Raw genomic sequence first — 56368 nt, 5'->3', positions numbered from 1 at the left:
CAACAACGTAGTCGAAGTAAGCACCAGCTTCAGCAGCGTCATCAGTAGATAACAAGGTAGAAGCAACGCTCTTCATAGCAGCAACGCCACCAGCAACAGCATCAATGGGAGTGCCTAAAGATTTGTACATTTCACGTACACCAACGATACCAATTTCTTCGATGGGGGTAACATCGCCAGAAACGATTCCGTAGGTTACAAGACGCAAGTAGTAGTCGAGGTCACGAAGGCAGGTAGCGGTCATTTCTTGTCCGTAAGCGTTTCCACCTGGAGAAACAACATCAGGACGTTTTTGGAACAATTGGTCGCCAGCTTGCTTAACAATGCGCTCGCGGTTGTCAGTTAAAACTTGAGCGATGCGGAGACGTTGTGCGCCACCACCAACAAAGCTCTTAATACGATCTAATTCGCCGGGGCTGAGGTAGCGAGCTTCTGCATCAGCATTCACGATAGCTTTCGTGACGATACTCATTAATGGATTCCTCCAAAACTAATGAACCTGAACTTAAAAATGGTAACACTATATTGACTATAGTGGTTAACTCAGTTGAGGTAATTACACAAGCAACTGGGAAAACTCAATTACCTTACGAAAATTATTCTCTGACATTATGGTGAGCATTTATGACAGTTCTTAATATTTTGTAATATTAATTTTCAGATTTGCTCATTTTTAGGGAACAGGAAACAGGGAGAAAATTATTTATTCTGACTCCTGAGTCCTGACTCCTCGATCTCCTGACAGCTATCTGCTATTAGAACGACCTGTTAATACGGCAGGAGATAAACTAGACCAAGATTGTTTAACTAGATCAGTTTGTGCTTCTACGCTACCCAAGTAGTTACCGGCAGGTAAGGAGGGGAAACGGTTATAAGGTACAACGTCTTCACCGAAGTAACGAGCGTATTCTGGACTATTAACCATTGTCTCCACAGCCGCACGTAAACCGCTATCCGCCAATATCTTGTTATATTGACGAATTTCACCTTGGGTTGCTGGTGCGCGTCCTAAAATGTGACGGAAGAGGAACTCGATAACTTTGGTGTTGGGATAAGGTGTATAGAACCGTTTCCGATAAATTTCTGAACTTGCTAATTCCAGCACAAACTCACGCACGGTAATTTCACCATTACGCAGTTTGCTGTCTAAGTCAGAACGACGCAAATATTCAGGAACTTGACCACTAAATACGTCCATTACTTGAACGTAGATAGCGTTAATTACTTGATTGGTTTCAGCAGAGTTTGTACCAGTGGTAGCGCGATAAATGCGGGTTGGTCTACGACGACTTGTACCTACACCAACTTCTACTGATTGACCATTATCGTTGAAAGAGCGACCCAATTCAATAAACAAGGGTTTAGACCTGTCCATTTTCTTGGCTGCTGCTGCTAGGTCAGCGATCGCTTTACCTAACATTGGTGTATTCTCACTCTTAATCCGAGGCTTGACTGTTTCAAAGCTGGGTACAACCAAATCATCATTTTGTTTAGTTAGCTGGTTGTACAACTTCTCAGTATTGGGGAAGTTAGCCGCAGGTAAGGTGGGGAAACGACGATAGGGAACAGTATCTTCACCAAAGGCTTGGGCGTACTCTGCGCTATTGACCATCGCGCCAATAAATGCCTTAATACCTTGAGTTGCTAAAATTTGGTTATACTTGCGAATTTCCGCTTGATCAATAGGTGCGCGTCCTAAGAAGTGCTTAGTACCCAACTCAATTACTTTAGTATTAGGATAAGGTGTATAGAACTCCTTAGTGTACAGGTTCGAATAACCCACACCTTCAATAAATTCCTTCACGGAAATTTCGCCATTACCCAACTGAGTTTCTAAGACTGTAAACTCATTTTTCAGAACAAAGGGTGCGATATCCCGTTCAAAAATCTGACGATAAGCAGCAGCGATTAAAGTTTGTACTGCAACCTTGTCAACGGTATTAGCAACTAACTTAAATACCTTAGTTTGTTCACGCTGTTTAGTAACACCTTGGTTAATACGGAAGTCAATATCTGGCTGAGTCCGCATTTGGTCTGTCACTTCACCCAGTTCCACAAAGCGTGGAGTTTCTTCCTTCTCAACCTTATTGACATCTTCACGAATAGTACCAACGCGCAGTTGACGTAAAGATACACCCGCAGGAGTTAAATAGCGTTCATAAGGAACAGTGTCTTCGTTAAATGCTTCACTGTATTCCACACTGTCAATAATTGCATCTACAACAGCGTAAAAACCTTTCTTAGCAGCAATGTCGAAGTACTTATTGTTTTCTTGACGGCCGTAGGTAGGACGGCCTAATAAACGGCGGTGAATGTACTCAATGGACTTACACACATACAAAGAAGTCCAATACATTTTACGGAATAGGTCAGATTTCGCCAACATCCGTACAAACTCACGTACAGTAATTTCGCCATTTTCTAGCTTAATTTCTGCAACTTTTAGTCTTTGTCCTTCGTAAACATCACGACCAAAAACTTGTAAATATGTAGCTTTAATTACTGCTTGGGCAGAGCTTTCTGCGAATTTAACACTTAGACCTTTAGTACCTTTTTTACCAATTGCACCAGGTAATTGATCTAGTTTAAATACCTTAGCACCAAGAGTACCAGGGGCTACACCACGTGCATCGGGGTTACTGAGTTGGTTGTTAATACCAGGACCTTGGTGAATTAAGATCCGGCGGGTATCCTTACCAAAAGGTGCAGGACTGCTGCTGGGGTTGCGGGTTTCTTTGGGGAAAATCGCACCAAATTGGATTTCTAAAGGATCGTTACCAGAACCATAAGGATGTTGATCGGGTAATGGATTTTTGTAAGCTGCGAAAGTAGTAATAAATTGAGGAACTTTGCGGAAAGGTGCGCTGTATTTAAACAGGTCTTGCTGTTGTCCCCAGTTACGACATTCTTGGGCTTCTTGTCCTAAACCACGAATATAGGGAACGGTTTCTTCGCCGAAATAATCACTATACTCTCTAGAATCAACTAACGCATCCACTAAAGCAGGTAAACCACCGTTAGAAATAATCGCAAAGTATTTTTGTACTTCTTCTCGGCTGCTTGGTCCACGTCCTAAAATGTGACGGAAAGCTAACTCGATAACGCGACTGTTAATAAAGGGTTGGTAAAACTGTTTTTGGTAAAGGGGAGACTTAGCTAAACGACGGATAAACTCCTTCATGGAGATTGAACCGTTTTTCACTTTAGATTCTAAGTCAGAAATAGACAAGCTATACGCACGGGTAATATCACGCTCAAATACTTGACGGTAAGCTGCTTTTACAACTTCTGTTTTTTCCGCCGCAGATAAACCAGGCTTCATCACAAATTTAGGACGATTTTCGGCGGCGTTAAAGTAAATTTGAGGTAGTTGTAAACCTTGTTGATCTCCAGAAGGACGTTGACGAACTTTAGTAGATGGTGTAGGAGCTTGAAATTCTGTTAATAACACATCCATGTACTGAGTTACAATGTCTGTAGCTACAGCATCTTTACGAAAGTAGAACAAGGAAGCGGATTTAATTTCTTGTAAAGCAACTATGGTAGCTTCACCAGAACAAGCATTTTCAATAATTTCTCTTAATCCGCGTACATTCACAGAAATGATGTTAGGATCGCCAGCAACGATCGCATAAGTAGCATAGCGCAAGAACCAGGATAAGTCCCGTAAACTCTTGGCCATGTTGCTAGGACCATAACGAGCGACGTTAATGGGTCTAAAACCAGGAGGTGTGGGGCCCCCAGCGCTGGTGTTGAAGATGGAACGGAGACTTTCAAAGAAACCACCACGACTTTCAACGTAGGTGACTGTTCCTAGTTTCATTCCTTCTTGAACATCTCCACCGCCCACCATTGCCAGTTGTTGTTCTCTAGGCTTTTCTAGGAAGGCCATGGGAGAACCACCAACGAAAATCCGGTTAGCAGCACGAGAAACGATGATTTCAGAATTATCTGTGAGAATTTGAGCTATTTCCAGGCGTTTTGCTCCAGATGCAAAATAGCTTGCGAGTTCGCCCAGTTCTCCTGTTCCTAAGAAGCGATCCTGCTGTTCCGCTTGGGAAATAGTGGCTACAGGGAGGGTTTTATATAGTTGGGGACGCGCAACAGAGCTTCCACCACTTGCAGTAACACTCATCGGATGTTTAAAACTCCTAATAATAAGCGCTTATTTTTAAAATCTGAGTCGTTTTGGGCTTGACATATTTGTTGATATATGTATCAGAAATATTGCCTATAAGGTTGTCGGAAAACAACTCAGTCAGTTTTTAGATTAGAACGTTTTGCGTTGTCACTGTTAATTTATTAAGAATTGTGACAATTCTGAAATGTAACTTTGTAATTTGGAGGATCAGGTAATTGGGAATAGGGAATAGGGAACTGGGATCAGCGAATAAGTAAGTATTTATTATCATGGTAGTAATAGTTATAAAAATGTAAATTAAGGTGTTAGTTGCTGCAACAATGGCGATCGCTGTTGACAATTAATTGGCTATGACTTTTGTATGATAACAATTTCAGCCGTTCTTTATTATGGTTTATTGTTGAATTTCTAATTTATATATATATTACTAAGCTGATTTAATCCTCATATAGTTTATGTTTACTCTGGTTTTATTTATTGTCATTTTTATATAAATCTTTATAATTTTTTATTTATAATAAAAACCACTCATCTTATGTTTATTCATATTTATAATTTCTTTTGTTACTTTTAATATGATTATGCGATATAGATAATTCTTCCTCATCACCACAAAGATAACAGATTTTTTCGGAAGTGTCAAGGAGAAAATTTTTGGCAACCCCCCTTTTATTTATGCAAAATAGTATCTATGCGGCAATGTGTAGGGGGTTAGCACTGCTAAACCCAAGGAGTCAGGAGAATTATATTTTACCCAATAACCAATTACCAATTACCAATTACCTATTCCCTAATCTGAGAAAGTACGGTAATGTTTTAATGGATGGTTAAAGATTTATTAAGAATTTCACAACTATCCACCAAGATAGAATATGGCGACTAAGAACAGGAGTTCAGAAAACAGAAAACTATGGCAAAAAAGACAATAAATTAAGAAAACCGAAAAATATTGTTTCATACCATATATCAGGGAATATTCTGATAGAATGGCGTAAGCCATACTCCTGAAATTCTGAACTTCTGAATTTGATAGATACCTCACCAGGAGCAAAACCAGCATGATTCCTAACGATTCTGATATTTGTCATCAATCTATTGATATTAATAGTGATGAAAACTACCCCGATAAGCCCCAAGAAGCCTGTGGTGTTTTTGGTATTTACGCGCCAGAGGAGGATGTGGCTAAATTAACTTATTTTGGATTATATGCCCTTCAACATCGAGGTCAAGAATCAGCCGGTATTGCTACTTTTGAGGGTGATGTAGTACACCATCATAAAGATATGGGTTTGGTGTCTCAAGTTTTCAATGAACGGTTGTTAGAGGTCTTACCAGGAAATTTGGCTGTGGGACATACCCGTTATTCTACTACTGGTTCTAGTCGCAAGGTTAACGCTCAACCTGCTATTGTGGAAACTCGTTTAGGGGCATTAGCCTTAGCACATAACGGTAATTTAGTCAATACTATACAGTTAAAAGAAGAATTACTGAAAAATAATTGTAATTTGGTGACAAGTACAGATTCAGAAATGATTGCTTATGCGATCGCCCAAGAAGTTAATGCTGGTGCAGGTTGGGTAGATGCTGCTATTAAGGCTTTTCATCGTTGTCAAGGAGCATTTAGTTTAGCGATCGCTACCCCTGATGGCATTATGGGAGTCAGAGATCCTAATGGTATTCGCCCCTTGGTAATTGGGAAATTAGGAAATAACCCAGTACGTTATGTATTATCCTCGGAAACCTGCGGTTTAGATATTATTGGTGCTGAATATCTGCGGGATGTTCAACCTGGGGAACTAGTGTGGATTACTGAAAATGGCTTAGAATCAATTGCATGGAATCAAGAGCATCAACGCAAATTGTGTATCTTTGAAATGATATACTTTGCCCGTCCTGATAGTTTAATGCACAATGAAACATTATATAGCTATCGAATGCGGTTAGGAAGACAATTAGCCAAAGAATCACCTATAGAAGCAGATATAGTATTTGGTGTACCTGATTCTGGTATACCTGCGGCCATTGGTTTTTCTCAAGCATCAGGAATAGGTTATGGAGAAGGACTAATTAAAAATCGCTACGTCGGTAGAACATTTATTCAACCTACCCAAAGTATGCGAGAAACCGGCATTAAGATGAAATTGAACCCGTTAAAAGATGTCTTATTTGGTAAGCGAGTGGTAATAATTGATGATTCCATTGTCAGAGGAACTACTAGCAGAAAATTAGTTAAAGCGTTACGTGATGCGGGTGCAGCAGAAGTACACATGAGAATATCTTCTCCTCCTGTAACCCATCCTTGCTTTTATGGAATTGATACAGACACACAGGATCAATTAATTGCTGCAACAAAATCTGTAGAAGAGATAGCTAAACAGTTAGAAGTGGATAGTCTAGCTTATTTAAGTTGGGAAGGAATGTTATCAACCACTAGAGAAGATACAAATAGTTTTTGTTCTGCTTGTTTTACTGGTAATTATCCTGTAGCTATTCCTGAACAAGTGAAGCGTTCTAAATTGATGTTAGAAAAGGCTACAGTTTAGTATCATATTGTAGGGTAGGCATCTTGCCTACCTAAATTTGAGAATTGGAATTTACTAGACTATACTAATAATTAATCCCCTGATTTAATTGCTATGGTTGTCACACTTTCGACCTACAATATTACCTCGAAAATATTACCTGAAAATTTCATCTAACAGATTTTTACCTTCGATAAACTCTTGAATTAAATATAATCTTCCTTCTTGTTAAAAAAATACCAATAAATCAGGAATATGGGAATGTTTTCCTAAATCTCGCAGTCGAAAAGCCTCCTGTTTAAATAATTCTGTGGCTTTTTCTAAAGCAGCACTTCCTGACTGTTGGGGTAAAAATTGTTTGATGACACAGGGAGTATCTAATCTTTGTTCATCTGTTGCTTGAAAAGTGCGCCCAAACCCACCCTCTCCAATTAATCTAATAAGACGATATCTCTCACTTAATATCATTGTTATTGCCACAATGTTGACAAAAAATAGATGTGGGTGAATTTTCCTGTAAACAGTTAGGATTAACACATTTACTCATAGATGTAGATGGATCATTATATTGATAATAGTCGTATTATACCACTAAGCTAAGTACCTGAGAAGATACACAAGTAAATTTTTGTAAAGACTGTCAAGTTTGTATTAATGTCTCGCAACTTTTATCACGAAATATCAAGAAAATATTACAAAACATTTAACAATATGATCTGATAATCTAAATATATAAGTAACAAAACTATCTCATCTGCAAATATGCCACCTTTACCTGATTATCGTCCTAAACAATTATCTCTAGGTCCTTTAGAAGCGGAAATTCTAAACATTGTTTGGGACCTAAATACTGCTACGGTTAAAGATGTACACGATCGCATACTTTTAGATCCTAACCGCGAATTAGCTTATACTTCAGTAACTACTGTATTGCGTCGTCTCACGGATAAGGGTTGGTTAGCTTGCGATAAACAAGGTAAGGCTTTTTACTGGCGGCCATTACTCACCAAACAACAAGCAGAAGTGATTAAAGCCCATGAACAATTACAGCGATTTTTAGCAGTGGGAAATCCCGATGTTATCGCTGCTTTTGCAGATAGTTTAGATGAAGCAGCCAGTAATCAAATAGAAGCGATCGCTAAACGTATTCAAGCAGCACGACAAGCTAGGGGAGAATGACAATATTATGCACCTACTGATGATTCTCACTGCTATAACTATTGCCTATTGTTTGCGATATCTGGGAACAATACCGCAAGGTAATTGGCAAGTACGGTGGCAAAAAACACTGTTTTTATTTCTCTTTCCTCCCCTACTAATTTTTATGACGGCAAATGCTGTAATTTGCATGGGAACTCAAGGAACAATGGGAGGAATGGATACTGATTTATGGAGTTATGTACTTGCCTTAATTTTATTAGGTTTATTCCAAATTTTAGCTATTAAATTGGCCTACCAAGGTTGGAAAACTTTAAAATCAGCCCGTGAATACCCATTTCTACATCTTGGTAATCAACAAATTCGACTTATGCCTAATTCAGCCCTATTCGCTGGACAAATAGGTTTTTGGCAACCAGAGTTAGTAATTAGTCAAGGGCTACTACAAAAACTCTCTCCAGAACACCTAGAAACCGTTCTAGCCCACGAACAAGGGCATTACCATTATAGGGATACGTTCTGGTTTTTTTGGCTAGGTGTAGTTCGTTCTTGTACGGTTTGGTTGCCAAATACGGAAGTTTTATGGCAAGAATTACTCATGTTGCGAGAAATACGCGCGGATAATTATGCTGCATCACAAGTTGACCCTCTATTATTAGCTGAATCACTGTTATTAGTGGTTAGTAATAATAATCTTACTTCTGATATTTGTTGTGCTGCTTTGGGTGCTTCCTATCGTTTAGAACAGAGAATAGAAGCATTATTAACACCGTCAGAACCAATTACAGAAAGCAAATTACAATATTGGCAGATTTTTTTACTTGCTTTTGTACCGTTACTTACTGTAGTTTTTCATAGTTAACATCTCTACCATTTAATAAAACCTGCTACAATCTACTCAGGTAGAAATGATAAAGGCAAAACCTTTAATGGAGGCATTCCTCCTTTGCTGTATCCGCATTGGAGAATACTTTCCTATTTATTTTGCATCTCGATAAATTGGTGTTGTGATTGTTCTTAATCAATATTATACAGATTTACTCACTACTATTTCTATAAGAATGTACTAAATACATTTTAACAGCTTTGTCGAAATTTCGAGGCAGCTACCGCTTACTCCTTTCAACTCTGAAAGCTAAACACAGTCAGGATTTCCAATAAAAAGCCCGTGACGAGGATTGAACTCGTGACCTCACCCTTACCAAGGGTGTGCTCTACCACTGAGCCACACGGGCAAAAATCGTACTCATCTTTAGGATGTTAGGTTAAGAGTTGTAATCCTACTAAATATTTATCATAATTAGCGATTACAACCCCTAACTTGCAGGTGGGCCGAGCTGGATTTGAACCAGCGTAGGCGTAAGCCAACGGATTTACAGTCCGTCTCCTTTAACCACTCGGACATCGACCCGTTAATGTCCCACGATTAATAATAGTAGCGCTAATTTTTGGTTTTGGCAAGGGGTTGAGCAAAGTTTTTTTATAAATGCTCAATTCCTTGCTAGATAAGGTTTTCAGCTATGGACATCCTTAATATTCCTCTAGCGATCGCAATTTAGCAAATTTAAGATGATAACGATAAAGTGCTACTGGATGTAAACCAGCTTTAAAATAGTCAGGATCTTGGGGAGACAGATAAACGGATGTAACTTGATCTGCTGTAATACCAGCGTGAGAATTAGGAACTTGACTATAAGCAGTGGTAGATTCTACTGTGTTAAAATAGGGAACTGAACCACCTTTAAATAACTGTTGAAACACCTCTGCCGTAATAAATTTACCATCTATGGAGGTTTCTGTAGCACGACCAATTACATGAGAAACTAATTGGCGCTCATGGCGTAAAAATGTAATTTGTCGGTTAGGTGACTGGGGATCAATCTTTACAGCTAATACAGTTTCATCACCTAAATAAGCCCTAGTGATATTTAAGCTATTAAATGCTCGATCAGCTACTAATATTTCGCTGTCATTTCTGAGCAAATTATTCTGTATTGGGGGAATTATTCTCAGAGGATAATTACTAGTTTTCACTTTAATAAACCTGACAACAAAACTAATGGGTACATTTAATTGACTGCGATTACTTTCAAAACCTGGTGTCACTATATCTGGTGCTAAAGGTGCAGCTAAATCTATTAGTGTACTAGTAACTTTCCATGTTCCTGCCATCCAATCAGGATACAATAAATCTCCTTCAGGAAGTTTAACAGATGTTAATTTTTCCCACTGAGGAAACTTGTTTAAATGTTCTGATAATTCCCCTGCTAGTGCTTGATTATTTCCTAATAATATCAGGAATATCAAACAAGTTTGCAAAAGTAGTTTTAGTGTTTTTAAAGATGTTTTTATGTACATTTTTACTATGATTGACTAGGAAAATAATAGGATAACAGGCAAGATGCCTGTTTTATATTTTACAATGTTTCTAGTGGTAAAGGTGTCCAAATTTCGCCATATTTTTGTTTTAATATTTGCCAGTTTTCCACTTGTCCAGGTTCATATTCTCCTGGTTTTCCCCACTGTAAGAATATGCTTAATGCGGGTTTTTCTTCTTCATCTAAAAATCTAATTGCATAAGTGGTAAAGTTACCTCTTTTTGCTTCTCCTGTTTCAAATTTCACTTGTTTAATGCTGTCCATATTCAAATGAAATTCAAAGTTTTCTGTGTGCATATTCGCGTATTTACCTTTGGGTAATTCTGCATAAAATAGTTTTTCAATTTTACCTCTGAGTTCTAAAACTGCGGCGCTGCTGGTAACTATTAAACGCAATGTTCCTAAGTTTTCACAGGATTCTAAAAATTCTTTCAATGTTGTGCTCATAATTTATGCGTCAGATCAATTAGCTAAGGGAAAGGCAAGTTAATATATAACTTACACTTATAGGAGTTTATAACATCATTAGTTTTCAACTACTATCATATATATAACCCACATTCCGCACCCCAAACTGTCACAGAGGGAAATTACGTAGAGAAAAAATTAAAGGGAGCATCAAAACAAACATATAAAGTGAAAAAAGGCATTTGAGAAACAGTAAATCACCAAAAACGTCATCAAAACCTATTCTCAATAAGAAGCAATAAGAATGCACACCACCTGGAGAGGACAACAAATCTGTTCAGGATTTGGGAGTGTGCGTAAGCGTTGCGCTGCTGCAAGTATTTCACTGTTTTGGGATGTGCAGGGGCGATCGCTTTTTGGGATGTGGAGGTGCGATAGCGCCAGTGCTGACTTGTCAGTTCGTTTTTGTGTGAGAGGGCTGTTAAAATTAAAGAGGTTTGAGAAGGCATAAAGCTATGACTATTGCAGCAATTAAACCCACAACCATCGAAGAATTTTTGCAATTGCCAGAAACAGAACCTGCTTCTGAATTTATTCATGGACAAATCACACAGAAACCTATGCCTCAAGGGGAACATAGCCAACTTCAGATCGATCTATGCGAAACTATTAATCAAATTACTAAACCTCAAAAAATTGCCAAAGCTTTTCCAGAAGTACGCTGTGTTTTTGGTGGGTTAGTGATCGTTCCAGATATAGCTGTATTTCGTTGGGAGCGAATCCCTCTGTTGCCATCAGGACGGATTGCCAATGGTTTTGAAATCCATCCAGCCAGATTGGGCTATTGAAATTCTCTCTCCCGATCAGAGATATAAACAAGTCCTATCCAAATTACTACACTGCGCTGAGTATGGTACTGAGTTGGGTTGGTTGCTTGATCCCGAAGATGCGAGTATTTTAGTAGTAGACAGCGATCGCCGAGTTAGGGAACTTAAAAATAGCGATCACTTACTAGTTCTTACAGGGGTTGAATTAGATATAACTGTTCAAGAAGTATTTAGCTGGTTAAATTTATAACATGATTTATTTTTGTGAATGTGGAAAAGCTCCGTACGAATCGCTTTTTGGGGGATGTAGGAGGTGCGTAAGCGTTGCGCTGCTGCAAGCAGTTCGCTTTTTGGGGAGGTGATAAGTGCGATCGCTTTTCTGTTCTTATTTGCTAAACTAGGAATTATGACAACAGCAATAAAACTTTATGTACTCCATTAGTCCACACCAAAAACTACTGGAAGCGATCACAAACCTTAGTGATCAAAAAATTTCACTTGTTTTACAATTTATTTCATCTTTAGAAACACCCGTTAGCAACTATCAAACTCCACCTAAAACAGTATTAGAAAGAATGGGTGGTTATCCCAAATTTTTATTAATTAATGTTATCACATCCCTGATTTCTGATATTATCAAAAAGTTACAGATAAGCATAACATTAGGTAGATTTTCTAGCCTGATTTCCATCAGATATCTAATAAATAATTGACTATTTTTCATATTGCTCATAAGCTGAAACTATACGCTGCACTAAAGGATGACGCACTACATCTTTTTGCGTAAATTCACACATTGCTATTCCTTCCACGTTTTTTAAAATTCTTAAAGCTACATCTAAACCTGACTGTTGATGAGGTGGTAAGTCTGTTTGTGTCACATCACCAGTAATTACCATCCGCGAATTAAAACCTAATCTAGTTAACACCATTTTCATTTGTGCTGGGGTAGTATTTTGAGCTTCATCAACTATCACAAAGGAATTATTTAAAGTACGTCCGCGCATATAGGCTAATGGTGCTACTTCAATAATTCCCCTTTCCATCAAGTTGGGAACTTTCTCAGGATCTATAAATTCGTTGATAGCATCATATAGTGGTCTTAAATAGGGATTAACTTTTTGTTGTAGGTCTCCCGGCAAGAATCCTAGTCTTTCACCTGCTTCAACGGCAGGACGAGTTAAAATTAAGCGTTCAAATTTATTTGTTAATAGTTCTTTTACAGCTACTACAACAGCTAAATAGGTTTTACCTGTGCCTGCCGGACCTATACAAAATGTTAAGTCTTTTTGACGCAGATAGTCTATATATTTGCGCTGATGGAAGGTTTTAGCCCGAATTTCTAAGCCTCTACGAGTTTTGGCTAGAATATCTTTTTGTAGTTCTTGTAGTTGATCTTCTCTGTGGGTATCCAGGGCTTGACGGGCGGTTAAAATATCAGCACTAGAGATAATATTACCTGTACTCCAGAGGTTTTCTAGCGATCGCACTAATTTAGATGCTAATTCTTTTTGGTTATCTGTACCAGAAATGAATAATTCTTGTCCGCGCAAAACCATGTTAGCTCCTGTTTGTTGCGATAGGAGTTTGAGATTTGCTTCACTATATCCTGCTAGAGCGATCGCGCTGCTAGTATCTGGCAGTGTAATTTTTATATCTCCTAGCATAGTTTTGTAATTGTGTACTTTTGGATAATTTTAGCTATCAGCTATCAGCTATCAGCTATTAGTGTTAATCATGATGCCACGGCTGACGGCTGACGGCTGACAGCTAATCTTTAGCGTAAACGTGGTTTAACAATAGGTCTAGAAACATTATTGCTACGCCTTTCTCTTGATCTTGGAGGTGATGTACGCTCTTCTTGTTCTTCATCAAAAGACATACTATCCCGACTGGAATTGTTGCCATATATATCCAAATATACCGACTGTCCAGCCATTTCTGCTGCTGCTGCAATTACTGTACGAATTGCCTGAATGTTTCTTCCTCCCCGTCCAAATACTTTTCCTTTGTCTGTACTGTCAAAGGCAATGCGAATCCAAGCGCGTTTTAATGCATGGGACATTTCACAATCAACACTTAAAGAGTCTGGATATTCTAAAAACGGCTGTACAAGAAACTTTACGAGTCCAATATAGTTAGGACCCGTTGGAGGTGTAATATCAAACTTGTGATGCGGTTGTTGCACTGACCTGTTCAAAAACGTTAGCTTTTACAAGGATACGACGGACTGTATCGGTTGGTTGAGCGCCTTGTTGCAGTCGCTTGACGATACCAGGAACATCTAATTTTACTTCATCAGTTCTAGGGTTATAAAAACCTAGTTCTTCTAACGGACGACCATCACGACGAGACAGGCTTTTAATAGCAACAATGCGGTAGCTTGCTTCGCGCTTTTTACCAAATCGCTTTAGGCGCAGTTTGATCATGTTGAGAAATTTTGCTCCTGTTTATTATGATTTATGTATTTTGTAACTGTTTATTCAAGAAGTCACTGGGATAAATTGCCTAAGTTAAAAACTTCTGGCACTAAAATGACCATTATAGCATACCTGGGCATTAACCACAATTGCAGAAGTGTTGAATGTTAGGAAAAAATTAAAAAAAGTGCCATAATTTGATATAATTTAGGAAGATATAGGCAAAAAATAATTAAATTACGCTCTCAAATAATTTCCCATAAGTGATCAGAAAAATATGGAAATTTACATACAAAGATGGCAAATTGAATTGCTATGGAAATTGTTAAAAATGCACCTAAAGTTAGACAGACTTATGACAAAGAATGAGAATGGAATTAGAATTCAAGTAATTTCCTGTTTAATCAGTTATTTGATATTGCAACTAATAGAAATACCAGAAGTGTTGAATGTTAAGACTTTGATGATACAGCAGTTTCCGTTATTATGAGGTACAGATGTTAATGATAAAACCGTTGTAACACAGGCATACTTCGACAAGCTCAGTACAAGTCTTGCTGTGTTCATAGTGTACCTCATGTAGATGGAATGTGCTGTATTTATTTAGGACTTACGCAAGTGTCACAGTAAAAAATCTGTTCAGTGGGTGCGTCAGATATCAACAATTTGGTTATTTACATGATTTATACTGTCTGACATGGTTAGTGAGCTTGTCGAACCACACCCTACCAATGTGCCAGTTGCGTAAGTCCTGTTATTATCCAATTTGTGCATTAATGATACTAAATTTGAGCAGTTAATAACTCTATTCTCAATAGACAAGGGATTTTAGCTGGGTAAAACGCAAAGATTGTAAAGTTTTATTGCAGGATTTAAAACTTCTGGGTTATCAGTTTTTATAACTAAAGCATCATGAGAATAGCTTTTCCTAGATGGCAGTTTAGTGGTAGACAATGGTTATAAATTCTCAGTAAAGTGCGTTTGCAAAGCGCGACGCACAATTTACTATTACTAATCCACTGAATTAACTTGCATTACCAGCCGCTAACTCCGCTAAACGTTCTTGTTGATCTTGAGAAATACAAGACTGTATTAAAGTTTCCAGATCCCCTTCTAAAACAGGGTTAAGAGAATAATTTTGACCTAAACGGTGATCAGTAGCGCGGTTATCCTTGTAATTATAAGTACGGATTTTTTCTGAGCGTGAACCTGTACCTACCTGCGATCGCCGCATAGAAGTAACAGCTTCCTGTTGTTCTCGCAACTTGATCTCATACAACTTCGCCCGCAGAATTTGCATCGCCCGTTCCTTATTTTGTAACTGGCTACGCTCTTCTGTACAGAAAATTCTAATTCCCGTCGGTTTGTGCATCAAGTCAACAGCAGTTTCCACCTTGTTCACATTTTGTCCACCAGCCCCACCAGAACGCGCAGTAGTCATTTCAATATCTTTCGGGTCAATATGCACCTCCACATCATCCACTTCTGGCATAATAGCCACTGTAGCTGTAGAAGTATGTACCCTACCCCCTGCCTCTGTTGCTGGTACACGCTGAACACGATGTACACCCGCTTCAAATTTTAACTTACTATAAACACTATCGCCTTGAATTTCCAGAATAACTTCCTTAAAACCGCCCATTTCCCCCAGGGACTCACTGACCAATTTTACTCGCCAACCCTGACTATCAGAATAGCGAGAATACATCCTTAATAAGTCACCCGCCCAGATACTAGCCTCATCACCGCCAGTACCCGCCCGAATTTCCAACATAATGTTTTTATCATCATTAGGATCACGGGGTAAAAGTAAAATCTTTAACCGTTCTTCCAGAAACTCTAACTTGTCTTCCAACTCCTTCACTTCCAAAGCAGCCATTTCTTGCAACTCTGGATCACTATTAGACTCTTTTTGTACCTGACGCGCACCAATTAACTCTTCTTGGGCGGTTTTCCAAGTCTCATAAGTATTCACCACCTCTTCCAAAGAAGAGCGAGACTTAGCAATTTTTTGGTACTCATCGGGGTTACTAGCCGTATCAGGATCAGCTAGACGACGAGTTAATTCATGAAAAGTTTGTTCAACAGATTTTAACTTCTCCAGTAAATATGATTCTGCCATAATTTCTGCGATCGCTCCTTAAAAAATAACAAAATTGGCTCAAGCATTAAATGACAAGCGGTAGGGGTTTAGCAATGCTTTACCCCTACACAGGATCGTCGTAAACAGCTACAGCCAACCAGCTACTTTTTATTTTTATCGCCCTGTTCGCTAGACATACCATACTTACGGAGGAAGCGTTCTACGCGACCTTCAGTATCAATCATCTTCTGAGTACCAGTGTAAAATGGGTGGTTTCCAGACCATACATCTACGTGCAGTTCAGGCTTTGTTGAACCCACAGTCATTACTACTTGACCGTTACAGTAAACTTTTGCTTCTGGATACCACTGGGGATGAATATCAGGTTTAGCCATTGTTCCTTTTGTGGTGTATTGCTATGAAAATTATAACAGATAGTATTGATCACGATACTATCACTAAGTGCGGAGTGCGGGGTGCAGAGTGAAAATTCTGAACCGCTAGGTCTGCGTAGCGTCTCCTGACTCCTAAAAAACTAACGTTTCGAGTATTGAGGAGCTTTACGAGCCTTATGTAGACCGTATTTCTTCCGTTCTTTAGCACGAGGATCACGGGTTAAATAACCTTCTGTCTTTAAAGGAGAACGGTTATCTGGATCTATTTCGCATAAAGCACGCGCTACACCTAAACGAATAGAGTCCGCTTGTCCAGTTAAACCGCCGCCCACAGCTTTAACGAGAATATCATACTCGTTTTCTAATCCCAAGGTTTCTAAAGGTCCTTTGATTAGTCCTAAGTAGTTGGCATTGAATTGGAAATATAATTCTCCATCTTTGCCATTTACAGTCAATTTTCCTTCACCGGGGACTAACCGTACACTAGCCACTGCGGACTTACGACGGCCTGTACCCCAGTACACAGCGCGACCACTTTTCGCTTCTGCTGTTTTCACCATAACTTTAGTTTTCTCCAGGAATTGTATTAATGTTCAGTTCTTTGGGTTTTTGCGCTGCGTGGGGATGGGTAGGACCTGCGTAAACCTTGAGTTTAGTAAATAATTCTTTACCTAAACTATTTTTGGGTAACATCCCTTTCACAGCGTGTTCGATAATTCTTTCGGGTACACGCTGCTGAACCTTAGCAAATGTCTCTGTTTTCATCCCACCAGGACGGCCAGAATGACGACGGTACAGTTTTTGGGTACGTTTTTTACCCGTAACTGCTACTTTATCAGCATTCACTACTATTACAAAATCCCCTGTATCTAAATGGGGAGTATATTCGGCCTTTTTTTTACCACGTAAGATCATGGCAATTTCACTGGCCAAGCGGCCTAGACGTTTATCGGTAGCATCTACTACATACCAGTCACGCACAATCGCGTCCACGGGAGGAAGGTAGGTTTTACTCATGGTTATGTTTTCTTTGTCTGTTGTTTTTTCCGTTATCAGTTAATGGGGTATAGAGTACGGGGTGCGGCATAATTATTTATAACTGTCACCTGTTAACTGCTTGATTACCAAATAATAAGTTTGGTTGAGTGTCATACCAAATTTCCGAGGGAAAGGGAAAATCAGGATAGCCAACTCTTAATAAGCATAAACCTTGGGATGGAGCAGCATATTTTACTTCCTCCCGGCGTTCTTGTTGCCAAATTTCCGTAAAATTCCCTAAACTTCTCGCTCCCGAACCTACTTCTACCACCATTCCTATTAATAGTCGTACCATGCCATATAAAAATCCATTTGCTTGAATTTCAATATGAATTACTGGACCTTGACGACTACATTCCACTGCTTGTATTTCTACCCAGGAGTGCTTTCTGGCTGATCCAGCACGATGGAAAGCTGCTAAATGGTGTTTTCCTAGCAGTGGTGTTAAAGCGGATTTTATTAAGGTTTCATCCAACGGTGCATAATAATAATGCCAACTGAAAGGTTGTAAGAATAAATTCGCTAACTGTTCAGTGTATATTGTATAGCGATAGCGACGATATATAGCACTAAATCGAGCGTGCCAATTATCGCTCACACCCGCAGAAGCCCTAATTAATATATCCGGGGGCAAACGGCTGTTGAGAATTTTTGCCCATCTGTGAGCTGGTATTAAACCTGTAGCTTGAAAATGGGCAACCTGAGCAGCAGCATGAACTCCAGCATCAGTTCTCCCCGCACCATGTAAGGTGACATGATGCCCTAAAACCTCAGCGATCGCCCTTTCTATCTCTTCTTGAACACTACGCTGTCCTTTTTGTCGTTGCCATCCATGAAAATGAGTGCCTAGATACTGAATGACCAAGGCTACTTTTTGACTCTTTCCACGATCCTGGCTGACTAACATCAAGGTAGTTTTTCTTTGTGCGTTTGTCAATTTTGCATTAATTACAAATTGTATTTAATACAGTATAGTTAAAACTAATACAGTTTAAACCAATTCAATAATTGCCATGGGCGCATTATCACCACGACGGGGTACTGTATGTAATATACGAGTATATCCACCTTTACGATCAGCATAGCGAGTAGGAGCTTGTTCAAACAGGGCATGAACTAGGGTTTTATCGTAAATATACCCTAAAGCCTTTCTCCGTGCTGCCAAAGAACCCTCTTTAGCTAGAGTGATCATTTCTTCTACTTCTTGACGTAATACTTTAGCTTTCATTAAAGTAGTAGTAATCCGACCATGACGCACCAACTCTGTAGTTAAAGCTCTCAATAAAGCTTTACGTTGATCTGTGGGACGATTTAGTTTTTTAACTCGGCAACGATGACGCATAACAAAGGAATAATGAATTATTAACAATTGGTAATCATTTAACAACTAGCTTAAACTAGCTACTTTTAGAACTTCTTTCTGGAGGTAAAGTAATTCCTAGTCGTCGCTGTAAAGCCTCTACCACCTCTTCTGCTGACTTTTGACCAAAGTTTTTAATTTCTAACAGGTCTTCTTGGGTATAATCCAATAAATCAGCCACAGAATTAACTTGAGCGCGTTTTAGGCAGTTATAAGCCCGAACAGATAGCTGTAATTCCTCAATAGGAATTTGTGCGGTAGGATCATCAGGGATATGTGAACCCATATCACTAGGTTCAAGAGAGATATCTTTGAGAGGATTAAATAAATCTACCAAAATACTGGCCGCAGATGATAGTGCTTCCTGTGGTGATACGCTGCCATTTGTCCATAGTTCTAAAAGTAATCTGTCTTTAGCCCTAGAAGCATCACCGCGAGACTCTTCAACCGTATAGTTGACCTTTTTCACCGGCATAAACACCGAGTCAATTTGTAAAAAATCTAACGATGTCGCCTCTTCTCTACCTTTTTCTACAGTACGATAGCCTTTACCACGCTCAATTCTAAACTCCATTTCCAGTTTTCCACCTTCAGCAACGGTGGCAATATACTGAGTTGGATCAATTACTTCTACTTCGCTAGGTAAATCAAAATGTGCCACTGTCACAGTTGCAGGTCCGTTTACAAGTAAACGACCTATTTGGGGTTGAGAAGAATAACTCTTGAGAATAACATCCTTCATGCGCATGAGGATTTCTAGTACATCTTCTCTCACACCGGGAACTGTGGCAAACTCATGAGTAACGCCAGCAATTCTCACTGCTGTTACTGCTGTTCCTTCTAGGTTAGAAAGTAAAACCCGTCGTAATGCATTTCCAACTGTTGTTCCTTGTCCACGCTCTAGTGGTTCAAGAACAAACTTGCTGTAATAGCTTCGACTTTCTTCAGCATTAGATTCTACACATTCAATTTGAAATTGCGCCACGGAGTAGCCTCCCTCACTTCGTAAAGTCAAAAGTCAAAAGTCAAAAGTCAAAAGTCTGTTAACTGTTGACTGTTGACTGTCACCTGTCACCTGTGTCACCTGTGTCACCCATCACCTGTCACCTGTGTCACCCATCACCTGTTCACTGTCAGATGAGAAAATTTAAACTCGACGACGTTTGGGGGGACGGCAACCGTTGTGAGGAATGGGGGTAATATCACGAATGAGGGTAATTTCTAAACCTGCGCCTTGTAAAGCCCGAATAGCGGTTTCTCTACCAGCACCAGGTCCGCTTACCATCACCTGAATTTGTCGCATACCTTGATCAATTGCTCTTCTGGCGGCACTTTCTGCAGCAGTTTGGGCGGCAAAAGGGGTTCCTTTTTTCGCGCCTTTAAATCCGCTAGAACCAGCACTAGCCCAAGAAATCACATCTCCATTTTGATCGGTGATGGTAACAATGCTATTGTTGAATGTAGACTGGATATAAGCAACGCCGTTAGGTACGTTCCGCTTCTGCTTTTTACTCCCGGTTTTTTTTGTTGGTTGTCTGGCCATATTTCTTTGGTAAATTTAAGATAAGACTTGCTAATAAGAGCAAGTTGAACGTTTTTATTTGCCAGGGGCTTTCTTCTTACCAGCCACTGTCTGTCTTCTACCGCGTCTGGTTCTAGCATTAGTGCGGGTTCTTTGTCCACGCACTGGTAAACCCATCCGGTGTCTTCTTCCTCTATAGCAGCCGATATCAATTAAACGCTTGATATTCAAGCCTTCTAAACGACGTAAATCTCCTTCAACCTGATAGTTGCTTTCAATTTCGCCTCTCAATGCTGCTAAGTCCGCATCACTTAGGTCTTTTACGCGGGTATCTGGATTAACTCCGGTAGCTGCAATTATATCTTGCGCTCTGGATAAACCAATTCCGTAGATGTATGTCAGACCAATTTCAATCCGCTTATCGCGTGGTAGGTCTACTCCGGCAATACGTGCCACAATTAATATCTCCCTATTGTTTTCACAATTGCATTTGGTTAAACGTAACCCGGGTCACGTTTTTATGTTTCTAAGTTGTGCTGATTAATTTTATCAAGATATAATATCTTTTTTACTTGTTCAAATCAGCTTTTTTTGTGTTATCCTTGGCGTTGTTTGTGCTTGGGGTTTTCACAAATCACCATCACGCGACCACGACGTTTGATCACGCTGCACTTATCACAGATTTTTTTGACAGAGGCTCTTACTTTCATGCCTTTTAAAATTGACTCCAAATAGTAAATTATAGCATTTCTACAGAAAATATTGTAGTTTTGTGACTGGAAAAGACCAGTGGAGGATTTATGGTAAGATTTTTTACATAGATTTATTTTTTCCGTAGGCGATAGGTAATTCTACCTTTGGTCAAGTCATAGGGGGTTAATTCCACTTTGACGCGATCGCCTGGTAAAATCTTAATGTAATTACGGCGAATCTTACCAGAAATATGTGCTAGAACGTTAAAGCCGTTGTCTAAATCTACCCGGAACATAGCATTAGGCAACGACTCGGTGACAGTTCCTTCCATTTCTATCAAATCTTGCTTAGACAAGTGTTTTCCTCAACTCAACAGTTTTTCATGATGCTGTTATACTTTCCTGGTATTTAAGAACATATTTGGAGAAAAATATCAACAGTTTATTAATATATCTTAGCTAAAATTTGCTACTAGGCTATGATTTGTGGAAAAGGTGACTGGATGGAATAGGGCGCAAATTAATTCAAACTAATTATTGAAACTAATTATTATATGCCCAATTACCTATTACCAACCACCTATCACCGTTTTAATGAGCTATGATGTTTTGTAAAACTGTGGCAACTTCTTCTGGTGGGTGATTACCATTAACAGATATTAGTTGTTGAAGATGGGTATAATAAGCAATTAAAGGAGCGGTTTCATCACGATAAATATCGAGACGATGACGGATCACCTTTTCCTCATCATCCTTTCTACCTCTAGCTAATAAGCGGGTAATTACAACATCATCAGGAGCATCAAGGTTAATGACCTTAACATCACCTTGTTTATTTTCTGCTAGTAACTGACCCAAAAACTCTGCTTGGCTTACTTTACGGGGAAAGCCATCCAAAATCCAGCCGACTTCTGCATCAGGCTGTTGTAAACGTTCCTGAACCATATCCTGGACGAGATCATCAGGAACTAAATCGCCAGCATCCATATAGGCTTGTGCTTTTATGCCTAAAGGAGTTTGGTCTTTGGTAGCTTGACGTAAAATATCACCCGTAGAAATATGGGGAATGTGCAAAAAATCAGCCAAGGTTTTTGCTTGAGTTCCTTTCCCTGCACCTGGTGGCCCCAAGAAGATTAATCGCGTCACTATTGTTTCACCATTCCTTCATAGCGTTGAGAGATAACGTAGGTTTGAATTTGCTTGGCTGTATCTATAGCCACACCTACTAGAATCAATAAAGAGGTAGCTCCCAAACCTTTAAAAGTGGGGACATTTAAGGTACTTTCAATGGCTGTGGGAATAATGGCCACTAAACCTAAGAACAGAGAACCTAACAAAGTCAATCGGTTGCTAACACGCTCAATATATTCACTAGTAGCTTTACCAGGGCGGATACCAGGGATACTAGAACCCATTTTCTTTAAATTTTGCGCCACATCTACGGGATTCAAAATTAATGAAGAATAGAAATAGCTAAAGAAAATAATGGCGATCATGTAGACTAAAGCATAAACCCAAGCACCGGAACCTCCAGGAGTGAGATAGGTATTTACAATCGTGGAAAGTTCCTGGTTCTTAGTAAAATTAGCCAGCAGCAAAGGCAAACTCAGCATGGCTGCGGCAAAAATGATTGGCATCACACCACCTTGATTCAACCGTAAAGGTAGAAAACTGCGTTGTTCTGCCAATACTCTACGTCCTACCTGACGACGTGCAGAAATAACGGGTATTCGGCGCATTCCTTCCTGAACAAAGACAATACCTACAATAGTCAGTAGGAAAACCAATATCAGGACAACAACACGACCTACTATTTCTCTACCCCCTGATTGCACTAAGTCAATGGTATCACCTAAAGATTTTGGTAAAGAAGCGACAATATTGACAAAAATCAATAAAGATGCACCATTACCTATACCCCGTTCTGTGATCAGTTCCGAAGCCCACATCACGAACATTGAACCTGCTGTGAGAGCGATCGCTGTTTCTGCCACAAATACAGGACCTGGGTTTAAAGCAAATTGTTGGAGGTATAATGCGGAAAAAGCCACACTTTGAACAATTGCCCAGCCCACAGTGACATACCGTGTAATTTGGGATATTTTCCGGCGACCAGCCTCACCTTCATTTTTTTGTAAATTTTCTAAAGATGGAATAGCCGCAGTCAATAATTGGATAATAATGGAGGCATTAATAAAGGGTAAAATCCCCAAAGCGAAGACACCCAAAGTAGACAGTCCTCGTCCAGAGAAGATATCCAATAAACCAAAGATAGAATTATTATTCTCTATCGCCTTTGCAAATGTAGGTCTATCAATACCTGGAACTGGTAGAAATATACCCAGACGTACCAAAATTAAAATACCGACAGTTACAAGCAGCCTACCCCTGAGTCCGGCTGCCTGCGCCATCTGCATAAAAGTTTCTTGAGCCGTTGGAGCTTTGTCTCGACTGATCATAAATTGTACCTGTGTAAGTAATCAGCTATCAGATATCAGCCGTTCGTAATCAGTTATCAGCTTTTATGATTTTAATGATTCAAAGTTAGAGGCTTATGGCTGAAAGCTAACGGCTGATAGATGACATCCTTTATGCAACTTCACAACTGCCACCAGCCGCCTCAATTTTAGCGCGAGCCGAGCCAGTAAAAGCGGCAGCTTTCACTTTCAGAGGAACAGTCAATTCGCCATTACCCAAGATTTTCAGTTGACCTTTGCAAGCAGTGAGAATACCTGCTGCTAACAAAGAATCTACAGTTACTTCTGAGTGAGGAGGTAAACTAGACAATTTCTCTACATTAATCGTAGTGTAAATTTTGCGGTTAATCAGGGGGAAACCTTTAAGTTTAGGTATCCGACGGTATAAAGGTTGTTGACCACCTTCAAAACCAGGGCGGGTACTACTACCAGAACGAGATTTTTGTCCCCGCATCCCTAAACCAGCACTCGCACCTTGTCCTGCAGAAATACCTCTACCTACACGCTTACGACGTTTTTTTGAGCCTTTTTGGGGCTTAAGATCATTGAGTCTCATTTTACTTTTGGATTTTTAGATTTTGGATTTTTAAGTTGTCACAGGGAGTACGGGGTGCGGAGTAGGGGAGCAGAGGAAAAAATTCTGGATTGTGTATTATTCTTTATTCTGACTCCTGACTTCTTGATCTCCTGACTCCTGACTCCTGACTCCTGCTACCAGTACCTTAAATATAGAGTTTCTCAATGCTAACACCACGATCTTCAGCCACTTCTGTTAAGGTTCGTAGTGTGGACAAAGCATTAACGGCTGCTCTAGCATTATTTAAAGGATTATTAGAACCCAACTGTTTAGCAAGAATGTTTTTTACTCCTGCTAACTCTAATACAGTACGTACCGCACCACCAGCAATTACACCTGTACCTGGTGCAGCAGGGCGCATAATTACTTTGGCACCACCACCAATACCATTGATAGGATGAGGAATGGAGTTAGCTTTAGTAATAGGGATATCAATGAGGTGTTTTTTGCCATCGGCCACACCTTTTTTCACTGCCCCAATTACGTCAGAAGCCTTACCAACACCCACACCTACCTGGCCGCGTTCGTTGCCAACAACGACAATAGCCCGGAAGCTCAGTTTTTTACCACCCTTAACCACTTTACTAACGCGGCGAATTTGGATCACTCGCTCTTGCCAAGTAGTTTCTTCTTTCTTTGCACGGGTCTGCTTACGACGACCGCTTACCATAAATTTCTGCTCTCCTGTTAGAAATCTAAACCTGCTTCTCGTGCAGCTTCAGCCAATGCCTTAATACGACCATGATACAAGTTGCCACCACGATCAAAAACCACCTTGGTGATACCTTTTTCTAGGGCGCGAACAGCTACTAATTTACCTACTTGAGCAGAAGCATCACAATTAGCGCCAGTACTGATTTTTGCTTTTATTTCTGGTTCTACGGTGGAAGCTGCTACTATAGTATGCTGTTTAGTATCATCTATCACTTGAGCGTAAATATGCTCGTTAGAGCGGAATACTGCTAAACGGGGACGTTCGGGAGATCCGTTAACTTTTCCGCGCACGCGCCGATGACGACGCTGTTTTGATTCTCTGCGAGTAAGTCTCATGTTTATTTCTTACCACCCTTACCAGTCTTACCAGCTTTACGTCTAACTACTTCGCCAGAATAGCGAATACCCTTGCCTTTGTAAGGCTCTGGCGGACGAACGGCGCGAATTTTCGCTGCTGTGTTACCGACTATTTCCTTGTCATAGCCACTAACTACGACGTTAGTAGTACCCTCAACAGCAAACTGAATACCTTCTGGGGGTTCAATATGTACTTGATGGCTATAACCCATGTTTAAAACCAGGTTACGTCCCTGAACTTGGGCGCGATAACCTACCCCTTGAATTTCCAACCGACGTTGAAAACCTTGGGACACTCCTTCTACCATGTTGGCCACTAGGGTGCGGCTCAAACCATGCATTTGTCTGGAGGTACGAGTATCATCACGACGAGTGACGAGTAATGTTTCCCCTTCTTGAGTAACTGTGACTTGGGTGGGTAAGCTGCGAGAAAGTTCTCCTTTGGGACCTTTCACTGATACGCTTGCGCCATCAATAGTTACTTGTACTTTAGCGGGAATACTAATTGGACGTTTACCAATACGAGACATGACTTAAATTTTGTCCTTTATAACAGAGGAAAGGGGAGTCGGGGGTTGGGAGTCGGTAGAAACAATTAAAATTGTACTTGCCACCTCTTGCCTATCACCTATCACCTCTTTCTTACCAAACATAACAAAGCACTTCGCCGCCTACGTTTTGACGGCGGGCTTCGCGGTCTGTCATAATTCCACTGGATGTGGAAATAATAGCGATACCAATTCCACCTAATACTCTTGGTAAATCTTTACGATTGGAATAAACCCGCAATCCTGGTTTACTCACTCGCTTTAAGGCTCTGATTAGGGGTTGACGGTTTTTACCTTTGTATTTCAGAGAAATTACTAGGTTGGTTTTTATCCCTTCTCCTGCTTCTTTTACATCCGCAATGAAGCCTTCTTCCTGTAGCACTTTAGCTATACTACGAGTCATCCTTGTTGCAGGCACTTCAGTGGTTTGGTGCCTTGCCATGTTGGCATTGCGGATGCGCGTTAGCATATCTGCAATTGTGTCCTGTGCCGCCATCGTTTCCTCTTTAGATGAACTGATTAATCACGAAAAGGCATTCCCATTTCTTTCAGCAAAGCTCTGCCTTCTTCGTCGCTGTTTGCTGTGGTAATAATTGATATATCCAGACCACGAACTTGATCAATGCTGTCATATTCGACTTCTGGAAATATTAACTGTTCACGAACTCCCAAGGTATAGTTACCACGCCCATCAAAACTTTTAGGGTTGACTCCACGAAAGTCTCTAATTCTGGGTAATGTGAGGTTGATCAAGCGATCTAAAAAAGCGTACATCCGTTCGCCTCTTAATGTCACCATGATCCCTACGGGCATACCTTGACGAATTTTAAAGCCGGCGATCGCTTTTTTCGCTCTAGTTACCACTGGTTTTTGTCCAGTAATAACCGCAATTTCGTTTAAAGAAGCTTCTAATGATTTGGCATTTTGAGCGGCTTCTCCCAAACCTCTGTTAACAGTTACTTTAATTACTTTTGGTACTTGATGTACGTTGGTATATTGAAACTGTTGAGTTAATTTGGGGACGATGGTTTCTTGATATACGGTTTTTAGTTTTGGTGTGGCCATTTTTTTGTCCTGTGTCCCTGGTCTTGGTCAGGGAATTTTAAAGTCATGCATTCAAAAGCCAAAGATCAAAAGTCAAGATATTATCAAGCACTTACTCACTTTTACTTTTTACTTATCAAGTATCTCGCCAGTTTTCTTGAGCATTCGTACCTTCTTACCTTCGGCGGTAAAAGTATAGCAAACGCGACTAGCAACATTTTGTTTGGTGGAATAGAGCATCACATTAGAACTGTGAATGGGATACTCTTGATTAACTATTTTGCCAGATTCCCCTTCCTGTTGAGGTTTAACGTGCTTAGTTTTGATATTCACACCTTGAACCACAACCTTGCTTTCTTGGGGTAAGGCTTTAATTATTTCACCTACTTTACCCTTATCCTTACCAGCAATAACTTGTACGGTGTCTCCAGTCTTCACGTGCATTTTATGAAAGACTTTGGGTTTTGGTTTTGCCATTACAATACCTCCGGAGCGAGGGAAACTATTTTAGTAAAGTTTTTATCGCGGAGTTCGCGGGCTACAGGTCCAAATACGCGTGTACCTTTGGGGTTGCCCTCTTTGTTAATAATCACGGCGGCGTTATCATCAAAGCGGATACTCATGCCACTATCACGGTTAATTTGTTTGCGGGTACGCACAATTACCGCTTCTACCACATCTGACTTTTTCACAGCCATGTTGGGTTGGGCATCTTTAACAACAGCGATAATGCGATCGCCCACGCCTCCATAACGGCGGTTGCCTGCGCCTAAGACACGGATACACATTAATTTACGCGCTCCGCTATTATCAGCAACATTCAGATAAGATTGGGGTTGAATCACAATTTGTCTCCCGAATAAAGTTGTTAATCAATAACAACAACTACTTACCAGCTTTAGTGGTGAGGATTTCTGTCACTTGCCAACGCTTGGTTTTACTCAAGGGGCGAGTTTCTTGAATACGCACACGGTCTCCCACCTTACAAGAATTTTCTTCATCATGAGCTTTATAGCGTCGAGTTTTGACAACTATTTTCCCATATTTAGGGTGAGGAGCGCGGTTTTCTATGGCTACTACCACAGTTTTTTGCATTTTATCGCTGACTACTAAGCCAACTCGTTCTTTAATTGCCATAATCTCCTTTATTCTGCTTTTGACTCACTAGCGGATATTTTTCGTTCGCCCTCTACTGTCAGTAATTGTGCTAAACGATGGCGAGCGTGTTTAAACAGATGAGGTTTTTGTAATTGTCTGGTAGCTTTTTGTAAGCGTAGTTGAAATAATTGCTTTTTCACGGCAATAATTTCTTCTGCCAGTTTTTCGTCACTTAGTTCTCTTGCTTCTGCAATTTTAGGGAGAGACATAATCTACTCTTGCTCCTCAATCTTAGAGCGCACAATAAATTTAGTTTTAATTGGCAATTTATAAGCTGCCAGTCGCATAGCTTCGCGGGCTATTTCTTCGGTAACACCAGCGATTTCAAACATGATCCGACCTGGTTTAACCACTGCTACCCAAAATTCTGGTGAACCTTTACCAGATCCCATCCGGGTTTCTGCTGGGCGCATTGTTACAGGTTTATCAGGGAAAATACGAATCCAGATTTTACCACCCCGGCGAATATAACGAGTCATTGCCCGACGGGAAGCCTCAATTTGTCTGGAGGTGATCCAGGACGGTTCTTGAGCTTGGAGTCCGAAATCCCCAAAGTTCAGGGTACTGCCACGGGTGGCTAGACCTTCCATTCGTCCGCGTTGTTGTTTGCGGAATTTAGTTCTTTTAGGACTTAACATGGTTTACTGTTTGGTAATTGGTGATTGGTGATTGGTGATTGGTAATTGGTAATTGGTATACCCATTACCCATTACCCATTACCCATTACCCTTCATTAGAACGATCTTCAAATTGCTGACGACGACGTTGTTGACGACGACGGGGTTCACGTTCCCTTTCACGTCCACTGGGTTGAGATAGTGCTTCTTCCTGTCCAGGAATAATTTCCCCTTTAAATATCCACACTTTGATGCCAAGAATACCGTAGATGGTTTTGGCTGTGCAGTAGGAATAGTCAATGTCAGCCCTAAGGGTGTGAAGTGGTACTCTACCTTCACGAGTCCATTCTGTCCGGGCAATTTCTGCACCGTTGAGACGACCACTAACTTGAACTTTAATCCCTTGGACTCCTGCTCTTTGCGCTCTTTGAATTGCTTGACGCACTACGCGACGGAAGGAAACCCGACGTTCTAGTTGTTGGGCAATATATTCAGCAATTAAATAAGCATCAGCATCAACTTTTTGCACTTCCACAACGTTAATGCGAATTTGGCGGTTGCCTCCTAATGCTTCTTGTAGTCCAGTTCGCAGTGATTCAATTCCTTGTCCACCACGTCCTACCACTACACCAGGTCTAGCTGTACGCACTTCCAGGTCAATTTGATCTGCTTTGCGCTCAATTCTCACTTCTGAGATTCCAGCGTTATTTTGAGCATATCTACCTAGTTTTTGCTCGATGTATTGGCGGAGTTTGTGGTCTTCTTTAAGAAGTTCTGGATATTGGTCAGGATCTGCAAACCAGCGAGATTGGTGTTCTTGTGTTATACCCAGTCGAAAGCCAACTGGATGAATTTTCTGTCCCACAAATGCTTCCTCTAAAAATAATTGATAATTGGTGATTGGTAATTGGTGATTGGTAATGGATATTCTTACCTCTGTCACCTGTCACTTATCACTCATTACTCATTACCTGCCGATACAGCCACAGTAATATGACAGGTTGGTTTGCGAATTTGGTAAGCTCTACCTTGTGCTCTAGGTTGAAACCGTTTCAACACCGGTCCTTGATCAGCAAAGGCTTGGGAAATAACCAAACTAGCTCTATCTAAACCAGCATTATGCTCCGCGTTAGCTGCGGCACTTCTGAGAACCTTTAATACAGGTTCACAAGCTCTATAGGGCATAAATTCTAGGATAATTAATGCCTCTCTATAGGTTTTGCCACGAATTTGGTCGAGTACACGGCGGACTTTAAAGGGAGAAATGCGTATGTATCGGGCGATCGCCTTTACTTCTGTAGTTTCTGTTGCCATAATTTGCTCCATTGGGGAGTAGGGAGTAGATATCTAAGTGTTGGGTTTAGCACTGCTAAACCCCTACTGACTCCTTGATCTCCTTATCTCCCTGATTTTTTGTCACTTTTGCCATGACCTCTGTAGGTACGAGTAGGAGCAAATTCTCCTAATTTGTGTCCTACCATTTGTTCATTGACAAATACGGGAACGTGCTGTCTACCGTTATGTACGGCGATGGTATGTCCTACCATCAAGGGGAGAATTGTTGAGGCTCTTGACCAAGTTTTAATTACTTGCTTTTCGTTTTTAGCGTTCAACTTTTCAATTTTTTTGAGTAAATGATCCGCAATAAAGGGACCTTTTTTCAGAGAACGACCCATAGATCAATTTTGAATTTTGGATTTTGGATTAATCGGAACTTACAGAGTGCCAGGTGTGAGGTGAAAATTCTTTATTCTGACTCCTGACTCCTTGATCTCCTGTTTTTAGGACTGACGACCACCGCGACCGCGTTTAGAAGATTTAGGACGACGACGTACAATCAACTTATTGCTGGTTTTCTTGCGTTTGCGTGTTTTTGCTCCTAAAGCTGGTTTACCCCAAGGTGTTACAGGACCTGATCTACCGATAGGCGCTCTACCTTCACCACCACCATGGGGGTGATCCACGGGGTTCATCACGCTTCCTCTAACTTTAGGACGACGACCTTTCCAACGATTCCGTCCGGCTTTACCTGCGCTCAGGTTCATTGCGTCTGTATTACCTACTTGTCCAATTGTCGCGTAGCATTCACAGCGCACCATCCGTACTTCTTTGGAAGGTAATCGCAATGTTACATAATTACCTTCTTTAGCCATTATTTGTGCTGTTGCCCCAGCAGCCCGTACAATTTGTCCACCTTTTCCTGCGGTTAATTCCACGTTGTGAACTTTTGTACCCAGAGGAATATTAGACAGGGGTAAAGCATTACCATCTTGTATGGGAGCGTCTGGTCCAGCGATTACTTTTGTGCCTACGGTTAAACCATTAGGCTGAAGAATATAACGTTTTTCGCCATCTTCATACTCTAACAAGGCAATGCGAGCATTGCGGTTAGGATCGTATTCAATGGCTATAACTGTAGCTGGTATATTTCGCTTATCTCTTTTAAAGTCAATAATGCGATAAAGTCTTTTATGTCCGCCTCCCCGACGACGGCTAGTTATCCGCCCTTGATTATTTCGTCCTTTAGCACGATGAATAGAGACAGTTAGGGATTTTTCTGGCTCGGTTTTAGTAATTTCGGCAAAGTCAGATATTGTAACTTGGCGAGTACTGGGGGTATAAGGGCGATATGAACGAGTACCCATAAGCGATTTTTGATGTTTTGAATTAATCTTTTAAACGTCTGGGAAGAGAATTTTTCTGATGTTATCTTCATCACCTTGGGCAATGGTAACAACCGCTCTCTTATAGTGGGGCTTAAAACCAATAAATCTACCTACACGACGTTTTTTTCGGGGTGGATTAGCAGTGTTAATTTTGACTACTTTCACTGAGAAAATGTCTTCAATGGCCGCTCTGATTTCTGGTTTAGTGGCTTTAGGAGTAACTTCAAATGTGTATTTGTTTTGCTCCATTAATATAGTCGCTTTTTCTGTGAGAATAGGGCGACGCAATAAGTCTGGTAGGTTGCGGGTGTCAATATTACGCACCATAAACCTCCTGAATTTTCTCTAGTGTTGCTGTTGTTACTACAATTTTGTCGGCGTGTAGTATATCGAAAACATTCAACTGATCAGCCGCAATTAGCTTTAATTTTTCAATATTACGGGTTGATAAACTGATGTTTTCTGGGATGTCAGACAAAATCAATAGTGCTTTTTGTTCTGGTTCTACTCCCCATCTAGCTAATGCTGCTACCATTTCTTTGGTTTTGGGGCGTTGTAGTTCGTTGCTAAATTCTTCTACAACTACTATGTCTTCCGCACGACTAATGAATGCTGTCCGCAGAGCCAAACGCCGTTCTTTGCGGTTCATTTTCAGGTTAAATTCTCTGGGTTTTGGTCCAAAGATGACACCGCCACCACGCCATAATGGTGAACGAATAGAACCTGCACGGGCGCGTCCTGTACCTTTTTGTCGCCAGGGCTTGCGACCACCACCACGCACTTCTGAGCGGGTTTTGGTGCTGGCTGTACCTTGACGAGCGTTGGTCATTTGTCTGACAAGGGCGCGGTGTACTATATGTGATGCTGTTTCTGGTCTGGCAACTCGCAGATCAAAGCTGGTTTCTCCAACTTGTTCTCCTTGCCAATTTTTAACTACGCTCTCTACCATCTTTTTGTCCTTTGTCAGCGGTCAGTGGTCTATGTTACTGACTCGGTGATTATTTACTACCAACTTTCTTTGCTGGAACGATGTTCACTAAAGCTCCTGGTTTTCCAGGTATAGCTCCTTTGATTAGTAGTAAGTTCCTTTCTAAGTCTACTTTTACTACTGTCAATTTGCGGATGGTTACTCTTGTACCACCTAAGCGTCCTGCCATCCTTTTCCCGGGATAAACACGACCTGGGGTTGTACCTGCTCCTATTGAGCCAGGTGCTCTATGGTTTTTAGAACCGTGAGACATCGGTCCTCTACCAAAGTTGTTCCGCTTTTGGTTGCCTGCAAAACCACGTCCGATGCTTGTACCAATTACGTCTACTATTTGTCCATCTGTGAAAATGTCTGCTTTAATTTGTTGTCCTAAAGCATAATCTCCAGAACTATCTGTCCGATATTCGTTGAGATGACGTAGGGATGGAGATTGGGATTTGGCTAAGTGCCCTAACATTGGTTTGTTCAATGCTTTGGGTTTAACTTCTCCATAAGCAACTTGAATGGCTGAGTAACCGTCTGTTTGTTTTGTTTTAACTTGGGTAACGGTGCATGGCCCCGCTTGGACGACGGTGATAGGAATAGAAACTCCTGCTTCGTCAAATATTTGGGTCATGCCCAGTTTGGTGCCGAGAATACCTACAGACACAGTTACTGGTTCTCCTTTCTATGTACTGACCTGGAAATTGATGGAAGGTTGAACTTGTTTAACTTCTTTTGAGGTTGGACGCAACCAAATAAGTTTGGACTGACGTTTAACAGTACAAATTCTTGTTGATGTTACAAGTTTTGTCCTTCTTCGTGAATTTGTTTATTTTCACTCACGTTGTGATCTAAACAGGAATAATTGTCTTCTGCTTTAGGAAGTTATTATTTCTGATCTTTATGCAAGGCCTTGATGACTTTGCAATTTGTGCAGCTATGCTTTCGTCCTAGCATTTGCTTTGGCACTTTTGGTTTTCAGCAGGACTTGAGTGGTCTTTAACCATCAGTATCCCATACCTTTTTGCTAACCAACGCTAACAAACGTATAAGTTAAGTTTTACCTTAACTAATGCTTATCAACTCATGCATGAAATACTTTCATGCACTTTACTATTCAACTTGCGCTTGGTTTCTCGCCGTTTTTCACACAAAACAGTTTTAATTAGGTTGCTTAGAGGTTGCTTGTCAGTGCAGAGGCAACTTAAAATCGGGAATTTCACCTGATTCACCTGATTGTTCTGTTATGAGATGATAACGTTGTTTAGTATAGTTGTCAATCCTCAAGTGTAAGTTACCTGTAGTTTTTCAGAGTTTATGCTTGCACTTGATTTGTCCTAAGGCAAATTTTGTAAACTTTGACTCTGGTTATACTATTTGGTCACAATCTAACAATATAATTCATCTGGGAATTTTTGTCTAGTGTTTTTTGGAAAGTTTTGGTTGAGATTTCTATAATTTAGGCTATAGTGCTATTGGTGGAATGGGCTAAGTTTGAATTTGGTTCTGCGCTACATTTGTTTAGACGATTAAAAAATGCACTAGAAAGCGAAAAGATGAATCTCTGAAGCTAGTTAAAGGTTTTGGATTAATAGCTAAATAAACACTTTGTAAAGTGCGATCGCTGGAGATTTAACGCTAAAGAAAAAAATAAGTCTAAAAATGCTGTGAAATATTTGATAGATCATAGTTGGGTACTACTGGGAGTATAACTTATAAAAGTAGTAGTTAAATAGTCAACCTATGCAAACTCAATGTTCACATTTTTATGGCATATAATTCATTTTTTGCAAAAAGTTCCTTACGCATAAAATATATTTTTTGTCAATAGTCACTTTATAAATTGATTTATTTTTACTGATCAAATCTGACACATTCTAGATAAATATGTTGACTATATTGGCTGTAATGCTTGCATAACATAAAGTTGATAATAGTGATGATAGGAAATCTATAAGTTAATTTAACTTAATGTAGAGCTTACGGCGCAATAATAGAAGTATCTCTAGTCAGGAGAGGGCATTTTTATGGTTTCTCTTCTACCCTGTTGCGTAAAATTGGGATAACTAGAATGTTGAATGTCAGTAGAGGAGAGTAGCAAGATGGCGTTAATTACCACTGGTAATGGTTTTATCCGCAATTTGGAGAAATTTGGCGCGTTGGGTGTTTATGCACCTTTAGAGGGCGGTTATGAGGGACGTTATCGTCGTAGGTTAAGGGCTGCTGGTTATCATGATCTTTGCATCACTGCTAGAGGTTTGGGCGATGTGGCTGCTTATTTGATGGATGTTCATGGTGTTAGACCTCCTCACTTGGGTAAAAAAAGCACTAGTAATGGTGCGGCGGTAGGTAATGTATATTATTTACCTCCTATGATTACTTCTCATGTACAACAGTTACCACCTAAGTCTAAGGGTTTGGTATTGTGGATTATTGAGGGTAATATTCTATCTGATCAAGAGGTGGAATATTTGATGAATTTGCCTAAGTTAGAACCCAAGGTTAAAGTAGTAATTGAAAGAGGAGGCGATCGCGTTTTCCGGTGGACTCCTTTGGAAAAAACATTGTTAGCTGGTTAGTCACTGGTCAGTGGTCAGTTGTGGTTTAACTGACTGCTGACTCTGATTGTGATATCAAATCTTTAAAAACTCATAGTATAAATTCAATCAATTTGTCTCAATAAATTTGTAACAGGGAATAGAAGTAATAGCCATGAATCAACCATCACTACATTTATTATTTGGAAAATTATTTGCATTACTCACTGTTGATGAAGCTGAAGAAAAAGGCTGTAATTATTCACAAACTGAGCTTTGGCAAAAATATGAAACAGCGAAACGTACAATCAATCACATCTTTATTACTTCTCGTGCAGAAAAAGTAATCTTTAAAAAACAAGACAAACAAATTTATGAACTTCTGAAACAAATAGCTATGATTCTTGCTCAAGAAGGAATACCAAAACATTTCACTCTACATCATATTAATGATATTCAATTTGCAATGGGATTCTGGAGTACTTTACCAGAGGATAGAATTCATTTTTCTCACGTAAATGATTGGACAAACGAGCAAGATTATGATGATAATGATGATGATGCTGCTTCGTATCAACGTGTAATTAACAAATATCCAGGTGCTATACCAGGATATGCTTTAGAAGAACTACCCGATTGTTACAGTTCTCTAGTAGATGATGGACAATATGAATAATAAAATAAACTGATCTAAATTTGTTTGACCCAAGCACGGAAAGATTTTTCCGCTTGTACTTCATCTATTTGACAATCTTGCAAAAATTGATAAAGTTGTTCTTTGGTAATGTGAGGAAATGTAGGACTTTTTTCTACTTCAATATATTCATGTTTTTGAAGTTGATAAATTCGTAGAATTTTACCGTTATAACGCCAAAATTCAGGTACTCCCATACTGGCATAAAACGTAAGTTTATTAATATCAGTATGAGTAATATCTACTTCTACAATTAAGTCAGGTGGCGGATCTACGTTTAAATCAACTTTCTTTCCAACTACTTTAGGTTGATTTTGAATGTAATAACAATTATCAGGTTCAGCACTTCTTTGTAAATCATCACGATTTAAGGTTGTTGAACCCATTGTTTTGATTTTCAAATTACTTTCCACTACCAAAATACGGATGAATAATTCAATTAGTCTGGCAGCACTTTCATGTTCTTCCAATGGCATAGTAATTTCTAATGTACCTTGATCATAAATCAGTCGAGAAGCCCGATTTTGTCCTAATGCAGCTAAAATTTGCTGATAATTTTCCCAACTGATGTTATGGAAAACTACTCGCTGTTCTGCTAAACTAGTTTCTGGGGTAATGTTGCTTAGTTTAGTGATTGTACTAACCATAATTTTTCTTGAAGTTGAGGTGAATATATTGTCAAACTAACTATTTTATGTATTATAAATAATATAGCTGGTTGTTTTGCAAAATGAGCTATAATTCTAATTAACTAGGTCTTACAAACCTATTACAACACACAATTTCTTTATTATACAATAATAACTGTGTCTGCTAAAGATAAATTTCACGAAGTTGTCAAAACTGCTCTTATAAAAGATAATTGGTTAATTACTCATGATCCTTACCCTTTACAGGCGGGTACATTTGATTTATCAATTGATCTAGGTGCAGAAAAAATAATTGCAGCAGAAAGGGAAGGTTTGCAAATTGCTGTAGAAATTAAAAGTTTCATGAGTCCATCAAACATTTCCTCATTTTATGGAGCATTAGGGCAATTTATAGCATATAGAAGAGCTTTGAAAGTCCAAGACTCAAAACGGATTCTATACTTAGCTGTATCTACTGATATTTATGAACGGTTTTTTATAACTTCTTTTATTCAAGAACTTGTTACCGAAAATAATGTTCTGTTGTTGATTTACAATATTGATAACGAGGTAATACAAAAATGGCTACCATTGATGAATACCGACAATATATAAAAAATCTCCTCACAGCACGGGCTAAATTAGTTTGGGATAAACGTATTAAAGCGGAAACTATTTTTGATCTGGAACGGGATCATTATCAATTAATGTATGTTGGCTGGATAGATTCTAAGCGAGTTTATGGTCCTGTTTTACATCTGGATATTATTGATGGCAAAATTTGGATACAACAGGATGGTACAGAAGTTGGTATTGCTAATGAATTAGTGGAACTTGGTGTTCCTAAACATGATATTGTTTTGGGTTTTAATCCTCCTAAGTTGCGACAATATACGGATTTTGCGGTAGGATAATAAAGTCTATGAATTGAAGTTAATTACAAGTTAATTAAAGGTTTATTGTAAAAATCAAGATATCTAATAACATCCATATATAAAGGTAATAAAACAAATGAGACGTAAATCTACTAGTGTTAGACCAAGTAATAATTCTCAAACCTCAATTTTCGGTTCAATTTGGAATATTACTACTATTGCGGTGTTAGGTGGTGTGTTAATTTTAGGTATTGGAATTGGCATTGCATTTAGTTCTACAACGACTTTAAGTACATCAAATGTGGCTACCCGCGAATTTATTGATACTAAAGCACCAAACCCAGAAATTTGTGTTCAATATGGTGCTAGTGCAATGGTTATGGATGCTAGATTATTTGTGACTTTAAACCCCTTTAATGTGTATGTCTCTCAGCCGAGTATGCGCCCTGGATGTGTGTTAAGACAGAATAACTGGGCACTTTTAGAACAACGGAAGTTAGTAACTTCTGATCAGGTGCGAGAATGTAAGAATCGTTTAAATACTTTTGGTTTTACGGGTAATTTAGATACTGATAAACCAGATATTAGATGTATTTATCAAAATGAAAATGCTCAAAATTTCTTTTTATCTCAACCTGGTGCTGTGGGAACTCCTCAAGAAACGGAGAGATTTTGAGATGTTTACTAAAGTAAACTAAATAATTTAAATAATTTTCGGCGTTGCTGAACTCAGGTATGAAATCTTTGCGTCTAACGCAAGTGTTTCGCTTCGCTGATGCGCGAAATAAATATCATAAGCTGTTGTGCTTTTAATTTGGATAATAGATGCAAGCAAGATGCTTGCACTACAGTAATTTTAGTTACCCCAATTCAGCAACGCCTAATTGTCTAGTTATTTTAGTCATCTTGCTTATGAATTTTGCTATTAGACACATAGAATATATTTTATGCCATGCTGCGATATTATTACTACTATATCTGTGCGTTTTACGTTAATTTGACACCAATGAGCAATGTGCTTTACCCCTACTGGTTACTAAATCCTTATGCTATTTATTTCCGGTAGTAATGATGATAGATGTGATGTTACTTGACTATAACGCCGGGTAATGAGTAGTGATGAACGACATTCTAAGGCTAATTCATCCGTATATCTTCCTAATGTTTGTCTTTCGATACCCCAAGCACGACTTGTACCAACAATTGTTAAGTCGGCTTTTTCTGATGCTGCTACTACTACAGATTTATGTTCAGTGTTAGGTAAGGTTTCTATTTGAATGCGATCGCTCACATTTTGTGGTAATTGTTCTATCATCCCCTGTATTTCATAACTTAACTCATGGGGCATATTATTATCAAGCATCTGCAAAACTTGCAACATACAATTATCCCGATTAATCAATAATCTTAATGCCAATATTAATGCTAAATCATCATGAATATTTGTGGAATAAGGAACTAATAAATTTTCTAAACGTTCTCCTCCTTTATCAATAAATACTGCCACATCTACAGGTGCTGTGGTAAGAATTTGTCCTACTCTTCCTCCTAAACGATTATTACTAAATGCTGGCCGATGCCATCCTACTAATATTAAGTCAGGTTGTTGAATTTTGGCAATTTCTACGGTTTCTCTAGCCACATTACTGGAAATGCGAATAATGGGATGAATATAAGATCGGGTTTCTTGTGGTTCCAAAGTACTAATTAATTCATCGAGTTGTTGATGACGTTCACTAATTAATCTATTTGCTTCTGTAGGGGTATTTTCAAAAGCATAATCTTCTTCAAATTCGATTAAACTTAAAGGATTAACTATGGCAGGATGTTGATAATTTATAGCAATTGCCACTGCTAATTGTAATAATCCTTTTTGAGTATGGGGATTAGCTACAGGGACTAAAATTCGATAAGGTGTAATTGTGGGTTCACTAATTTCTGTGGCGGGTTCTGCTGCTATTTCTAAATCATCTGTTGCTACTATATCTAATCTGATTTCTTGTTTAGGATATGTCCATTCTAATAACGGTGATGTCATGAATGTTGTTACCAATGCCATAATTACTAACATGGTAAATAATAAAGGTGTAATTACGCCTAATTCTAAACCTATGTTTAAAACTATTAACTCTGTTAAGCCGCGAGTATTCATTAACCAACCCAAAGCAGATGCTTCTTTTTTGTTAATACCACTAATTCTGGCCGCAAAGTAAGCACCAAAATATTTACCTGCGATCGCTACTGCTAATATTAACAAACATAATAACCACAAATGTGGACGATTTAATAATCCTATTTCTGTTTTTAAACCACTATAAGCAAAGAAGATAGGTAAGAGAAATACTAAGATAAAATCTTCTGTTTTTTCTGCTAATTCTCTGACGAAATTTGCAGATTTAGGCATAGCTGCACCTAATAAAAAAGCGCCAAAAATTAGGTGAATACCTATCAATTCGGTAATTAATGCGGAAATAACTACAGTGATATAAATTACAGCTAAGAGAAATTGATTTAACTTTCCAGTACGTTGATAATGGGTAGCTAGTAGCTGCATTAACCAACGTCCTCCTGTAAACATTAAAACAATATAAACTATACTTTCCATAATAGTTAATACTGCTTGTAAGTCTATGTTACCATGACGAGCAACTGCTATAGATATTGCTAATAAACACCATGCTGTAACATCATCAACTGCTGCACAAGTTAAAGCTAATGTTCCTAATCTAGTTTTTTGGAGGTTATTTTCAGTGATAATTCTCGCTAATACTGGAAAAGCAGTGATGGACATTGCTGCACCTAAAAATAAGGTAAAAGCAATAAAGGATACTTTGGTAGTGCTTACTAAAGGATATAATAAGAAAGACAGAAACGATGCTAGGGTAAAGGGGACTATAATACTGATATTGGAAATTAAAACTGCGGCTTTTAAATTACCACGTAAATATTTAGGATTTAATTCTAAACCAATTAAAAACATGAAAAATATTAGCCCTATCTGTGATAAAATGTTCAGATAAGGTAAGGTTTCTTTGGGAAAAAGCGTACTTGCTGCTTGGGGAGCTATTAACCCAAATAATGATGGTCCAAGCATAATACCAGCAATTATTTCACCAATTACTAATGGTTGTTTAATTGATTTGAATCCTAATCCTACTAATCGGGATATTGTAATTACAACTACAATCTCAACCAGAACGAGCATGACTGTGTGCATGGTTTCCTTATTGATTTCTATCCGACTTTACTAAGATGATTGTTGATTAATATGAAATTGTCAACCTTTTACTCAAAAATAGGTTTTTACTGTTATGATTATGTTAATAATTGTTAAGCAAAATTTATATTAATTAATCATGAATTTATCAGTATTAGTTAGATAATAGGATCATAATTGGATTTAGAGTATTTTTGAGGCAGATGCACAATTAGCCGTTTAAGGAAACTTGCCAAATAATCTTACCATATTTTCCAAGATTGGCTATATGTGAGTAGTTCTATGATGATGTTGATTAGGAAAAATAATCTCACTTATCTATCATATATAACCAAAATTCTGATAAATTTAGGATTAATGGTAATTTTGCATTGTAAATTGTAAAGTTTTATTTAATTGTTTATGCCTTCACAACTTTGGCCTTATGTAACCCCTGGTATTCCTGATGAGTTATTTGAATATTTACCGGGTATTCCCATGACTCAACGGGAATTAAGGTTAATTTTAGTGTCTCAGTTACGATTACAAACAGATTCGGTTTTGTGGGATATTGGGGCAGGAACGGGTACAATTCCTGTGGAGGTAGGTTTATTATGTCCTTTTGGACGGGTAATTGCGGTGGAAAGGGATGAGGAAGTAGCTAATTTAATTCATCGTAATTGCGATCGCTTTGATATTAAAAATGTTGAAGTTGTAGTTGGTAGCGCACCAGAATGTTTAGAAACTATCAGGATTACTCCCCATCGTGTATGTATTGAAGGTGGTAAGGCTGTACAGGATATTATCAAAGCTGTATGGGCTTATTTACCTATATCTGGTCGAGTGGTAGCTACTGCTGCCAATCTGGAAACTCTGTATAATATTTCTCAAAGTTTCGCGCGGTTAAGAGCGAGAAATATTGAGGTGGTACAGTCTGGAGTGAACCGTTTAGAAACCCGGGGTTATTCACAAACTTTTATTGCGGCTGATCCCATTTTTATCGTTAGTGGTGAGAAACTAGATTAAAAAATAGTGGTCACTAGTAAGTATTAAGCAAAAATTCACAAAATCAAATTTATTCTCAATAATGATACACTAGATTAAATATCTACAATTTGTGATTTTAGGTGGGATACGGATCTAAAAAATCCTCCATATAAAATCCTCCATATAAAATCCTCCATATAAAATCCAAAATCCCAAATACTGTTATGCCTTGGTCTAGAATTGTTAGTGGAATTATTGCTATTGTAATGGCGTTATCTGCAACCTTGTTAGGAGGTTGGTATTTTACTCTAGCTATGGGAATTGTCATATTTTTAGGACAACAGGAATATTTTGATTTAGTACGCGCTAGAGGTATATTACCAGCCGCCAAAACTACTTTGTTGGTAAGTTTATGTTTATTAATAACCTGTACTTTGAATATTAGTTTAGCGGATGCTATTATGCCCATAGCAGGTACTTTAATTTGTTTTTATTTACTATTCCAGCCTAAATTAGCAACCATAGCGGATATTTCTGCTTCTATTATGGGTTTATTTTATGTGGGTTATTTACCTAGTTATTGGGTAAGGTTAAGAGATATTAATACTTTGGGAATGAGTAATTTACCTTTAGGGGGTTATTGGCCGATTAGTTGGGATGATTTAATTAAACATAGTTTTATTAATAATCCTGATCGTATTAGTTATTTACCCACAGGTTTAACAGCGACTATTTTAACTTTTTTATGTATTTGGTCTGCGGATATTGGGGCTTATATTATTGGTAGATGTTTTGGAAAAACTCGGTTATCTGATATTAGTCCGAAAAAGACTGTAGAAGGGGCGTTGTTTGGGGTTTTTGCTAGTATATTTACAGCTTTAATAGGTGCTTATTTTCTGCATTTTCCGAAATTTTTGATTTCTGGAGCTACTTTAGGATTAATTATTGGTATTGCTAGTTTATTGGGAGATTTAACAGAATCTTTGTTAAAAAGAGATGCGGGAGTAAAAGATTCTGGGCAATTAATTCCTGGTCATGGTGGTATTTTAGATAGAACAGATAGTTATATTTTTACTGCTCCTTTGGTCTATTATTTTATTACACTTTTGTTACCTTTATTGCAGAAAATTTAGTAGTTTTTAAGGAGTGGGGAGTTAGCTGCGGGGCGAAAATTATTTATTCTGAATTTCTTAATCTCCTCTGATAGCTTTTGATAGCTTTCTAAGGATTAATATTAATACTAGTATGACAAACAATGTGCTGGGAATTAATTGTAATTTCTGTAATATCTACATCTGTTCCCAGGTGTATAATATGGGGAGAATCTTGATCTATAAGAATATTTTCTTGATTTTGGTTGTCAATTTCTCTAATTTTAATTGGTGTGAGTTGTAATGTTTGTCCATTGAATAATTGAATACCGCAATCAATAGTTAATGATGTATTTGTTGTATTAGATGTCAGGATTGCATAAACTAAAAGTCTATTGTTGTCAAGGTGGATTTTTTCCCATACAACAGATTTGGAATTATGACTGTTTTCTGGTAATAGTGTATTCAGTAGTTCATTTAATGCTGTGACTAGGAATTGTGATGACAGAGAATAATTAAGGGCTTGTTGATCAACTATCAGGTTAGCAACCACTGGAACTATTTCTAGTAGTTGTAATGGTTTTCCTTTAAGAACTGAGGAAATATTGACTTTAATGTTTTCTGCGGAAACTTGAAGTTGTGTAATATGTAAACCTTGATAAACTGCGTTATTAGCAGCAATAAATACTTGAGGGATAGAACCTGATAGTAATTGGCGATCGCTCGCTTGGATCTCTAATTGTAGATTAGATGCTTGAGATAATTGTGTTTTTAACCAGAACTTAATGGCTGATGTTAAAATTTTAGTAATAATTCTCACTTTAGGGCTATGTGTAACTAAGGAACTTGATTCTATCATGGGACAAGAACTTGATCTAAGAAATTTTCTTAGGTGACTTAAACAAACCTTAAATATAATATCACTTTAGATTTATGAATCACAATTTTAATTACAGAGGAGTCACCGAGTCACCTAAGTCAGAAGTTCAAGGAGTCAGTAGAGTGTAGAATTGCTCACAAGTGTCAATTTGACGTAAAACCGCCAGACTGGGAATGAATTCCTTTGTCTAATAGCAAAAGTCATCTCAAGATAACTAAAATAACCAGCATATTTTTTAGTAAACTTTAGTTTACTTTGCTTATTAGCCTGGAAATTCACTTCCATGCGGGTAAGTCAGCCAAACAAATAAACCATCTATAGCTGTTAGCGCAGCATAGCGTAAACCATATTTGGCATCAATAAACACTACTAAGACCGAAACTTAGTATTCCGAACTTAGTAACTCGCGCTTTGCGCTTCGTAATGGTTTATATAAACATAGAGGAAAGATTAAACAAACCAATGGAGGAAAGATTACAGAAAATTATTGCACAATGGGGCATTGCTTCACGACGGGAAGCAGAGGAAATGATCAAACAATCAAGAGTATGTGTTAATGGTATTTTGGCACATTTAGGACAGAAGGTTGATCCCCAACGAGACATAATTTCTATTGATGGTAAACAGGTTTTCACCACACCACCACCACGTTTAATGTATATACTATTGCATAAACCACTTGGTGTAGTTTCTACCTGTGATGATCCTCAAGGAAGACAAACGGTATTGCATCTACTACCTTCAAAATTGCAGCAGGGATCAGGTATTCATCCGGTAGGCCGTTTGGATGTCAACTCTACGGGAGCATTAATATTAACCAATGATGGAGAGTTGACTTTTGCACTTACCCATCCCCGTCATAGCATTACTAAGAGTTATCAGGTAGTTGTAGAAGGACAACCCACAGCCGCAGTAATTGAACAGTGGTCTAATGGGATATTGTTAGATGGCAAAATGACTAAAGCAGCAAAGGTGCATCTTGTTAAAGTGCGTGGCAATCATACTTATTTAGAAATTATTTTACAGGAGGGAAGAAATCGGCAAATTCGTCGTGTGGCGGAACAGTTAGGATATCCAGTAATTAAACTTCATCGCACGGCTATTGGTCCAATTAAATTGCAAATACCAGATACACCTCCTTTAAAAGTTGGTGAATATCGCTATTTAACATCGGCAGAAATTACTTTTTTAAAGCAGCACATAAGTCACACTCTCATTCACAGCAAGTCGGAAAAATTTAACTAAAAAAGTAGAGGTTCCTATGAAATTATTTATTAGAAATAATAAAAAACAAATTACTCCTTCTCTAGAAGAAATTCAAGTGGAAAAATTAAAAGAATTAGGTAATAAATTAGCTACTATTCGCAAACAGAAAGGGTTAAGTTTAGAAGATTTAGTATTGTTAACAAGGATACCTAGGCGAATTTTATTAGCTATTGAGGAAGGAAATTTAAGTGATTTACCTGAACCTGTTTATCTTCAGGGTTTAATTAGTCAATTTGCTGATGCTTTAGGTTTAAAAGGTAGAGAGTTTGCTAGTAGTTTTCCTGTGGGTTCTATGGCTATAAGCTTACCCAAAAGTTTGCAGAAAACATCTATGCCACAATTACGTCCTTTACATCTTTATCTGTTGTATATTGTGGTAATTATCTGTTCTGTAAATGGTTTATCTCAGTTATTAAATAATGCCACATTCCCAAATAATAATACTCAAATTTTGACAGAAAATTTAACAGAAAAATCACAAAAACTTGCCAGAAAAAATGATCAGGAGATACCTCCTAACCCCCATTATTAACCCAGGGCGTTTTCATTCTCACAATTTGCGATGTCTACGGCGAGGGAAGCGATCGCTATTTGGGCTAATTTTTGATATTAATTAATCAAAAATTAGCAAAAAAAGCTCCTATTGCTGTGTGGGAAAGGCTTTTGGGGAAAGAGTTTTCCTCTTTACCCCCCACTTTGAAAACGGCCTGTGCTTAGTTAGGGGGAGGAAATGAGGATTTTTTGTCTTCTTTCTTTTTTCTTTGGGTCTTTGGGTGAGATTATTGATATACTAGAGACATTTTTTAGCTGTTAATTGCCAGTGTATAATTTAGAACAAAAATATAAACGCATTCAACAGGAATTAATGGCAGGTGCGATAGCGCTGGTTTGTATTTTCTGCATTGGTACTTTATGGTACAAAGTAATTGAGGGTTGGTCTTGGGTAGATGCAGCTTATATGACGGTAATTACTTTGGCTACTGTGGGATATGGTGAAACACAGCCTTTAAGTAGTCGAGGTCGTCTATTTACGATTTTCCTGATATTGATGGGTGTGATTAATATTAGTTATATTGTGAACAGGTTTACTTCTGCCGTCATTGAAGGTTATTTTTTAGAAGGTATTAAAATTAGACAGCAAAAACGACTAATGGAATCTTTATTAGGTCATTATATTATTTGTGGTTTTAGTCGCACTGGCCGACAAATTGCTAAGGAATTTCGCGCTGAAGGTGTGAATTTTGTTATTGTTGATTCTAATTTGGAATCCGTGGCTAAAGCTCAAGAAATAGGCTATATTGTCTATCAAGGTGATGCCACTTTAGATGAAACTTTGTTAACTGTGGGGGTAGATAAAGCTATTTGTATTGTGGCTGCTTTACCTTCTGATGCGGAAAATTTATACACTGTTTTGTCTGCAAAAACTTTAAATCCTGGTATTCGAGCGATCGCCCGTGCTAGTACGGAAGAATCTGTACAAAAGTTACAACGTGGTGGTGCTGATGCGGTAATTTCTCCCTATATTACTGGGGGTAAACGTATGGCTGCGGCAGCTTTACGTCCCCAAGTATTAGATTTTGTAGATGGTATTCTTTCGGGTTCAGATCGTCAACTGTACATGGAAGAATTTTTACTTGATCCTAGTATGTGTCCCTTTGTAGGACAAACTTTACAAAGAGCAAAATTGCGATCGCAGTCGGGCGCTTTAGTATTAGCAATTCGTCGTGCTGATGGTAATTTAATTGGTGGTCCGACTGGTGACACAATGTTAATGTCTGGTGATACTTTAATTTGCATGGGTACAGCAGAACAATTACGCAGTTTAAATCAAATTCTTGGACCTATTAATTATCAACAATTTAGAAAACCAAGGAATAGATAAAACCAACAAGATCTCCGACTTCTTAGTCGCGGATCTGAACAACGAAACTTTATATTTTAAATTATTTTTTTAAATTATTTTTGACTATGTATAAAAATTCCATGTAGCGGACTAAATAAAAATGCCAAAGTGAATAAACCAGACACTACTAATACAATGGCTGGACCAGATGGTAAATTATAAAAGTAGCTGAGATACATTCCACTAATACTAGAAATTACTCCAATTACAGCCCCTAATATCATCACTTGATGTAATCTTGTAACTAATAAATAAGCCGTTGCTCCTGGAGTAATTAATAATGATAATACTAAAATTACTCCCACTGCTTTCATACTTGCAACAATAGTTAGGGCTATTAATAACATTAATCCAAAATTTAAACGGTTCACTGGTAGGCCTGCTGCTTGCGCCCCCAAAGGATCAAATGTGTAAAATAATAGCTCTTTATATAATAGGAAAATTACTAATAATACTATGAAAGCAATAATAGCAGTATCTCGCACGTCTGCAACAGTTACACCTAAAATATTCCCAAATAAAAAATGATTTAAGTCTATTTTATTATCTTTTTGAATAATAGTAATTAAGGTGATTCCTAAAGCAAAAAAAGCTGAAAATACTATCCCCATTGCTGCATCTTCCTTAATAGGAGAACGGGTTTTGATTAAGGCTATAGCCATAGTGCTGATCACACCAGCAATAAACGCCCCTATAAAAATATTAGCACCAATCATAAAAGCGATCGCTAACCCTGGTAATACAGAATGACTAATAGCATCACCTAATAACGCCAAACGTTGTACCATTAAATAACTACCAACAATAGCACATAATAAACCCACCAAAATAGCAATAATTAGAGAACGCTGCATAAAACCATATTGCAAAGGTTCTATTAAAGATGCAAACATAATTTTTCATCCTATAATGAATAATGGAAAATCAGATCCCCGACTTGTTAGAGAAGTCGGGGATCTTGAAGGGATATTTCATTTAAGCCGCAAAATACATCATATTTCCACCATAAGCATGATCTAAATTTTCTTTAGTTAATACTTTTTCCCGCAAACCAGTGGCGATTAATTCCCGATTTAATAAAATTAAATCATCAAAATGTGTGATAGATTCACCTAAATCATGATTTACAACTAAGACTATTTTTCCCTCTTTTGCTAACTCTTGAAATACCTGAAAAATGATCCCTTGAGTTTTTTGATCAATACCTACAAATGGTTCATCAAAACAGAAAATTTCCGCTTCTTGAGTTAACGCACGCGCTAAAAATACCCGTTGTTGTTGTCCTCCCGAAAGTTCACCAATGGGACGATATATAAATGATTCCATCCCCACCCTAATTAACGCAGATTTCGCCACTTGACGACTAATGTTAGAGAAACTACGTAGCCATCCTGTCTTCTTGACTCTACCCATCATCACTACATCCCACACTGTCGCGGGATAATTCCAGTCAATTTGACTACGTTGAGGTACGTAAGCTACCTTTTCTAATTGCTGTACAACAGGTTGATCTTTATATACAACTCTGCCACTATTAATGTTTACTAATCCTAACATAGCTTTCATTAATGTACTTTTACCTGCACCATTAGGACCAAAAATACCTGTTAATCTTCCTGGCTTAATTATACAGTTAATATCACTTAATACTTCTTGTTGACGATAGCTAACACTTAAATGAGTAATATTAATGGTTGTCATTTTTTGATCGCGTATTAAAGATAATTTAGATTGAGGAGAAATGATTTGCATAAAATTTGCATAAAATAAAGTTACATAGAATACTTATTTTCCAAGTTTATCATAAAAGTGAAAGAAATATGAAAGGAATATGATAAAAATATGAGATATAAAATCAGCAACATCACCTATAACTATGAAATTAATTAATAATTCTTATAAACTCATTTCTATAACTTTGTGTTTACCTGTATTCTTATCTGCCTGTACAAATTCCACAATTTCTCATTCTATAAAAACTAATCCTACCACAAAAGTAAATGAACAGGTAGAAGTAGTAACAACTAGCACTATCCTTACTGATTTAACTACCGCAGTGGCGGGGGAGGAAGTCAAAATTACGGGTATATTAAAACCAGGATCAGATCCTCATGTATATGAACCTGTACCCGCTGATAGTCGCACATTAGAAAAAGCAGACTTAATTTTATACAACGGATATAATTTAGAACCAGGTTTGATTAAATTAATGAATGCGACGGGAGGAAAAGCGAAAAAAGTAGCAATTGGGGAAGTTGTAAGATATTTAGAATTGAAAAAACCTCAAGGAGAAATAGTACCAGATCCTCATGTTTGGGGAAGTGCAGAAAATTCTATAAAAATGGTGGAAGCGATTAAAAATGAGTTAATAAAATTAGCACCAGAAGATAAGGATAAGTTTATCCAAAATGCGGATAAAATGAAAAATGATTTACAAAAATTGCATATTTGGATAAGTGAACAAATAGCGACTATTCCTCCTAAAAATCGCAAATTAATTACTACCCATGACGCATTTCAATACTATGGAAACGCCTATAAGATAGAAATTGCTGGTACTTTAATTGGGATTAGTACAGAAGAACAACCCAGTGCCCAAACTGTGAAAAAATTAGTAGATGATATTAAAAAAATTAGTATACCTGTAATTTTTGCAGAAACTACTATTAACCCAGCATTAATTAAAACTGTAGCGGAAGAAGCAGGGATAAAATTAGCAGAAAATTCTCTATATTCTGATTCTATTGGTGCTAAAGGTAGTAATGGAGATACTTATATAAAAATGATGGTAGCAAATACTAAGACAATTGTAGAATCTTTGGGAGGGAAATATACACCTTTCAAAATTGATAATTAACAATTGATGTTAAGCTAATGTGCAGCACTCACTGTATAATTAAAAAACCTGAAGTTACAGTAGCACAAGCATCTTGCTTGTATTAATTATTCAAGTTAAAAGCACAACAGCTTATTAATGAGAGGAAAGCGAGGAAAGTATAAAATATCTTCCCATGCTATTCCTACTTTCATTAACTAACTTGACTGCGATATGCTTCAGTATTGATAGGTTTAATGAAGTACAACTTCAACATATACCAAACAATCGCCATAAATACCGGAATTTTGCGGAAGAATTTAGCAATTGTCCAATCTTCACTATTTTGAATATCTGCTAATTCTTGATTTTTCAGCGCACATTGTTCTAAATACCAAAAGAAATAAGGATGAGCAGTATTTAAAATAACTGGAAATGCTCTAGCTGCGGTTTTGTTAGTTTCTGTAACTACTTGACTGTTGTATTTACGAGGATGAATACCTAATATTTCATAGAAATTCGCTCGTTCAAAAACTGTAATTGTATGGGTAACAAACACAGTGATTAAGAAAAATCTTACCCATAAACGAGCTTTCCAAGTCTTCCATAATTGGGGTTGAGAACGCAATAAAGCCTTGAAAAAATCACCATGTCTATTCTCATCTTGACACCAGCTTTCAAACTTTTTAAATAATGGATAAAATTGGTATTCTGGATGAGATTGAATATGACGATAAACGAGAATATAACGCCAATAACCAATTTTTTCCGAGAGGTAAACTGTGTAAATTACCCATTCAGGAGGAAAGAAGGTATAGGTGCGATTTTTAGTTAAATAACTTAAATCAAGGGACAAGTTAAAATCCGCCATTGATTTATTTAAAAACCCCGCATGACGAGCTTCATCTCTAGCTAAATAATCGAATGCTTCTGATAGTAAAGGGTTGTTTTCTTTAACACGACGAGATAATTCTTTAAATAGCAAAAAACCGGAAAATTCAGAGGTACAAGAGCGTTCTAAAAAGTCAATGAAAGCCTCTCTTTTATCTTCGGGAATGTGATCCCAAGATTGTTTAAATTCTTCATCACGCACGAAATGATGACGGTTATAATCAGCTTTTAGTTCATCTACTACTGCTCTAATTTCTTCTTCATAACCCGATAGATCCATTTTTGCTACAGCATCAAAATCTGTAGTATAAAATCTGGGGGTTAATAATGTTTCTTTTACAGGAGCTTTGATACCTGGTTTAAGTTCTTTTATTTGTTTTTCTGGGGGTTTATCCAATGACTTAACCATATTTATTCCCTTTACCATTATCTGTCTGTAAGTACCTATATGATCAAAATATAATCATGATTACTTTTGATTTGTCATCAGTTGAATTATGGAATTTAATTTTAACAAAGTTACTGAATTATCAGATTCAGATCCCGGACTTCTTAAAGAAGTCCGGGATCTTTTTGTTTAGTAACTATACTCATTTTCCCCAATGAAAAAGTTATGATCCGTTAAGATTTCATGACAATGTTTTTGGGTAGTTTCTTGATCAAGAACTGCAATTACTGTATTATAAATATCTTCTGCTTGTTGGGGAGAATCTCCAATACTTGTTAATCCCAATTTACCAAATTGTGATAAACAACCCATAAGATGAAAGACTGTTCCTGTTTCTGTACCACTATCAAAATGTAGACGATAATGGGCAATAATATCCATTAAATCATTTGGTAATAATCCGCGATAATTATCTTTTTGTAAGTTGTCTGTGGCAATATAATATTTAGGTTTTTGATGTTTACTGTAAAATAAACCTGTGGATAGGTCATATTTACCATTTGTTAATAGTTTTAATGTCATAAATGGGTGGGTTGTTCCTCCTTTTCTCAGGTTAATTTCTATTGCTTGAATGTCCCAGTTACCATTACCTTGATCTACTGTGACAAAATCTACACCAAATCTTTCTAATGTGCCTTTTTCTGCTAGTTTTTTACCGACTTTTAAGCCTATTTCTTGTAATTGGACACGGTATTTTTCATCTGCTGGAAAACTACAACCCATGTAAATTTGTCCGTCTGGTCCTCCCAATATTTGATCATGAGTTGAGAGTATTTCTACCTCTTTATTTGGTGTAATTCTTCCTTGGACACTGGGTGAAAATTTAATTTCCCCTTCAATAAATGATTCAACTATTGCTCCTAATTCGGGTATGCGTTGAGAGAAGTTGTCCCAGGTTTCTTTTGTTGCTTGAAAGCGGAGATAATGAAAGCGATCGCTAATCACTTTTATCCTCTGTTCATGACTAGTGTTACCTGGTGCAAATTCCTGAATTGGTTGTAAATCTAAAATGGCGTTTCCTTCCCCAGAAAATCCTTCATTGAGCTTAACTACAATTCTTTTTAATGTTGGTTGACGTTCCCATAATTCAGCTGCTTCTACGGCTAAATCTGAGCTATTATGGACTAATTTACTACCATCAGGATGGGGTACACCACTTTCTAAAAATATCTGTCTACTACCGCTTTTTGTCCCCCAAATTTGTAAATCTGGAGCAGCAGCATACAGAGGAATATTCAATTTTAAAGATAATTCTGCTTCCCAAAGTGTGGAATTATAACACACCATAAAGGCTTTATCTAAACGTACAGCTTTTTTAATTCTTGCTAATAATCGCGGACGTTCTAAGATTTTTTGACTTAAAGGTTTTAGAGAATTATCATAGGTTGAAAGTAATAATAAACGCTGACGTGCATGAGAAAAAGGAATACCTGGTAATAATTGTAAATAATAATCAATTATACTAGGATGTAATGGCATGGAAGTAATATAAATTAATCTTGTGCGCGGATTTCTTAATCTAATTAATGAGAAAAGTAGTCTTTCTTCATAATGTTCACATCCCGCAATTTTTAACATTTCTCTTTGATCAATACTTAAAGATGGAATAATCACAATATCAGCTTCATTAGTATCAAACAGTTCACTATTTTTCCAGCGTCCAGATAAAGTTGATTGTAATTTATAAAATTTATCAATTTGCTCAGATGTGTGCATATTTATGACCTTCTTTTGCTGATGATATGGCGTAAATAACTAATACCAAATAATACAAATACTAACAAATACTAATATCAATTGTGAAAATAATTACAAAATTGCCAACTTATAAAAGTTAGATATTAACAGATATCGAGTTTTTAATTATCTTCGCTTCTTTTCTATATATATCCTAAGTAGGAGTATAAATAAACCATTGAATTGTATATTTTTGTAAAATTTGTTTATTTTATACTCAATTTATATCTAAAGATATAAGAAGAAATGTAAGGTTTTATATAGCATTTATTATGACTTATAAATCAACAATTAATTTTTAATGAATTTTTCTTTATGGCATCCTTAAAACCATTGTATGATGTAGAATTAGTAGATTGTGCGCGAGCAAATGCTACTCAAGGTATAGAAGTTGCTGCTTATCAATGCGGGTATGGTAATGATATTAATAGTTTTACTGAAGAGTTAAAAAAGGCTTGCAAAAAGATGAATTTAAAAGCCAAAAAATTGGGAGAATTAATCACAGATCAAGATATGATCTTAAAGTTAGGTAGTGGAGAAATTATTGCTCCTGAAACATCAATATATTTATGAGAAATGATGCAAGTAAGATGCTTAATATTTTGGCTGGTGCGCCTATTTCTTCTGTAAATATAGCTGCATATTCTGTCCAAGGTATTATTGTCACTAATACTATCTATCGGTTATCTGTTGCTAATTCCCCCCCCAAAGGGTAGGTCAAACTCTTCTGGTGATGTGTCTTGTTATTTTTTTATATACATTCTTTTGCACTTTGTTATTTTTTATAACGCTTCAACTCTTTATTTATCTAGTACAGCTTGGCGTAAATAAACCAACCATTCCAAATCGTCCAAAAGCCTATACTGTTTTGGTTTTGAATGCATGACTTCCACCCTGCGATACTAGCTTTTCGGTTTATTCAGCCAGCCCTAATTATCCTATTTTAAACATGATTGAATAGTAGCAACTACAGATTTAGCTAAACCTGATAAATCATAACCTCCTTCTAAGCCAAAAATAATATTAGGAGTAATTTGTAAACAATATTCAGTAAATAAACCAAAGTCTTCTGGTTGTAATTCTACCCCCGCTAAAGGATCATCAGCTAAAGCATCATAACCAGCACTAATAATTAATAAGTCAGGTTGAAAATTGCTGATAAAAGGAATAATTTTTTTCTCCCATAAAGGCCGATAAATAGTAATATCACAACCTCTATAAACAGGGATATTCAGAACATTATCATGATCACCTTTTTCTGCACTTTTTCCCGTACCAGGATAAGCGGGATATTCATGTAAAGAACAATAGGCTATGTGAGGATGACTTTCTACTATAAACTGAGTTCCATTACCATGATGTACATCCCAATCTATAATAGCTACACGATGAATATTTGATTGTTCTAAAGCGTAAAAAGCAGCGATCGCTGCATTAGAAAATAAACAGAAACCCATACCTGTGTTACTTACCGCATGATGTCCAGGTGGACGGGCTAAAACAAAAGCTGATTTATTTTCTTTAATAACTGTATCTACGCCATCTAACCAAGCATTAACAGCTAATAAAGCTACATCATAACTGCGGGGACTAATAGGAGTATCCGCATCTAAATAACCTCCACCATTTTTAGCAATGGTTTTAACCTTATCAATATAGGTTTTTGTATGTACTTTTTCAATCCAATTCATCAAAGATGGATTATCATGTACAGGTGTGGGTAATTGCCAAGTTAGTTGATGAGAAAATTTAGCAGACTTTAAAGCATTAACAATAGCTGTTAAACGTTCTGGTTTTTCGGGATGATAAGAACCAGTATCATGTTCTAAAAATTCATCGGAATATATAATTTTGAGCATTGGTAATTAATTGGTAATTGGTAATTAATTAGTAATTAATTAGTAATTGGTACAATATCCTCCTCACTCCTCGATCTCCTCTTAATTTGTTCATGTTGAAAATGTACCATTATCAGTCAGAATATATAATGCGGTGATTGTTAAACCACTCACCCATGAAAATTTTAGATTATGTTTTTGGAGACTGACTTGGAACGCACATTTTTAGCAATAAAGCCTGACGGTGTACAGCGCAATTTAGTAGGCGAAATTATCCGCAGATTTGAGTCTAAGGGTTTTACCCTAGTTGGCTTAAAGATGATGAAAGTCAGTCGAGAATTGGCTGAACAACATTATGATGTTCATAAGGAAAGACCTTTCTTCCCTGGTTTGGTGGAGTTTATTATTTCTAGCCCTGTGGTAGCAATGGTTTGGGAAGGTGAAGGTGTAGTGGCTGCGGCGAGAAAAATCATTGGTTCAACCAATCCTCTCACTGCTGAACCTGGTACAATTCGTGGTGATTTTGGTATTAATGTTGGCCGTAATTTGATTCATGGTTCTGATGCACAAGAAACCGCTCAAAGAGAAATTAAACTGTGGTTTAAAGATGATGAGTTAGTGTCTTGGGAACCTAATTTAACTCCTTGGTTACGAGAGTAGTAGTTTTTCAGGTGACAGGTGACAGGTGACAGGTGACAGGTGACAGGTGATAGGTTACAGTTCAAATACTTTCTCCTTGATCTCCTGACTCCTGACTCCTTGATCTCCTTATTTATGCACTTCCGTTTTTTCTACCTCTTCTGTAACTGGTGATTTAATTTCAGTGCGCTTAGAAAATCCCCAGATAAACATAATAGCTATAGCACTAATTATTACCCATTGTGGTGGTACTAAGTTCTCATTAATTACTTTTAATATTAGCCGTAATCCCACAAATCCTACGGTAATATAGGCTGCATCGGCTAAATGTTCATATTCATCCAACCAGCGAATAAATAAGCCTGCCATATATCGTAAGGCAATAATACCAATTGTTGTCCCTGTAATCACTAACCATGTTTCAGGAGAAATAGCGATCGCTGTAGTCACACTGTCCAATGAAAAAGCTAAATCTGTAAATGCTATCACAGGTATAGCTTGCCACAAAGATTTAAAACGTGGTTCGCGGTTTTGATCATTTTCCTCTTCACCAGACGTGAAATGTTGGAAGACTAACCACAATAAGTAAGCACCCCCCAATACTTCAAATTGCCAAAATTGTTGTACCCAGGTGGCGGTTAACAGTAGACTAATTCTCAATACGTAAGCTATGACTAAACCGTAATTAAGAGCTTCCTTTTCTAGTTTTTCGTCTTCTAAGCCTTGGGCGATCGCTGCTAAGGCCACCGCATTATCCGCAGATAGTACAGATTCCAAAAACACTAGTATGATTAATACTATAGGGTCATCAGTACTAAAACTAAAGTGCAAGTAATCAAAAAAGTGATCTAACATTACAATTTCTCAAGCAGGGAAAAGTTAAAAATAACACACATAACAAGTTCTATTATACACTATAGCATAAGTTACTGATGATCCATGGAATGCTAAGTGCGAAGTAGGAAATGGGAAGTGAAAATTCTTTCTTCTGACTCTTGACTATCTGTAGGGGTTTAGCAGCGTTCAACCCCTACTGACTGCTAATAGCTAACTATAATATTTGATCCACAAAATCACTAGCCACTTGTAATAATTCATCATCTTCTAGATCAACATCAGCAGCTAAAACATTTTTTACCGCCAAGGTTTTATCATCAGATTGGGTAATTCTTAAACATTCCTCTAAATTTACTGCTAAGTCAAATAATGATCTTTCACCTAGATTATTTCTAATTTTTACTGCTACATCATGATTACTAATTAAAAACTCTTTAATATCATCAAATAAAGTGTTACATTCATCATCCCCCCAAGTTTCTAACCAGTCTCCATCTACATCTTCAACATAAATATGTACAAAATTTAGTCCATAATTTAACCAATCTTGCTGCATTTTTCGGGCTGATGCTAAGGCTTCGCTTAAAGTTTCAATTTGAGTGTTGCTGTTTGTTTGTTGCTGGTTAACCATAGGTGGTGGTTTTAGGAAATTAAATTAATGGAATTGAATTAATAATGTAGACTAGGACACAAATTTCCATCCCCTATAATGGGAATCAGGAAAAATTCAAATACTTACCTTCAGCTAGATGATCACTGTTGTACAGTGCTACATTTACTAACTGTCGAATAAAGTCACTTTCTGCGGGATTGTAACTCAGAAATAACCCCCTTTCTATTTCCCACAATTGCAGCGCGTTTTGCCACTTTTGATATTTTTCATGATGAAATTGTTCACCGATACTCGTAACTTGTATGCAGAGTGGTTTACGTTGATGGTGACTTACAATTAAGTCTGTAGCCATAGATAGATCCGCTATATAGCGCTGCCAAATATCTCCTTCTCGATTGACAATATCTTGGGCTATATATT

The 56368-nt window shown here is 37.8% G+C and carries 67 protein-coding genes, 2 tRNA genes and 2 pseudogenes (2 of these 71 only partly in view); 19 read left to right on the top strand and 52 right to left on the bottom strand.

Annotated elements, in window-relative coordinates; all coding sequences use genetic code 11:
* Together apcA and H6F32_RS07710 are read right to left on the bottom strand one after the other, a co-directional pair.
* Window positions 1-472, bottom strand: partial view of an allophycocyanin subunit alpha gene (apcA, locus tag H6F32_RS07715; RefSeq protein ID WP_190368741.1) — the 5' portion only. 14 nt of this gene lie to the left of the window's left edge; only the first 472 of its 486 coding nucleotides appear in the window; it begins with the start codon at window positions 470-472; the stop codon falls past the left edge of the window.
* 273 nt (window positions 473-745) lie between these two features.
* Window positions 746-4135, bottom strand: coding sequence for a phycobilisome rod-core linker polypeptide (locus H6F32_RS07710; RefSeq protein WP_190368740.1), 3390 nt, complete (start codon window positions 4133-4135; stop codon window positions 746-748).
* Between the two features lie 1064 nt (window positions 4136-5199).
* Between H6F32_RS07710 and purF the strand changes: the two genes are divergently transcribed.
* Window positions 5200-6684 (top strand): amidophosphoribosyltransferase, encoded by a 1485-nt coding sequence (gene purF / locus H6F32_RS07705; RefSeq protein WP_190368739.1) that lies wholly within the window; start codon window positions 5200-5202, stop codon window positions 6682-6684.
* 207 nt (window positions 6685-6891) lie between these two features.
* Here purF and H6F32_RS07700 read toward each other — a convergent pair whose 3' ends face one another.
* Window positions 6892-7143, bottom strand: coding sequence for a hypothetical protein (locus tag H6F32_RS07700; RefSeq protein ID WP_190368738.1), 252 nt, complete (start codon window positions 7141-7143; stop codon window positions 6892-6894).
* 282 nt (window positions 7144-7425) lie between these two features.
* Between H6F32_RS07700 and H6F32_RS07695 the strand changes: the two genes are divergently transcribed.
* Both H6F32_RS07695 and H6F32_RS07690 read left to right on the top strand, forming a co-directional pair.
* The gene (locus H6F32_RS07695) at window positions 7426-7842 is read left to right on the top strand and encodes a BlaI/MecI/CopY family transcriptional regulator (RefSeq protein ID WP_190368737.1); all 417 of its coding nucleotides are present in this window, start codon (window positions 7426-7428) and stop codon (window positions 7840-7842) included.
* Between the two features lie 7 nt (window positions 7843-7849).
* Window positions 7850-8683 carry a M56 family metallopeptidase gene (locus H6F32_RS07690; protein ID WP_190368736.1) on the top strand — a complete coding sequence of 278 codons (834 nt, stop codon included), beginning with the start codon at window positions 7850-7852 and terminating at the stop codon, window positions 8681-8683.
* Window positions 8684-8984: 301 nt separating this feature from the next.
* On the opposite strand, the gene H6F32_RS07685 is transcribed toward H6F32_RS07690, so the two are convergent.
* The 4 genes from H6F32_RS07685 to H6F32_RS07670 form a co-directional block, all read right to left on the bottom strand.
* Window positions 8985-9056: transfer RNA gene (locus H6F32_RS07685), tRNA-Thr, on the bottom strand.
* Between the two features lie 93 nt (window positions 9057-9149).
* Window positions 9150-9232, bottom strand: a tRNA-Tyr gene (locus H6F32_RS07680).
* A gap of 119 nt (window positions 9233-9351) precedes the next feature.
* The gene (locus H6F32_RS07675) at window positions 9352-10179 is read right to left on the bottom strand and encodes a DUF6816 family protein (RefSeq protein ID WP_190368735.1); all 828 of its coding nucleotides are present in this window, start codon (window positions 10177-10179) and stop codon (window positions 9352-9354) included.
* Between the two features lie 59 nt (window positions 10180-10238).
* Window positions 10239-10646 carry a ChuX/HutX family heme-like substrate-binding protein gene (locus tag H6F32_RS07670; protein ID WP_190368734.1) on the bottom strand — a complete coding sequence of 136 codons (408 nt, stop codon included), beginning with the start codon at window positions 10644-10646 and terminating at the stop codon, window positions 10239-10241.
* 476 nt (window positions 10647-11122) lie between these two features.
* Between H6F32_RS07670 and H6F32_RS07665 the strand changes: the two are divergent.
* A pseudogene (locus H6F32_RS07665) lies at window positions 11123-11684 on the top strand (Uma2 family endonuclease).
* Between the two features lie 463 nt (window positions 11685-12147).
* On the opposite strand, the gene H6F32_RS07660 reads toward H6F32_RS07665, so the two are convergent.
* The 3 genes from H6F32_RS07660 to rpsP all read right to left on the bottom strand — a co-directional run bounded on the left by H6F32_RS07660 (window position 12148) and on the right by rpsP (window position 13863).
* Window positions 12148-13101: a PhoH family protein gene (locus H6F32_RS07660; protein ID WP_190368733.1), complete on the bottom strand. Its 954-nt coding sequence runs from the start codon at window positions 13099-13101 to the stop codon at window positions 12148-12150.
* A gap of 110 nt (window positions 13102-13211) precedes the next feature.
* Window positions 13212-13622 carry a KH domain-containing protein gene (locus H6F32_RS07655; RefSeq protein ID WP_395939582.1) on the bottom strand — a complete coding sequence of 137 codons (411 nt, stop codon included), beginning with the start codon at window positions 13620-13622 and terminating at the stop codon, window positions 13212-13214.
* Entirely contained in the window at window positions 13597-13863 is a 267-nt protein-coding gene (gene rpsP / locus H6F32_RS07650) for a 30S ribosomal protein S16 (protein WP_190368731.1), read from the bottom strand. The genes H6F32_RS07655 and rpsP overlap by 26 nt, the downstream gene beginning before the upstream one ends.
* A 250-nt stretch (window positions 13864-14113) precedes the next feature.
* On the opposite strand from rpsP, the pseudogene H6F32_RS07645 reads away from it, so the two are divergent.
* Window positions 14114-14296: pseudogene (locus tag H6F32_RS07645) on the top strand (transposase); the annotation flags it as partial.
* Between the two features lie 582 nt (window positions 14297-14878).
* Here H6F32_RS07645 and prfA read toward each other — a convergent pair.
* The 31 genes from prfA to rplC form a co-directional block, all read right to left on the bottom strand.
* Complete coding sequence (prfA, locus tag H6F32_RS07640) at window positions 14879-15976, bottom strand: peptide chain release factor 1 (RefSeq protein ID WP_190368730.1); 1098 nt, start codon at window positions 15974-15976, stop codon at window positions 14879-14881.
* Window positions 15977-16098: 122 nt separating this feature from the next.
* On the bottom strand, window positions 16099-16332 hold the full coding sequence (rpmE, locus tag H6F32_RS07635) for a 50S ribosomal protein L31 (protein ID WP_190368729.1): 234 nt from the start codon (window positions 16330-16332) through the stop codon (window positions 16099-16101).
* A 140-nt stretch (window positions 16333-16472) separates the two neighbouring features.
* Complete coding sequence (gene rpsI, locus H6F32_RS07630) at window positions 16473-16889, bottom strand: 30S ribosomal protein S9 (RefSeq protein ID WP_190368780.1); 417 nt, start codon at window positions 16887-16889, stop codon at window positions 16473-16475.
* A gap of 7 nt (window positions 16890-16896) precedes the next feature.
* A complete protein-coding gene (gene rplM / locus H6F32_RS07625; protein ID WP_190368728.1) occupies window positions 16897-17349 on the bottom strand; it encodes a 50S ribosomal protein L13 in 453 nt (150 codons plus the stop codon).
* Between the two features lie 85 nt (window positions 17350-17434).
* On the bottom strand, window positions 17435-18277 hold the full coding sequence (gene truA, locus H6F32_RS07620; protein ID WP_190368779.1) for a tRNA pseudouridine(38-40) synthase TruA: 843 nt from the start codon (window positions 18275-18277) through the stop codon (window positions 17435-17437).
* Between the two features lie 84 nt (window positions 18278-18361).
* Entirely contained in the window at window positions 18362-18712 is a 351-nt protein-coding gene (gene rplQ / locus H6F32_RS07615) for a 50S ribosomal protein L17 (protein ID WP_190368727.1), read from the bottom strand.
* Window positions 18713-18767: 55 nt separating this feature from the next.
* Window positions 18768-19715, bottom strand: coding sequence for a DNA-directed RNA polymerase subunit alpha (locus H6F32_RS07610; RefSeq protein ID WP_190368726.1), 948 nt, complete (start codon window positions 19713-19715; stop codon window positions 18768-18770).
* A gap of 162 nt (window positions 19716-19877) precedes the next feature.
* Window positions 19878-20273 carry a 30S ribosomal protein S11 gene (gene rpsK / locus H6F32_RS07605; RefSeq protein ID WP_190368725.1) on the bottom strand — a complete coding sequence of 132 codons (396 nt, stop codon included), beginning with the start codon at window positions 20271-20273 and terminating at the stop codon, window positions 19878-19880.
* Window positions 20274-20327: 54 nt separating this feature from the next.
* A complete protein-coding gene (gene rpsM / locus H6F32_RS07600; protein WP_190368724.1) occupies window positions 20328-20708 on the bottom strand; it encodes a 30S ribosomal protein S13 in 381 nt (126 codons plus the stop codon).
* Between the two features lie 140 nt (window positions 20709-20848).
* A complete protein-coding gene (gene rpmJ, locus H6F32_RS07595) occupies window positions 20849-20962 on the bottom strand; it encodes a 50S ribosomal protein L36 (RefSeq protein ID WP_190368723.1) in 114 nt (37 codons plus the stop codon).
* A gap of 113 nt (window positions 20963-21075) precedes the next feature.
* A complete protein-coding gene (infA, locus tag H6F32_RS07590) occupies window positions 21076-21300 on the bottom strand; it encodes a translation initiation factor IF-1 (RefSeq protein WP_006276978.1) in 225 nt (74 codons plus the stop codon).
* Window positions 21301-21535: 235 nt separating this feature from the next.
* The gene (locus H6F32_RS07585) at window positions 21536-22090 is read right to left on the bottom strand and encodes an adenylate kinase (RefSeq protein ID WP_190368722.1); all 555 of its coding nucleotides are present in this window, start codon (window positions 22088-22090) and stop codon (window positions 21536-21538) included.
* Window positions 22090-23403, bottom strand: a complete 1314-nt coding sequence (gene secY, locus H6F32_RS07580; RefSeq protein ID WP_190368721.1) for a preprotein translocase subunit SecY — start codon at window positions 23401-23403, stop codon at window positions 22090-22092. The genes H6F32_RS07585 and secY overlap by 1 nt, the downstream gene beginning before the upstream one ends.
* 130 nt (window positions 23404-23533) lie before the next feature.
* Window positions 23534-23977: a 50S ribosomal protein L15 gene (rplO, locus tag H6F32_RS07575; RefSeq protein WP_190368720.1), complete on the bottom strand. Its 444-nt coding sequence runs from the start codon at window positions 23975-23977 to the stop codon at window positions 23534-23536.
* 166 nt (window positions 23978-24143) lie between these two features.
* Complete coding sequence (gene rpsE / locus H6F32_RS07570) at window positions 24144-24668, bottom strand: 30S ribosomal protein S5 (RefSeq protein WP_190368719.1); 525 nt, start codon at window positions 24666-24668, stop codon at window positions 24144-24146.
* Between the two features lie 17 nt (window positions 24669-24685).
* Window positions 24686-25048, bottom strand: coding sequence for a 50S ribosomal protein L18 (gene rplR, locus H6F32_RS07565; protein ID WP_190368718.1), 363 nt, complete (start codon window positions 25046-25048; stop codon window positions 24686-24688).
* Window positions 25049-25050: 2 nt separating this feature from the next.
* Window positions 25051-25599 carry a 50S ribosomal protein L6 gene (gene rplF / locus H6F32_RS07560; protein WP_190368717.1) on the bottom strand — a complete coding sequence of 183 codons (549 nt, stop codon included), beginning with the start codon at window positions 25597-25599 and terminating at the stop codon, window positions 25051-25053.
* Between the two features lie 112 nt (window positions 25600-25711).
* Window positions 25712-26113 carry a 30S ribosomal protein S8 gene (gene rpsH / locus H6F32_RS07555; protein WP_190368716.1) on the bottom strand — a complete coding sequence of 134 codons (402 nt, stop codon included), beginning with the start codon at window positions 26111-26113 and terminating at the stop codon, window positions 25712-25714.
* Window positions 26114-26136: 23 nt separating this feature from the next.
* Complete coding sequence (rplE, locus tag H6F32_RS07550; protein WP_190368715.1) at window positions 26137-26682, bottom strand: 50S ribosomal protein L5; 546 nt, start codon at window positions 26680-26682, stop codon at window positions 26137-26139.
* Window positions 26683-26790: 108 nt separating this feature from the next.
* Window positions 26791-27138 (bottom strand): 50S ribosomal protein L24, encoded by a 348-nt coding sequence (gene rplX, locus H6F32_RS07545; protein ID WP_242031078.1) that lies wholly within the window; start codon window positions 27136-27138, stop codon window positions 26791-26793.
* The gene (gene rplN / locus H6F32_RS07540; RefSeq protein WP_190368714.1) at window positions 27138-27506 is read right to left on the bottom strand and encodes a 50S ribosomal protein L14; all 369 of its coding nucleotides are present in this window, start codon (window positions 27504-27506) and stop codon (window positions 27138-27140) included. Before rplN ends, rplX begins: the two co-directional genes overlap by 1 nt.
* A gap of 40 nt (window positions 27507-27546) precedes the next feature.
* A complete protein-coding gene (gene rpsQ / locus H6F32_RS07535) occupies window positions 27547-27798 on the bottom strand; it encodes a 30S ribosomal protein S17 (RefSeq protein ID WP_190368713.1) in 252 nt (83 codons plus the stop codon).
* An 8-nt stretch (window positions 27799-27806) separates the two neighbouring features.
* Complete coding sequence (gene rpmC / locus H6F32_RS07530; RefSeq protein WP_190368712.1) at window positions 27807-28028, bottom strand: 50S ribosomal protein L29; 222 nt, start codon at window positions 28026-28028, stop codon at window positions 27807-27809.
* A 3-nt stretch (window positions 28029-28031) separates the two neighbouring features.
* Window positions 28032-28457 carry a 50S ribosomal protein L16 gene (gene rplP, locus H6F32_RS07525; protein WP_190368711.1) on the bottom strand — a complete coding sequence of 142 codons (426 nt, stop codon included), beginning with the start codon at window positions 28455-28457 and terminating at the stop codon, window positions 28032-28034.
* 85 nt (window positions 28458-28542) lie between these two features.
* A complete protein-coding gene (gene rpsC / locus H6F32_RS07520; RefSeq protein WP_190368777.1) occupies window positions 28543-29301 on the bottom strand; it encodes a 30S ribosomal protein S3 in 759 nt (252 codons plus the stop codon).
* A 95-nt stretch (window positions 29302-29396) separates the two neighbouring features.
* Window positions 29397-29750: a 50S ribosomal protein L22 gene (gene rplV / locus H6F32_RS07515; RefSeq protein WP_190368710.1), complete on the bottom strand. Its 354-nt coding sequence runs from the start codon at window positions 29748-29750 to the stop codon at window positions 29397-29399.
* A gap of 83 nt (window positions 29751-29833) precedes the next feature.
* Window positions 29834-30112, bottom strand: coding sequence for a 30S ribosomal protein S19 (gene rpsS, locus H6F32_RS07510; RefSeq protein WP_190368709.1), 279 nt, complete (start codon window positions 30110-30112; stop codon window positions 29834-29836).
* A 105-nt stretch (window positions 30113-30217) separates the two neighbouring features.
* On the bottom strand, window positions 30218-31081 hold the full coding sequence (rplB, locus tag H6F32_RS07505; RefSeq protein ID WP_190368708.1) for a 50S ribosomal protein L2: 864 nt from the start codon (window positions 31079-31081) through the stop codon (window positions 30218-30220).
* 30 nt (window positions 31082-31111) lie between these two features.
* Window positions 31112-31426, bottom strand: a complete 315-nt coding sequence (locus H6F32_RS07500; RefSeq protein ID WP_190368776.1) for a 50S ribosomal protein L23 — start codon at window positions 31424-31426, stop codon at window positions 31112-31114.
* Complete coding sequence (gene rplD / locus H6F32_RS07495) at window positions 31419-32051, bottom strand: 50S ribosomal protein L4 (protein WP_190368707.1); 633 nt, start codon at window positions 32049-32051, stop codon at window positions 31419-31421. The genes H6F32_RS07500 and rplD overlap by 8 nt, the downstream gene beginning before the upstream one ends.
* A gap of 49 nt (window positions 32052-32100) precedes the next feature.
* Window positions 32101-32739, bottom strand: a complete 639-nt coding sequence (gene rplC, locus H6F32_RS07490; protein ID WP_190368706.1) for a 50S ribosomal protein L3 — start codon at window positions 32737-32739, stop codon at window positions 32101-32103.
* 1435 nt (window positions 32740-34174) lie between these two features.
* On the opposite strand from rplC, the gene H6F32_RS07485 reads away from it, so the two are divergent.
* Window positions 34175-34651: an NAD(P)H-quinone oxidoreductase subunit N gene (locus tag H6F32_RS07485; RefSeq protein WP_190368705.1), complete on the top strand. Its 477-nt coding sequence runs from the start codon at window positions 34175-34177 to the stop codon at window positions 34649-34651.
* 133 nt (window positions 34652-34784) lie between these two features.
* Window positions 34785-35285 carry a hypothetical protein gene (locus tag H6F32_RS07480; protein ID WP_190368704.1) on the top strand — a complete coding sequence of 167 codons (501 nt, stop codon included), beginning with the start codon at window positions 34785-34787 and terminating at the stop codon, window positions 35283-35285.
* 14 nt (window positions 35286-35299) lie between these two features.
* On the opposite strand, the gene H6F32_RS07475 is transcribed toward H6F32_RS07480, so the two are convergent.
* The gene (locus H6F32_RS07475; RefSeq protein WP_190368703.1) at window positions 35300-35950 is read right to left on the bottom strand and encodes a Uma2 family endonuclease; all 651 of its coding nucleotides are present in this window, start codon (window positions 35948-35950) and stop codon (window positions 35300-35302) included.
* Window positions 35951-36109: 159 nt separating this feature from the next.
* Here H6F32_RS07475 and H6F32_RS07470 point away from each other — a divergent pair, with 159 nt between their 5' ends.
* The 3 genes from H6F32_RS07470 (at window position 36110) to H6F32_RS07460 (ending at window position 37483) form a co-directional block, all read left to right on the top strand.
* Complete coding sequence (locus H6F32_RS07470; RefSeq protein WP_190368702.1) at window positions 36110-36547, top strand: XisH family protein; 438 nt, start codon at window positions 36110-36112, stop codon at window positions 36545-36547.
* Complete coding sequence (locus tag H6F32_RS07465; protein WP_190368701.1) at window positions 36514-36846, top strand: XisI protein; 333 nt, start codon at window positions 36514-36516, stop codon at window positions 36844-36846. Before H6F32_RS07470 ends, H6F32_RS07465 begins: the two co-directional genes overlap by 34 nt.
* 97 nt (window positions 36847-36943) lie before the next feature.
* Window positions 36944-37483 carry a DUF3172 domain-containing protein gene (locus tag H6F32_RS07460; protein ID WP_190368700.1) on the top strand — a complete coding sequence of 180 codons (540 nt, stop codon included), beginning with the start codon at window positions 36944-36946 and terminating at the stop codon, window positions 37481-37483.
* 360 nt (window positions 37484-37843) lie between these two features.
* On the opposite strand, the gene H6F32_RS07455 is transcribed toward H6F32_RS07460, so the two are convergent.
* Window positions 37844-40024 carry a cation:proton antiporter gene (locus tag H6F32_RS07455; protein ID WP_190368699.1) on the bottom strand — a complete coding sequence of 727 codons (2181 nt, stop codon included), beginning with the start codon at window positions 40022-40024 and terminating at the stop codon, window positions 37844-37846.
* Between the two features lie 402 nt (window positions 40025-40426).
* Between H6F32_RS07455 and cbiT the strand changes: the two genes are divergently transcribed.
* Window positions 40427-41029 carry a precorrin-6Y C5,15-methyltransferase subunit CbiT gene (gene cbiT, locus H6F32_RS07450; RefSeq protein ID WP_190368698.1) on the top strand — a complete coding sequence of 201 codons (603 nt, stop codon included), beginning with the start codon at window positions 40427-40429 and terminating at the stop codon, window positions 41027-41029.
* A gap of 185 nt (window positions 41030-41214) precedes the next feature.
* The gene (locus H6F32_RS07445) at window positions 41215-42123 is read left to right on the top strand and encodes a phosphatidate cytidylyltransferase (RefSeq protein WP_190368697.1); all 909 of its coding nucleotides are present in this window, start codon (window positions 41215-41217) and stop codon (window positions 42121-42123) included.
* 88 nt (window positions 42124-42211) lie between these two features.
* On the opposite strand, the gene H6F32_RS07440 is transcribed toward H6F32_RS07445, so the two are convergent.
* Window positions 42212-42940 (bottom strand): DUF2993 domain-containing protein, encoded by a 729-nt coding sequence (locus H6F32_RS07440; protein ID WP_190368696.1) that lies wholly within the window; start codon window positions 42938-42940, stop codon window positions 42212-42214.
* Window positions 42941-43423: 483 nt separating this feature from the next.
* On the opposite strand from H6F32_RS07440, the gene H6F32_RS07435 reads away from it, so the two are divergent.
* The 3 genes from H6F32_RS07435 (at window position 43424) to H6F32_RS07425 (ending at window position 46109) form a co-directional block, all read left to right on the top strand.
* A complete protein-coding gene (locus tag H6F32_RS07435; RefSeq protein WP_190368775.1) occupies window positions 43424-44206 on the top strand; it encodes a pseudouridine synthase in 783 nt (260 codons plus the stop codon).
* 16 nt (window positions 44207-44222) lie between these two features.
* The gene (locus H6F32_RS07430; RefSeq protein WP_190368695.1) at window positions 44223-44759 is read left to right on the top strand and encodes a helix-turn-helix transcriptional regulator; all 537 of its coding nucleotides are present in this window, start codon (window positions 44223-44225) and stop codon (window positions 44757-44759) included.
* Window positions 44760-45092: 333 nt separating this feature from the next.
* Window positions 45093-46109: a potassium channel protein gene (locus tag H6F32_RS07425; protein WP_190368774.1), complete on the top strand. Its 1017-nt coding sequence runs from the start codon at window positions 45093-45095 to the stop codon at window positions 46107-46109.
* 74 nt (window positions 46110-46183) lie between these two features.
* On the opposite strand, the gene H6F32_RS07420 is transcribed toward H6F32_RS07425, so the two are convergent.
* Both H6F32_RS07420 and H6F32_RS07415 read right to left on the bottom strand, forming a co-directional pair.
* Window positions 46184-47023, bottom strand: a complete 840-nt coding sequence (locus tag H6F32_RS07420; protein ID WP_190368694.1) for a metal ABC transporter permease — start codon at window positions 47021-47023, stop codon at window positions 46184-46186.
* An 82-nt stretch (window positions 47024-47105) separates the two neighbouring features.
* A complete protein-coding gene (locus tag H6F32_RS07415; RefSeq protein WP_190368693.1) occupies window positions 47106-47882 on the bottom strand; it encodes a metal ABC transporter ATP-binding protein in 777 nt (258 codons plus the stop codon).
* A 124-nt stretch (window positions 47883-48006) separates the two neighbouring features.
* Here H6F32_RS07415 and H6F32_RS07410 point away from each other — a divergent pair, with 124 nt between their 5' ends.
* Window positions 48007-48987: a metal ABC transporter solute-binding protein, Zn/Mn family gene (locus H6F32_RS07410; RefSeq protein WP_190368692.1), complete on the top strand. Its 981-nt coding sequence runs from the start codon at window positions 48007-48009 to the stop codon at window positions 48985-48987.
* A gap of 172 nt (window positions 48988-49159) precedes the next feature.
* On the opposite strand, the gene acsF is transcribed toward H6F32_RS07410, so the two are convergent.
* Complete coding sequence (gene acsF, locus H6F32_RS07405; RefSeq protein ID WP_190368691.1) at window positions 49160-50245, bottom strand: magnesium-protoporphyrin IX monomethyl ester (oxidative) cyclase; 1086 nt, start codon at window positions 50243-50245, stop codon at window positions 49160-49162.
* 168 nt (window positions 50246-50413) lie between these two features.
* Complete coding sequence (locus tag H6F32_RS07400; protein WP_190368690.1) at window positions 50414-52000, bottom strand: peptide ligase PGM1-related protein; 1587 nt, start codon at window positions 51998-52000, stop codon at window positions 50414-50416.
* A 336-nt stretch (window positions 52001-52336) separates the two neighbouring features.
* On the opposite strand from H6F32_RS07400, the gene H6F32_RS07395 reads away from it, so the two are divergent.
* Window positions 52337-52594 (top strand): hypothetical protein, encoded by a 258-nt coding sequence (locus H6F32_RS07395; protein ID WP_190368689.1) that lies wholly within the window; start codon window positions 52337-52339, stop codon window positions 52592-52594.
* 17 nt (window positions 52595-52611) lie between these two features.
* Window positions 52612-52737, top strand: a complete 126-nt coding sequence (locus H6F32_RS20900; protein WP_277875059.1) for a hypothetical protein — start codon at window positions 52612-52614, stop codon at window positions 52735-52737.
* Window positions 52738-52959: 222 nt separating this feature from the next.
* Here H6F32_RS20900 and H6F32_RS07390 read toward each other — a convergent pair whose 3' ends face one another.
* Complete coding sequence (locus H6F32_RS07390) at window positions 52960-53880, bottom strand: histone deacetylase (RefSeq protein WP_190368688.1); 921 nt, start codon at window positions 53878-53880, stop codon at window positions 52960-52962.
* Window positions 53881-54069: 189 nt separating this feature from the next.
* Here H6F32_RS07390 and ndk point away from each other — a divergent pair, with 189 nt between their 5' ends.
* Entirely contained in the window at window positions 54070-54519 is a 450-nt protein-coding gene (gene ndk, locus H6F32_RS07385) for a nucleoside-diphosphate kinase (RefSeq protein WP_190368773.1), read from the top strand.
* A gap of 108 nt (window positions 54520-54627) precedes the next feature.
* Here ndk and H6F32_RS07380 read toward each other — a convergent pair whose 3' ends face one another.
* The 3 genes from H6F32_RS07380 to H6F32_RS07370 form a co-directional block, all read right to left on the bottom strand.
* Complete coding sequence (locus tag H6F32_RS07380) at window positions 54628-55353, bottom strand: TerC family protein (protein ID WP_190368687.1); 726 nt, start codon at window positions 55351-55353, stop codon at window positions 54628-54630.
* Between the two features lie 196 nt (window positions 55354-55549).
* A complete protein-coding gene (locus H6F32_RS07375) occupies window positions 55550-55966 on the bottom strand; it encodes a hypothetical protein (RefSeq protein ID WP_190368686.1) in 417 nt (138 codons plus the stop codon).
* A gap of 85 nt (window positions 55967-56051) precedes the next feature.
* Window positions 56052-56368, bottom strand: partial view of a hypothetical protein gene (locus tag H6F32_RS07370; protein ID WP_190368685.1) — the 3' portion only. The gene runs 376 nt beyond the window's last position; the window shows 317 of its 693 coding nt (coding positions 377-693); its start codon lies off the right edge, out of view; it ends in the stop codon at window positions 56052-56054.

It is taken from the genome of Anabaena sp. FACHB-1237 (assembly GCF_014696225.1).
Taxonomy (GTDB): Bacteria; Cyanobacteriota; Cyanobacteriia; order Cyanobacteriales; family Nostocaceae; genus FACHB-1237.
The sequence above is the reverse complement of the archived record's forward strand: the minus strand, read 5'-3'. Positions and strand labels throughout refer to the sequence as shown.

What these genes read in the sequence shown, in the direction of transcription:
- H6F32_RS07710 (WP_190368740.1), bottom strand. Translation starts at nt 4,135, where the DNA reads ATGAGTGTTACTGCAAGTGGTGGAAGCTCTGTTGCGCGTCCCCAACTA.
- purF (WP_190368739.1), top strand. Translation starts at nt 5,200, where the DNA reads ATGATTCCTAACGATTCTGATATTTGTCATCAATCTATTGATATTAAT.
- H6F32_RS07695 (WP_190368737.1), top strand. Translation starts at nt 7,426, where the DNA reads ATGCCACCTTTACCTGATTATCGTCCTAAACAATTATCTCTAGGTCCT.
- H6F32_RS07690 (WP_190368736.1), top strand. Translation starts at nt 7,850, where the DNA reads ATGCACCTACTGATGATTCTCACTGCTATAACTATTGCCTATTGTTTG.
- H6F32_RS07675 (WP_190368735.1), bottom strand. Translation starts at nt 10,179, where the DNA reads ATGTACATAAAAACATCTTTAAAAACACTAAAACTACTTTTGCAAACT.
- H6F32_RS07670 (WP_190368734.1), bottom strand. Translation starts at nt 10,646, where the DNA reads ATGAGCACAACATTGAAAGAATTTTTAGAATCCTGTGAAAACTTAGGA.
- H6F32_RS07660 (WP_190368733.1), bottom strand. Translation starts at nt 13,101, where the DNA reads ATGCTAGGAGATATAAAAATTACACTGCCAGATACTAGCAGCGCGATC.
- rpsP (WP_190368731.1), bottom strand. Translation starts at nt 13,863, where the DNA reads ATGATCAAACTGCGCCTAAAGCGATTTGGTAAAAAGCGCGAAGCAAGC.
- prfA (WP_190368730.1), bottom strand. Translation starts at nt 15,976, where the DNA reads ATGGCAGAATCATATTTACTGGAGAAGTTAAAATCTGTTGAACAAACT.
- rpmE (WP_190368729.1), bottom strand. Translation starts at nt 16,332, where the DNA reads ATGGCTAAACCTGATATTCATCCCCAGTGGTATCCAGAAGCAAAAGTT.
- rplM (WP_190368728.1), bottom strand. Translation starts at nt 17,349, where the DNA reads ATGAGTAAAACCTACCTTCCTCCCGTGGACGCGATTGTGCGTGACTGG.
- truA (WP_190368779.1), bottom strand. Translation starts at nt 18,277, where the DNA reads ATGTTAGTCAGCCAGGATCGTGGAAAGAGTCAAAAAGTAGCCTTGGTC.
- rplQ (WP_190368727.1), bottom strand. Translation starts at nt 18,712, where the DNA reads ATGCGTCATCGTTGCCGAGTTAAAAAACTAAATCGTCCCACAGATCAA.
- rpsK (WP_190368725.1), bottom strand. Translation starts at nt 20,273, where the DNA reads ATGGCCAGACAACCAACAAAAAAAACCGGGAGTAAAAAGCAGAAGCGG.
- rpmJ (WP_190368723.1), bottom strand. Translation starts at nt 20,962, where the DNA reads ATGAAAGTAAGAGCCTCTGTCAAAAAAATCTGTGATAAGTGCAGCGTG.
- secY (WP_190368721.1), bottom strand. Translation starts at nt 23,403, where the DNA reads ATGATCAGTCGAGACAAAGCTCCAACGGCTCAAGAAACTTTTATGCAG.
- rplO (WP_190368720.1), bottom strand. Translation starts at nt 23,977, where the DNA reads ATGAGACTCAATGATCTTAAGCCCCAAAAAGGCTCAAAAAAACGTCGT.
- rpsE (WP_190368719.1), bottom strand. Translation starts at nt 24,668, where the DNA reads ATGGTAAGCGGTCGTCGTAAGCAGACCCGTGCAAAGAAAGAAGAAACT.
- rplR (WP_190368718.1), bottom strand. Translation starts at nt 25,048, where the DNA reads ATGAGACTTACTCGCAGAGAATCAAAACAGCGTCGTCATCGGCGCGTG.
- rplF (WP_190368717.1), bottom strand. Translation starts at nt 25,599, where the DNA reads ATGTCTCGTATTGGTAAACGTCCAATTAGTATTCCCGCTAAAGTACAA.
- rpsH (WP_190368716.1), bottom strand. Translation starts at nt 26,113, where the DNA reads ATGGCGGCACAGGACACAATTGCAGATATGCTAACGCGCATCCGCAAT.
- rplE (WP_190368715.1), bottom strand. Translation starts at nt 26,682, where the DNA reads ATGGCCACACCAAAACTAAAAACCGTATATCAAGAAACCATCGTCCCC.
- rplX (WP_242031078.1), bottom strand. Translation starts at nt 27,138, where the DNA reads ATGGCAAAACCAAAACCCAAAGTCTTTCATAAAATGCACGTGAAGACT.
- rpsQ (WP_190368713.1), bottom strand. Translation starts at nt 27,798, where the DNA reads ATGGCAATTAAAGAACGAGTTGGCTTAGTAGTCAGCGATAAAATGCAA.
- rpmC (WP_190368712.1), bottom strand. Translation starts at nt 28,028, where the DNA reads ATGTCTCTCCCTAAAATTGCAGAAGCAAGAGAACTAAGTGACGAAAAA.
- rplP (WP_190368711.1), bottom strand. Translation starts at nt 28,457, where the DNA reads ATGTTAAGTCCTAAAAGAACTAAATTCCGCAAACAACAACGCGGACGA.
- rplV (WP_190368710.1), bottom strand. Translation starts at nt 29,750, where the DNA reads ATGGCAACAGAAACTACAGAAGTAAAGGCGATCGCCCGATACATACGC.
- rpsS (WP_190368709.1), bottom strand. Translation starts at nt 30,112, where the DNA reads ATGGGTCGTTCTCTGAAAAAAGGTCCCTTTATTGCGGATCATTTACTC.
- rplB (WP_190368708.1), bottom strand. Translation starts at nt 31,081, where the DNA reads ATGGGTACTCGTTCATATCGCCCTTATACCCCCAGTACTCGCCAAGTT.
- rplD (WP_190368707.1), bottom strand. Translation starts at nt 32,051, where the DNA reads ATGGTAGAGAGCGTAGTTAAAAATTGGCAAGGAGAACAAGTTGGAGAA.
- H6F32_RS07485 (WP_190368705.1), top strand. Translation starts at nt 34,175, where the DNA reads ATGGCGTTAATTACCACTGGTAATGGTTTTATCCGCAATTTGGAGAAA.
- H6F32_RS07480 (WP_190368704.1), top strand. Translation starts at nt 34,785, where the DNA reads ATGAATCAACCATCACTACATTTATTATTTGGAAAATTATTTGCATTA.
- H6F32_RS07475 (WP_190368703.1), bottom strand. Translation starts at nt 35,950, where the DNA reads ATGGTTAGTACAATCACTAAACTAAGCAACATTACCCCAGAAACTAGT.
- H6F32_RS07465 (WP_190368701.1), top strand. Translation starts at nt 36,514, where the DNA reads ATGGCTACCATTGATGAATACCGACAATATATAAAAAATCTCCTCACA.
- H6F32_RS07460 (WP_190368700.1), top strand. Translation starts at nt 36,944, where the DNA reads ATGAGACGTAAATCTACTAGTGTTAGACCAAGTAATAATTCTCAAACC.
- H6F32_RS07455 (WP_190368699.1), bottom strand. Translation starts at nt 40,024, where the DNA reads ATGCACACAGTCATGCTCGTTCTGGTTGAGATTGTAGTTGTAATTACA.
- cbiT (WP_190368698.1), top strand. Translation starts at nt 40,427, where the DNA reads ATGCCTTCACAACTTTGGCCTTATGTAACCCCTGGTATTCCTGATGAG.
- H6F32_RS07445 (WP_190368697.1), top strand. Translation starts at nt 41,215, where the DNA reads ATGCCTTGGTCTAGAATTGTTAGTGGAATTATTGCTATTGTAATGGCG.
- H6F32_RS07440 (WP_190368696.1), bottom strand. Translation starts at nt 42,940, where the DNA reads ATGATAGAATCAAGTTCCTTAGTTACACATAGCCCTAAAGTGAGAATT.
- H6F32_RS07435 (WP_190368775.1), top strand. Translation starts at nt 43,424, where the DNA reads ATGGAGGAAAGATTACAGAAAATTATTGCACAATGGGGCATTGCTTCA.
- H6F32_RS07430 (WP_190368695.1), top strand. Translation starts at nt 44,223, where the DNA reads ATGAAATTATTTATTAGAAATAATAAAAAACAAATTACTCCTTCTCTA.
- H6F32_RS07425 (WP_190368774.1), top strand. Translation starts at nt 45,093, where the DNA reads ATGGCAGGTGCGATAGCGCTGGTTTGTATTTTCTGCATTGGTACTTTA.
- H6F32_RS07420 (WP_190368694.1), bottom strand. Translation starts at nt 47,023, where the DNA reads ATGTTTGCATCTTTAATAGAACCTTTGCAATATGGTTTTATGCAGCGT.
- H6F32_RS07415 (WP_190368693.1), bottom strand. Translation starts at nt 47,882, where the DNA reads ATGCAAATCATTTCTCCTCAATCTAAATTATCTTTAATACGCGATCAA.
- H6F32_RS07410 (WP_190368692.1), top strand. Translation starts at nt 48,007, where the DNA reads ATGAAATTAATTAATAATTCTTATAAACTCATTTCTATAACTTTGTGT.
- acsF (WP_190368691.1), bottom strand. Translation starts at nt 50,245, where the DNA reads ATGGTTAAGTCATTGGATAAACCCCCAGAAAAACAAATAAAAGAACTT.
- H6F32_RS07400 (WP_190368690.1), bottom strand. Translation starts at nt 52,000, where the DNA reads ATGCACACATCTGAGCAAATTGATAAATTTTATAAATTACAATCAACT.
- H6F32_RS07395 (WP_190368689.1), top strand. Translation starts at nt 52,337, where the DNA reads ATGGCATCCTTAAAACCATTGTATGATGTAGAATTAGTAGATTGTGCG.
- H6F32_RS20900 (WP_277875059.1), top strand. Translation starts at nt 52,612, where the DNA reads ATGCTTAATATTTTGGCTGGTGCGCCTATTTCTTCTGTAAATATAGCT.
- H6F32_RS07390 (WP_190368688.1), bottom strand. Translation starts at nt 53,880, where the DNA reads ATGCTCAAAATTATATATTCCGATGAATTTTTAGAACATGATACTGGT.
- H6F32_RS07380 (WP_190368687.1), bottom strand. Translation starts at nt 55,353, where the DNA reads ATGTTAGATCACTTTTTTGATTACTTGCACTTTAGTTTTAGTACTGAT.
- H6F32_RS07375 (WP_190368686.1), bottom strand. Translation starts at nt 55,966, where the DNA reads ATGGTTAACCAGCAACAAACAAACAGCAACACTCAAATTGAAACTTTA.